Raw genomic sequence first — 57,671 nt, 5'->3', positions numbered from 1 at the left:
ACTTACAAAATCGATGATTACGAAGTGACGTCTACGGACGAACTGGAAGCCTGTATGGACGATGCATTCACGCGGGCCATAGCCGACCGCTTCGATGCCATGCACGCCGATTTCAACGACACGCTAATACGCCATAATGTGCTTTTTTAGGCCTGGCAGCGTATTTCCGACGCGCGCACGTATACGGTTTTAAAACGCTTTTCGTTAGATAGCAAACTATTTTAAGCGGTAAGTGAGGACCAAAATATTCTTTTGTCAGGATATGGCAGACCACAACAACTTAATTCAAAACTCCACCAACTCAGTATCTATGGTTTTTAAACGCAGCGCCTCCACCATCGGCATGTTTGTATGTGTAGGCGCGTCTTCCGTAGTAGCCCAGAATACGCTTAGTATTACGGAGCCGGAAGCACACTTTCGCAACGGCCTCGAATATTATGCGAAGTCCAATTACGTGGCTGCAAGGCAGGAATTCGGCGAGTTCCTGAATTCGCAGGATAAGTTGCTCAGCACGAGCGATTACAATAAGGTTACGGCTGAATATTATGTGGCCGTTACTGGCCTTTATCTCAATTATCCTGAGGCCGAAGTGCAGGTCGACCGATTTGTCAAGAACCATGCTGAACACCCCAAAGCACAGCTTATTTACAGCGATCTGGGGAAGTATTATTATGAGAGCGGCAACTATGAAAAGGCCATTACGTACCTCGAAAAGGCGGTAAATCTGCCGGGGGCAGGGGCGGGGAGGTTAGAAAGCACCTACCGGCTTGCCATGTCCTATTATAATACCAAACAGCCCGACCTGGCTCTGCCGTTGTTCAACCAGGTAAAAACCGAGGTGGGGTTCGAGAATGCCGGTGATGCATCATTCTACGCCGGCGTGATCAATTACCAGAAAAATAACTTCGAGGAAGCCTACCAGGATTTCAAGCGGATCGAGGAGCATCCCTATTACAAGAATGAGGCGCCTAACTGGATCATTTCCTCGCTTTATCAGCTTAAAAAGTTTGATGAGCTCCTTGCCTATGGCGAACGCATTCTCGGCGCGCAGCGGGGCAATACCAAATTGGACGATGTCGCTTTGTATGTCGCGGAAGTTTATTACGAGAAGGGAGATTATGCTAATGCGGTAAAAGCTTACGAGCGCTACAAGCGTATGAGACCGGGCGCTATACCTCCGACAGTTGCTTTGCACTACGGTCACGCGCAGTTCCGTAACAATAACTTTGAAGGAGCAATTACCTCATTGAAGCCAATCGGAAATGGCAAAGACTCTGTTTCGCAATACGCCTCATATATAATGGGAATCAGCAACTTAAAGACTACTAATTTAAGCAATGCTTTAACGTCGTTTGGTAATGCAGCAGCGTTGGACTTCAATCAGGTAGTGAAGGAAGAAGCGACCTATAACCATGCAAAAGTGCAGCTGGAACTCGGCAATAATACCGATGCCGTGAAGGAGCTGGATAATTACATGGCTAAATACCCCGAAAGTAAGCATACCGAAGAAGCGACGGAATTAGTGGCAGAAGGATATGCCAGCGCGAGCAACAGTTCGGCTGCGATAAAATACATTGAGGGGCTGAAAACGCGCAATGCTAAAATAAATAGTACCTATCAGAGGCTGACTTACAACCAGGGCGTGACGGATTTCAATGCCGGTCGTTATGATGCGGCGATAGAAATGTTCGAGAAGTCGCTGAAATTCCCGATTGATGTGGAGCTGTATAATTCGGCGTCGTTCTACAAGGCGGAGTCCGTGTATGGCTTGAAACGTGTGGATGAAGCGGCCACATTGTATAATCAGATTGCTAAGAACCCGAAAGCAGGTATTTATGCCAAAAAGAGCTTGTACGCTTTGGGATACATTTATTATAACCAGAAAAAATACAGCCAGGCATTGCCTTATTTCCGCGATTTTACCAACAACATCGAGGGAATGGAGGCCGATATGATCGAGGACGCTCACGCAAGGTTGGCCGACTGTTACCTGGCCGCCAAGAATTACAACGAAGCGATCCGCACTTATGAGCAGGTAGCAGCGAAAGGTAAGGTCGATAAGGATTACGCATTGTTCCAGAAGGCCCGCGCATATGTGTACATGAACCGCGAGGCAGAAGCGAAACGCCAGTTCGAGTTGCTGATCAGCCAATACCCGCAGTCGAAACATTTGGACAATGCCTATTTCCAGCTGGCAGACATCGATTTCCAGAACCAGAGCTATTCGGCAGCGGTGAAGGGCTTTACGCGCATGATCAACGAAAAGCCTAAGAGCACGCTTATACCGGCCGCATTGTTGCGCAGGGCGCAGTCGTATTACAATTTGCAGGTGTACGAGCAGGCGATCGTCGATTTCCGCAAGATCCTCACCGAGTATTCGGATTCACCGGCAGCGGAAAGCGCGCTGGAGGGGATCCAGGAAAGCTATTCGGCTGTGGGACGTCCGGAAGAGTTTAACCAGGTGCTGGGCGTTGTACGTAAAAACAACCCGGGCAATGAGAAACTCGAAGGCGTTGAATTCGATAATGTGCGGAACCTGTATTATGCGGAGAAGTACGAGAATGCGATTACAGCATTGCAGGCGTTTCTGCAGAGTTATCCGGCCAGCAAATACCAGTATGATGCGACTTACTTTATTGCTTCATCTTACGACAAGACTAACCGCGTGAACGAAGCACTTCAATATTACAGTAAAGTGGTTCAACAAAACCGCTCGCAGTTCGTAGGTGCAGCCGCGCAACGCTCCGCTGAATTGGAAATCGGTCGTGGTAACTTCAATAATGCGGTGACAAGCTTCCGCGTGCTCTCGCGCAACGCCGAAAACAAGAAGGACCAGGCCACCGCATGGACGGGGCTCATGGACACCTATTTCACGTTGAAAAGCTACGACTCGACGCTGTACTATGCCAAAGAGATCATCAATATGGGAAATATCGTTCCGGCCAGCCTCGGCAAGGCGCACCTGTATCTCGGTAAAGTACCTTACGAGAAAGGCGATTTGAAGAAGGCCGGTGAAGAGTTTAAAAAGATTTCGGCTTCGTCCAAGGATGAATTCGGTGCAGAAGCGGCTTACTGGTCGGCGATGGTTCTTTACAAAGAGAAGAAATACAAGGAAGCGGAAACTGCCATCATCGAAATGGGGAAAAACTTCGAGGGATATGACTTCTGGCGCGCACGCTCGTTCATTCTGCTTGCGGACGTCTACGTGGGTATGAACGAGAAAGTTCAGGCGAAGGCGACGCTCAACTCCATTATCGAGAATTCCGATGACAAGGAGGCGGTTGAAATGGCCAAGGAGAAGTTGAACAAAATTGAAAAGTAACCCGTGAATTACGGTTTCATTAAACAGAAAAACCCGTTACCATGACGCATTCCAAGATATTACGTTCCTCCCTGTTTTTGCTGGCGTTGGGCTTCTCTACCCAGTTCGCGGTCGCGCAAAAAGGAGAGATTGAAAGTCAGACATACGAAATCTTAAAGGACAAAAGCATAGAATTTGCCCCGGCCGACCGGGTTTTCGATAAAGTGCAGCCGGTGAAGGGCGAGACCGGGAAAAAGAAGGTGTCTTACCAGATCATTGACCCTGAGATTAACATTGCTTCCCCGAAACTGACCCCGGCAGTAGCCGCTTCGTCGGACGAACAGGGCCGCAAGGACGAGCCCGATGTGCTGAACAATTATGTGAAGGCCGGCGGCGGTAACTACGGCCGTTTCCTGGGCGAGCTGTTTGTCGGAGGAAGACCCAAGGAAGACCTCGCTTATACCGTGCAGCTGAAACATCTTTCGGCAGCCAACGGGCCGGTGGATGGTAAAAATTCCGCTAATGCAGCCACTGGTTTTAAGACTGGCGGAAAGTATATCCGCGAGAAGTACAAAGTCGATGCAGGCTTCAATTTTGACCGCAAAAACTATTACTTCTATGGCTACAAGCCGCAGCCGGAAGGTGTAGTGGTGGACCGTGATACAATCCGGCAGACGCTCAACCAGTTTGGATTTAACCTGGGATTTGAGAACACCGACGCTTCGGTGCTGGTGGATTACTCCGTGAAGACCAGCCTGAACAGCCTGAAAGACCGCTATAATGCATCAGAAATTGACTGGGGGACTAACCTCACTGCCTCGGTACCGATTTCGGAAACGTTCTTCGCATTACTGGAAGCCGACGCGTATGTGTCGCAACGCGTCGATTACTTTACTTACAACCGTAACCTGTTCCGTGTTAAACCTACGTTCAAGTATGTGAACGACATGTTCTCGGTTTCGGCAGGTATTAACGCTGTTAACGAGACGGATAGCCAGTTGGACATCAATCGGACGAAGGCATTTCCTGCCGTCAATCTGGATGTAACACCTATTTCGGGTGTGCACATTTTTGCGGGCTGGAATGGCGATATCGTACGAAATACGCTGAGAAGCATGCTGAGCGAAAACCAATGGCTGGGGCCGAACGTACTTGTGATGAATACCGAGAAGACTTCGGATATCAGTGCGGGTGTCAAAGGAGAGACCGGTACCGGCATTAACTACGAAGGCAAAGTGGCCTACACTTCCTATCGGAATTTCTACTCGTACAACAACTCGCTCTCGGATACTTCGCGGTTCTCGGCAATTTTCGATCCGGGTAAGACCAAGGTGCTGACGATTTCCGCACAGGCAGGCTATAATTTCAATGAGCTGTTTAAAACCTCGTTAAAAGCCAATTTCTTCGATTACGCCGTAGATAAGGTGGAGGAACCATGGCACCGCCCCGATCTTACTTTGAACTGGTTCAATGCCCTTACCATCAGCAAAAAACTCTTTGTAACGGCAGATTTTTACATGCTGAGAGGGTTGAAAGCGAAAAATTTTCAGACCGGGGAAGTGACCAAACTTCCGGTAATCGCGGATCTGAATCTTAAAATCGACTACCTGTTAACCAGGAACTTCTCTGCTTTTGTGAACCTGAATAACGTGTTGGGTAAACGTTACCAGCGGTATCAGTACTACCCACAGCAGGGCCTGAACTTTATTGCGGGATTGTCTTTTTCTTTTTAACTTCGCTGAGTTAACACCAAACTTTGCTTCATGATAGCAGTCGAAACAGTCATCCGGAAACTCATAGGAGAATACGAATTCGTGATCATTCCCGGCTTCGGTGCCTTGCTCTCGCATCAGGTACCCGCGGTTTATGACGGTAATTCGGGTATTTTCGCACCGCCTGTCAAAAGACTCGCGTTTAATGAGTATCTGAAACTGGATGATGGCTTGCTCGCAAACTACATTTCGCGTCATGAGAAAGTGACGCATGCGGATGCGGTGGAGTATATCAAGGGTTATACCGATCGCCTGAGATCAGGCCTTGACATCAACGGTGAAGCCAGCATAGCAGGCATTGGCGAGTTCAAGCAGAATGTGGAAGGCAAGCTGGTGTTCGAACCTAACACTGGTAAGTACTTTAAAGACGAGTGGTACGGCTTCGAGAAGATCAAAGCGGTTGTTGCGCAGGCCCGTCCGGTAGCGGCGTTGAACTCGGCGCAATACGTAAGCGACGATGTTGAAGTAGTTGAACTGGAAACCGAGGCACGGCCACGTCGCTGGACAGGCTGGGCGGCCGCTGCCGTAATTGCAGGTTTGCTTTGCGGGTTGAGCTTTTTTCTGGTTAACACAGAGAATGAATATATCAAAAGTACATTGAACCCATTCGCGGAGATGTTCAGCCGCAAAGAAGACGCTGAAACGACCGTAGTGAAGACCGAGGAAGTTCAGGCACCTAAGCCGGCACCGGTAACCGAAGCGGTTGTGGCGAAAGTGGACTCGATGCCAGTGGATTCAGCACCCGCCATCGCAACCGAGTCAGCTACTACCGTACCGACTACGTTACCGGCTGTGGCAAAACCTGCGGAAGTGGCATCGGCCAAGTTTTACGTGATAGCCGGCGCATTCAAGGGCACTAAACAAGCCAATGTTTTGCTCGCCCAACTGACAGAAAAAGGATTTACAAAAGCATTGATCATTCCAGGAGACGAACGTAGCAAAAAAGTGAAAGTCGCCATCGATGGGTTTGACAATGAAACGGATGCCTACCGCGCTTCCAACGAATTGAAAAAAGTAATTGGCGAAGCCGGTTGGGTTTTCAAGAAAAAATAGGGTTTTAAACCTGGAAATACAGAAAGGAGGTCATTGGCCTCCTTTTTTGTTGCATACGTTTTTTACTACTTTTACGTTTTCCGAAAGAAAACCCATTTTTTGATAAATGATCACATTACAGGCAGAAGACCGGCAGCGAATCGCAATATCATGGGCGTGGTCCTTTGGGATTACCGCTGCCATGCTGGGCATATTCTTTTTCATCCGGCTTAGCTCGTCACTCCCGAAAGTCGAACCCATGGAGTTGTTCGTGGAGGTGAACTATGGTACCAGCAAGGTGGGAAAAGGGGACGTTCAGACCTATAATAAACCCAACGACAGCAAGGTCAGGGAGAATATGAAGGCGGACGCTGAGGAAGTCAAAAAAGTGAAATCGATTGCTACACCGAAACCAACGCCTCCGACGCCCCCAAAAATAGAGTCGCCAAAGCCTACAAAAACGGTCGCTGAGAAGCCCGCGATCACTTCGAAGGTGGAGAGCCCGGTAGAAGCACCGGAGAAGACTGACGTGAAAAAATCGACGGGTAGCGAAAACGCCTCGGCACCGGTGACCAAACCGGCTCCGGAAAAAGCGGTTAATAAGGATGCTTTGTTCAGCAAATCTTCCGGTAGCAAATCGGGAAGTAACGGCACCAATGGCACCAAAACCGGCATTGGCGGTAACAATAACGGCGACGATGCGGAAGGCGTAGGCGATAAAGGATCGAAAACCGGCAGCCTTTTTGCCAAAACCTACAAAGGTGAAGGCGGCGGGGGCGGTACGAATGTTGGCCTTAACCTGTCAGGATGGAGCTGGTCCAGAAGACCGGTTGTGGACGATAATTCGGATGCTACGGGCGACATTACATTCAAAATTACGGTTGATCGCAACGGCCGCGTCAAAAGCGTGATTACCCAGGCCACAACTGTTACGGATTATGCGGTAGTGAATAAATATAAAAGCGCCGTCAGAGACCTCACTTTCGTGCCAAAATCAGCCAACGTACCCGACGAATCGATCGGTACCATCACTTTTAAAATACGTTCACGTTAATACTTAAATGACATATCAGGAAACGATCGGATATCTGTACGACAGATTACCGGTTTTTCAGAATATCGGGGCCCGTGCTTTCAAGCCGGGCCTTCATACTACCAGGGAGTTGTGTAAAGCCCTGGGCGATCCGCAGGACAAATATCCAACCATTCATGTTGCGGGTACCAACGGCAAAGGAAGTACGTCGCATATGCTGGCGGCAATTCTTCAAGCGTCCGGATACCGGGTAGGGCTATATACTTCGCCTCATTTAAAGGACTTTCGCGAGCGCATACGTGTAAATGGCACGTGTGTACCCGAAGAATTCATTATTGAGTTTGTTGTCGATCAAAAATCTAACATTGATAGATTGTCTCCATCGTTCTTTGAAGTCACTGTGGCGATGGCTTTTTCCTATTTTGAGAACGCTGGTGTAGATGTTGCAGTGATCGAAGTCGGTATGGGTGGCAGGCTGGATTCGACGAATGTAATTACTCCGGAATTGTCGGTTATCACTAACATCAGTTTCGATCACATGCAATTTCTGGGCGACACGCTGGGCAAAATCGCTGCTGAAAAGGCCGGAATTATCAAAAGCGACGTTCCGGTGGTAGTTAGTGAGTACCAGAATGCCGAGATCGGTGATGTGATTACCGCCGCCGCCGAAGCGGCCAATGCGCCGTTGACGTTTGCTTCCAATGCAATTGACGTCAGATTTGTCGGCCTGGTCGACGGTAAAATGCTCGTAGATGTGGTAGAGAAGGCTTCCGGAAGATTGCTCTCGGAGGGCCTGGTTGCGGATCTGACGGGTTCGTACCAGTTGAAGAACATTGCCGGGGTATGGGCCGCCAAAGACGTGCTTATCTCAAAAGGCTGGAAAATATCCGACGATTCAGTGAGAAGGGCGCTGCAATCCGCAAGCGCCATCACCGGGTTGAAAGGACGCTGGCAACAGTTGCGTCAAAATCCTGACGTTTATTGTGATACGGCACACAATACGGCCGGTCTTACTATTACTTTGACCCAATTCGATACAGTTTGCAAGGGAAGGAAGCGGTTTGTAGTCGGTTTTGTGGGTGATAAGGACATTTCGACCATGTTGTCGCTATTTCCCAAAGATGCAGACTACTATTTCTGCGAACCCTCGAATATGCGGGCGTTAAAGGCCGAAGAATTGCAGTCCAGAGCGCGTGAACACGGTTTGGTAGGGAAGACCTTCGGAAATGTGAACGAAGCGCTGGAAGAGGCTATAAAGGATTCGGCACCTAACGACGCAATTTACGTGGGTGGTAGTACCTTTGTAGTCGCAGATATTGAAAGTTTATAGAGCATATAAGTATAATGGCAAGAAGAAAGTTACATCATTACAAGTTTAGCGAGCAGGCAGAAAATGTAGTTCAGGCGGGTAAACCGCTTTATTCGGAAATAAAAGGCAATTGGAATAAGCTATACTTTAATAACGAAAGCCCGATTGTTGCGGAACTGGCATGCGGTAAGGGCGAATATACGATTGGATTAGGTAAAAAATTCCCGGAAAAGAATTTCATCGGCGTCGATATCAAGGGCGACCGGATCGCGCGCGGCAGTGCATTGGCTACGGAGCAGAATTTATCGAACGTTGCTTTTCTCCGGGCGGGCATCCAATATTCGGAGGAATTTTTCGGAGAAGGTGAGTTGAGCGAGATCTGGCTCGTTCATCCGGACCCGCAGGTGCGCGACCGTAACGAGAAGTATCGGCTGACCAATCCCAGTTTCCTGGCTAAATATGCGGCATTTTTGAAAGAAGGAGGGATGTTCTTTCTGAAAACGGATAGCGATTTCCTGTACGAATATACTTTGCAGACGCTCGATGATGCTCCCAATTTCCGGATTGTCGAGCATACTTACGACTTGTATCAATCGCATTTGCTCGATGAACACCACGGCGTGCGGACGCATTATGAAGGCATTTTTACTGCGAAGGGTTATACCATCAAGTACATTAAAGCGGAGCTGGTTTAGACGAGCTATAAAGCAAAAGGCCCGTTCCAGCATTTGCCGGAACGGGCCTTTTTATATTAAAGTAAGTTGTTACTTCTGGATCAAACCAGCGAAGTAGTAAACAGTTCTTACCAGCTGAGACACGTAAGACATTTCGTTGTCGTACCATGAAACAGTTCTAACAAGCTGAACGTCACCTACTTTCTGAACGCGGGTCTGTGTTGCGTCGAAGAGTGAACCGTAGCTGATACCGATGATATCGCTGCTCACGATTTCATCTTCTGTGTAGCCGTAGCTTTCATTAGCAGCAGCTTTCATAGCAGCATTGATTTCCTCTACGCTGGTTTCGCGGCCCAAAACAACTGTCAATTCAGTCAATGAACCTGTCAATGTAGGAACACGCTGAGCTGAACCGTCCAGTTTACCTTTCAATGAAGGCAATACAAGACCGATCGCTTTTGCAGCACCAGTGCTGTTAGGAACGATGTTCTGAGCAGCAGCTCTCGCTCTTCTCAAATCACCTTTCGGGTGTGGAGCATCCTGGGTGTTCTGGTCGTTGGTGTAAGCGTGGATGGTAGTCATCAAACCGTTTACGATACCAAATTTCTCTTCCAATACCTGAGCCATTGGCGCAAGGCAGTTGGTTGTACAAGAAGCACCGCTGATGATGGTTTCGGAACCATCGAGGATGTTGTGGTTTACATTGAAAACGATTGTTTTCAGGTCGCCGGTAGCAGGAGCGGAGATAACTACTTTTTTAGCACCTGCCTTGATGTGCGCACTTGCAGATTCTGCGCTGGTGAAGAAACCAGTACATTCAAGAACTACATCAACATCGTGCTGTGCCCAGGGAATTTGTGAAGGATCACGTTGCGCATAGATAACGATGTTTTCGCCATTTACGACAACTGAATTGTCGGTAGACTTAACATCTGCGTCGAAACGTCCTTGTGCAGTATCGTATTTGAGGAGGTGTGCTAACACTTTTGGACTAGTCAAATCGTTGATGGCTACGATATCGATGCCCTCCATGTTATAGATTTGACGGTAAACAAGACGACCGATGCGGCCAAATCCGTTGATTGCAACTTTTACTTTTGACATATCGAGGTAGATTGGTTATTTCAGCCGCAATATTAATAAAAATGTATACGGATGAAAAGTATATAAAGGAAATATAACAAATTAGGTATTCGATGATAAAAAAGACATTTAAATTAGCAAATTAGTACCGTTGTTCGATTTGAATTAACATTTTTACTTTTGAATTTGCTAATTAGAGTAGTATATTGAAGGCCTTTATTCTGTTTTGATTTGTTTTGATTCTACATTAAGAACCTATAATATTGCGTCACAGTTCCCTCGCGAGAGGGTTCTCTTTTCACCTGTAAGTTTATTCGTATGTTTCATTCTGAAACAGATTATAACTTATTGATTTACAGGATAATAAATGAATATCATTAACTCTATACTTTAACATGAATTTTACTGAACAAATTGAAAATTACTGGTCCAACCGGGAATTATTGAAGGAAGAATCGGCAAAGAATTTTATCCGCGATATCATCGAGGAGGTCGATAAAGGGAGACTGCGCGTGGCCGAGCCTAATGCTAATGGAGGATGGACTGTCAACGAAGCGCTAAAAAAAGCGATCATTCTTTACTTCCCAATCCAGCAAATGCACGTGAGCGAAGTTGGCATTTTTGAATACCATGATAAGATGAAACTAAAATCCGGCTACGAACAACTTGGTGTAAGGGTAGTGCCTCCGGCCGTGGCGCGGTATGGCGCCTATATTTCAAAAGGTGTAGTGCTCATGCCATCATACGTAAACATTGGCGCCTATATAGATGAAGGTACCATGGTCGACACCTGGGCAACCGTGGGAAGCTGCGCACAGATCGGGAAGAACGTTCACCTGAGCGGTGGCGTAGGAATAGGAGGGGTACTCGAACCGGTTCAGGCAGCGCCCGTAATCATTGAAGACGGTGCATTCATTGGCTCACGTTGCATCGTTGTAGAAGGTGCTCGCGTTGGAAAAAGAGCCGTTTTGGGCGCAGGAGTAACAATTACGGGCAGCTCGAAAATTATCGACGTTACTGGCAGCGAACCTGTGGAATACAAAGGGTATGTACCTGAGGACTCAGTTGTAATCCCGGGAACATTGCCTAAGGAGTTCGCCGCAGGTACGTATCACGTGCCTTGCGCATTGATTATCGGCAAGCGCAAACCAAGCACGGATCTCAAAACTTCTCTGAACGATGCTCTTCGCGACAATAGCGTAGCGGTGTAATTCTCGGAGAAACCATCCGAATAACGCAATCTGAGTGCGGCATGAATTATTCGTGTCGCATTTTTTTTTGCCCCAAATCCACGATTTACAAATATATACGATACCTAAAATCAATGTTTAATATATTAAATCATTACAGTTCACTTATTTAAATCAACAGATTTCGTCAATTTACTTTTTAGGTATTTGCTTTTCGATCCAATTATTTAACTTTGTATTAAAATTTACAAATTACAATATGGATCTCACTAACAAGATTAAACAGATATTGATTGATAAAAATATCACGCCGTCGCTCTTCGCTGATGAAATAGGTATACAGCGATCCAGCATGTCGCATATACTTGCCGGGAGAAATAAGCCAAGTCTGGATATGGTGCAGAAAATTGTAAAGCGCTTTCCGGATCTTGGTATCAGCTGGATACTGGACGACGAACCCTTGCCGGCAACAGCCTCCATGACGGTAAATGAACCCGTTTTAGAATCGCGTAAAAAGGCAGCTCCCGCGCCTCAGCCCGCACAAACAAATGTCGTAAAGGAGAAACCGGTCGTTTTGCCGGAGAAAAAGATCGAAAAAGTGCTTATTTTTTATTCTGACGGCACTTTTCAGGAATTCAAACAGGGGTGACAAACTGGGCCTGCCAAATTCAATAATTTGTAAGATCTCCTCGAAAGTGCCATTTTAACCTCATATCTGTTTCGATGCCGTCGACCGGCATCGAAAATTCGAGACGTATTACGATAACCGTCACTGTCCCGCGAAAATGCAGGGACATGGGTCCGTTTCCCTTCTCAAAATTTTCAGCATTAACCCACGGGCCGGCACAACAACTCCGCTCCGGCCGATCGAGACGACTGCATCTCACTACTTTAAGATACTGTTAAATTTCTTGTCGGTAAGTCACCGATAATTTAATTGTGTCGTACTCACAATTTTGGTAGCATACCGGACAGCACAGGACAGTATGGAATTCAAATACCGATACTATTGCAGAAATAATATAATTCAAATCATTAATTGTACATATCAAACATAGGTATGGGTATGTACTTCAAGCCCAATCATTTTGTCTCCCGGCAACATGTTTGAATTTTATTATTCCTCCTCCACTAAAAATATACCACCCAAACCAACTGCCTATGGAAAAAATCCAAGCTTGAAACCCATTTTACTTGTCCAATCATTAACTATTCCAATCCTGAACGTATGAATCAATCTCGACAATTAAGATTCAATACCGGCCTGCGCTCGCTCCGAAAGGTGATGCTGGGCCAGGTATTGTTCGGCGTTGCGCTCGCAGGCTTCCATCAAGCCCCGGCGACAGCCGCCCCAGTGAAGGACCCAATGCTGGCGACCGCCGACCGATCGCTTGCAGGGAAAGTGACCGATGAAAATGGCTCCGGGCTCCCGGGCGTGAGTATTATTGTGAAAGGTTCCAGCACCGGAACCGTAACTGATACCGAAGGCCGCTACACGATCAATGTACCTGACGCAGGCGGTCCAGTTTTAGTTTTCTCTTTTGTCGGGTACGTACCAAAAGAGATTACAGTGGGAAATCAGACGAATTTGGACGTTCAATTGGCCGTGGATAACAAAGCGCTGGAAGAAGTGGTCGTGGTAGGGTATGGTACCCAGCGCAAGCGCGATATTACTTCGGCGGTGTCCAACATTAACATTGAAGACATCGGAGAAGTACCGAAGTCAAACGTCACCCGGATGATCCAGGGACAGGCGCCCGGGGTGATCATCAAGCAGAAAAGCGGTACGCCAGGCCAACAATTCGAAGTGAAAGTACGCGGGATCAGCTCGCTCGGAGCCGGTAGCGATCCTTTGTACGTAATCGATGGCTTCCCGGTAGGTATTTCCGTCGGCCAGAACCTCAACCCGAACGACATCGAGACGATCACAGTGCTGAAAGATGCGGCGTCGACAGCGATTTACGGTGCACGCGGTTCGAACGGGGTAGTTCTGATCACCACCAGATCGGCCAAGGAGGGCAAGACGAACCTGAACGTTTCCATCGACTACGGCGTCCAGAATGTCCCTGAATCGAGAAAAACCAAAGTGCTGAACGGTAAGGATTTTGCGCAGTTCAAGAAGGAAGTATTTATTGGAAGGTTCGTACTGGACAAGAAACGGCAACCTACGAATGAGGAAATTCCCATCGACTTCCGCAACCCCGAGGATACCAAATATTCCACCAACTGGTTCGACCTGATCCTGCACAACAACGCACCTTATACGGATGTAAACGTGTCGCTTTCGTCAGGAAAAGGCCCTATCAAGTCAATGGTTTCGCTGGGCTATTACAAGGAAGACGGCGCATTGAAATACACTGATTATGACCGCGCTTCCGTTCGCACGAACCTCGCCGGGGACATTAACAAGTACATTTCAATGGGTGTGAACATAGCCGGTAGCTACTCGCGGTCGAGCCTCGCGTCCACCGACGGACGTAATGCGCAGGTCGGTCTGACCCTCATCAGCGATCCGCGCTACCCTGCGTATGATGAAAAAGGCGAATTGATCCCTTACTACAATGGCGTCGGCGATATTTTTGGTTTCCCTAACCCGCTTTACCTGCTGAAAGCGATCAAGCGTAACCGCAACATCGCCGACGTACTGGCCAATGGTTACATCGATTTCAATATAGCCAAGGGCTTGAAGTTCAGGACCTCCATAAATGCAAAAATCAACTATAACCAATATAAGGAGTACGTTCCTTCTACGATCGGGCTGGCCGTGGCGACGGGCTCTAACGGCGCGCCTCCCCGCATTGCTGCGGAACGGGACGATTCGGAAGAGTTGCGCAATTATACAGCCGACCAGTTGCTTACCTATAATGTCAATCTCGGTGAAAACCACCACCTCGATGCCATGCTTGGCTACACTGCCCAGCAGGAAATCGTAAAAGGCTTATATGGATCCGGTAACACTTTCCCCGACGACCTCGCTCCGTACCTAGGCAATGCTACCATTCGCTCGTCGAACTCCATGGAGCGTAAATGGACTATGCTCGCATACCTGGCACGATTAAACTACTCATTCAAAGACCGTTACCTCTTCTCGGCATCGTTCCGTCGCGAGGGTAGTTCCCGTTTCAGCGAAGGGCACCAGTTTGGCAACTTTCCGGCAGTTTCCGTGGGTTGGAGGCTTTCAGAGGAATCATTTATTCCAAAAGCAGCATGGCTTACCGACCTGAAACTGCGCGGCAGCTGGGGTATGACGGGTAACAATACCTATCAGGTGAGCGCGAACAACAACTTCGGTACCGGACAAAATGCCGGTGACGATGGTAACTATGCCAGCCTCGCATTCCTCGGTTTGAACAATTACGTATTCAACAATGGATTGTCGATCGGGAAAACCGTAACCCGTTTTGCGAACCCCGAACTGACCTGGGAAAAATCCAACCAGCTGAACGTCGGTCTCGACCTTGCGACATTCAATAACCGCCTGGTGTTCACTGTGGAGTATTACAAAAAGATTACAGACGATATGCTGCTCGGCTATAACATTCCCGCGGTATCCGGCTTTACTACAACTTTGAAAAATCTTGGAAAAGTTCGCAACTCGGGTGTGGAGATTGCTGGTAGCTACCGGATGAAAATCGGCCAGGTGAATTTCAGGACGAATGCAAACATCACCTTCAACCGGAGCAAGATCCTCGCAATCCGCGGCCAGAACGACTTCATTCTGCAAGGCAGCCAGTACGGCGGCTATAACATTCAGCAGGTGGGACGGCCGATCGGGATGATTTTCGGTTATAAAAAGCTGGGCATTTTCAACACCCAGGCTGAAATCGATGCCTCCCCCGTACAGGAAGGAGCAGTACCGGGCGCGATGAAGTTTGCAGACCTGCACGGCGCACCAGATGGCGGGCCTGACGGCATTGTATCTTACGATACCAAGGACATGACCGAGATTGGTAACCCCAACCCGAAATTCAACTGGGGTTGGACCGTTGCTGCCGATTACAAACGTTTCGATGTCAGCGTGTTGCTGATGGGCGCTTACAAATTCGATATTTACCGGAACATCGAGGCTTCGACCATGAACATGGACGGCGTTTTCAATGTGCTCGAAAAGGCGAAAGACCGCTGGCGCTCACCTGAAAACCCCGGCCCGAACCCGAACGACAAGCACTCGCAGGGTGGTACCGACTACTTCAAATGGTCGCGCGAGAGTAGCGAACGTTACGTGTACGACGGCACGCACACATGGATCAAAAATGTGACGATCGGCTATACGCTGCCCAAAGTGAACGGTATCCTGTCAGATGCGCGCATTTTCGTCAATGCGGCTAACCTGCTGCTGATCACCAAATATCCGGGCAACAACCCCGACGCCGGGGTACGCGGCGGTACTGAACTGAACAACGACGACGAGTCGTATCCGGTACCGAGAACATTTTCCGCAGGTATTAAAGTAAACTTCTAAAATCGACGAAGATGAAAAAACTAACGATACTGGGAATCGCGCTGGCCATGGTACTGTCGTCATGCAGCGAAGACTTCCTCAACCAGACCGACCCGACGAAAGTAAAGGTCGATTTGTTCTATAAGAACGAAGAACAGGTGAAGCAGGCTGTGAGCGGGGTTTATAGCCAGATTCAGGGCCTTACCAATACGGCGTATCTGTTTGGGGAATTTCAAACAGATAACACGACTATCGACCTGAACCCTTCCGACCGCGGTGGCGCGGGCGGCTGGGAAGCGTTCGAATTTGGGACAGTCAACTCCGGGAATGGTGAAATCGCCAACCTCTGGAACGGTTACTATGCAGCCATGTACAACTGCAACCTGACGTTGGAGCGGATGGTGAATGCCGAGATGACCGACAATGGCCGCAAGCAAGCCGAAGGCCAGCTCAAATTCCTGCGTGCTTATATGTATTTCAACCTTGTCCAGTATTTCGGTGATGTGATCATCGTCACGTCGACACTCTCGATCCCCGATCCTGCATTCGACCTGGTGCGGTCGCCGCAGGCTGATGTTTGGGCACAAATTGAAAAAGACCTGAAAGAAGCCGCCGCCGCATTGCCTGTCAAATATACCGCCGCCAGCGATCTCGGCCGTGCAACCAAAGGAGCTGCATTGAGCCTGCTCGGCAAGTCGTACCTCACACAGAAGAAGTACGCCGACGCCATCACGACGCTCAAAGAGGTAACCACGCTTGGGTACGCATTGAATGCCAACTACGCCGACAATTTCGCGATCACCAAAAAGAACGGAGTCGAATCGATCTTCGAAATCCAGTACATGGGCGATAACGACCTTGGCGAATGGAGCAACTTCGAATATTTGTTCGCTCCGCGGGTTTCGAAGGGAGCAGTAACCGGCTTCGCCGCCGGGTCGAACGGCGGCAGGAATGTCCCTACCAACGATATCATCGCAGCCTATGAAAAAGGTGATCTTCGTAAGGATATTTCGTTAAAAACCAGCTTCAAACTGGATACTGTCACTTATAACATTCCCTACGTAGTTAAATACAACTACCCGCATACGATCGTGAACCGTACCAATTCCAACTGGCCGGTATTGCGTTATGCGGATGTGCTGCTCATGCTGGCGGAGTCAATCAACGAGCAGTCCGGCCCGACCGGCGAGGCGCTGGGCTACCTCAACCAGATCCGGAAACGAGCAGGCCTGGAAGATCTCGCCCTTGCGGATAAAGCCGCGTTCAGAACGGCGGTCTTGAAAGACAGGAGGCTTGAACTTGCGTTCGAAAATCACCGGTGGTTTGACCTCAAAAGAACCAAGACACCCGCTGAATGGGCCGCTTTAATGAACGCTCACGGCGCACAGGAACGCGCAAAGCCAACGGTAGCAAGAGGTAATGTGCCGTTCAACTCGACAGACTACGTCTATACCGAGAATGAGTATTTCCTGCCTTTACCTGCGCCACAGATTCTGATCAACTCCAAGCTGATTCAAAATCCGGGTTATTGATCGGCTAAGTGCCTGCAATGCACAGGAGGGGCATCCCATATGCCTCTCCTGTTAAATTTTATAACTAATCCGCGAAAAAATGCGTTATAATCCTAATAGTCAATCGAGTACCTGCATTACTGTTTATATGAACCTTTTTAGAAAAACATGAATATTTATCATTTATAGCAAGACAGAACAGGATACTATTCCCCTTGTTGCATTTTAGTATTGTATGATATTGCGGAATCCCCCCGGCGGTATTCCTGAACCACTAACCCCTTGAACTTGTGTTACTCCAAGCAACCGAAACTTTCTGGCTTTGGCAATTTTTAGGACGATTGCACCCTTTACTGGTCCATTTTCCCATTGGACTTCTTTGCATTGCATTGCTTTTTGAACTCATCGACTGGAAGCACAAATCGACCGTCCTGCGCGACGGCACGCGCATTATCACGTGGGTGAGCGCGGGAAGTGCTGTGCTCGCCGTCGCATTTGGTCTATTGCTGGCCAGCTCCGAAGATTCCAGCGGTACCAATCTCGAAATCCACCGCTGGGCAGGGATAACCACGATGGTACTTTCCCTGGTCACGGCATTTACGTTGCGTTCGGGCAACAGGAGCCTGTTCCGCGGGCTGTTGCTCACCACTGTATTCGGCGTATCATTTGCAGGGCATTACGGCGCGATGCTCACGCATGGCGAAGATTACCTGACAAGCGTATTGCCCGGTGCTAACCAAACCGTGGAGCCCGAAGGTGAGACGGAAGCTGATTTTGTGCTGACTAACAATGGTGCATTAACCCCTGAACAAATACAAAATCTCAATGTGGAAGTCAGGACAATCCTGGCGCACAACTGTTACAGCTGCCACAGTGAAACCAAAATGAAAGGCGAGCTTCGGCTCGACAGCAAGGACGCCATTATGAAAGGCGGTGAACACGGGGTGGTAGTCGTTCCAAACCATCCCGACAAAAGTGAGCTGATCCGACGAATTTCCCTGCCGAAAGGCCATAAGGAAGCCATGCCCACCAAAGGCAAGCGCCTAAGCGAGAAAGAAGTAAAACTGCTTCAATTCTGGATCGAAAAAGGCGCTCCATGGCCCGATGGCAAAGAGAAAAGCATTTACCGTGTGGCCGAACTGGCACCTCGCACGCCTCAGGTACCAGCCGCCACAGCCGATCTGAACAAGCCTGTCGACCTGTTTGTGAATGCCTACTTCCAAAAGAATAAGGGCAGCTGGAAACCGGTCGTCGACGACCGCACTTATATTCGTCGGGTTTACCTCGACATTATCGGACTGCTTCCGGCCCCAGAGAGGATCGATGCATTTGTAGCGGATACCCGTCCCGACAAGCGGGAATTGCTTGCCAAAGAGCTACTATCCCAAAACGACGCCTACGCGCAACACTGGATGACATTCTGGAACGACGCACTCCGGAACGACTACGACGGGACCGGCTACATTACGGGCGGGCGCTTCGGCATTTCCAAATGGCTTTATGCGAGTCTGCTGGATAACAAGCCTTACAACTGGTTTGTGAAAGAGCTGATCAGCCCCAACAAGGAATCAGAGGGCTTCATCAAAGGTATCAAATGGCGCGGGACGATCAATTCCAGCCAGCGCACCGAAATGCAGGCGGCTCAGAATGTGGCGCAGGTATTTTTGGGTTTGAATCTGAAATGCGCTTCCTGCCACGACAGCTTCATCAGCGACTGGAAACTGGCCGACGCTTACGCATTTGCCAACATTTTCGCGGACACGCTGCTTGAAATCAACCGTTGCGACAAACCGACCGGCAAAATCGCGGGGACTCGCATTTTGTACCCGGAACTTGGGGAAATTGAAGTGAATGCAAATACAGAAAAACGCCTCCGCCAACTGGCCGATTTCCTGGTGCAGCCCAAAGACGGCAGATTGTACCGCACGCTCGTGAACCGCGTATGGGCGCAGCTGATGGGCCGCGGCATTGTGGAGCCGGTGGATGCAATGGACAACTTGCCGTGGAGCCAGGACCTGCTCGACTGGCTGGCATCCGACTTTGTCACGAATGGCTATGATGTCAAAAAACTCATTTATACGATCGTCACTTCCAAAACTTACCAGCTACCGTCCACATCGGTGAAAGAAGCAGGGGATATTATGGCGAACGATTTCAAGTTTACCGGTATGGTGCGCCGCAGGCTCACCGCCGAGCAGTTTGCCGATGCGATCAGCACGAGCTTCACGCCGATGTATGCCGACACGTCGCTTGCATTGAAGAAGCTCCCGGAAGACATCCAATCCCGATTGCCGTTCCCGCGCGCGGCGTTCGTGAAGAACGACCCGTTCCTTACTTCGCTCGGCAGGCCGAACCGTGAGACGGTGAGTACCGGCCGCACTTCGCAGGCCAACCTGCTCCAGGCATTAGAGCTCACGAACGGCTCCAAATTCACCGAGACGCTCAAAGCAGGATCGAAGATCTGGAAGTCGCAATACCCGACATCCGACTCGCTCGTGACCGCCCTTTACCGGAAAGCATTGGGCCGTTCGCCGGTACCGAAAGAGCTCGCGGCCGCGAAAAAAATCCTCGGTCCAACACCCAGCGAGGAAGGCATTCAGGACCTGGTTTGGGCGATTGCATTGGTGCCCGAGTTTCAGTTGATATATTAAATGTGCAGTACATATATAGCATACTTATAATATCAAATGAATAGCACTTTAAATGCACATAATACATTTACAATGTATACAAAGAATAAAATTTATAGTATTAATTATAAATTTAAAAAGTATTTAAAGTATGAAATGTAAATAAATATAAATAATTGAAATACAACCATTTAAAATATACAGAGAAATGAATATCCAATGGAATAGGAGGGAGTTTCTGCAACGGGCCAGTGCCGCTACGATGGCAGCTTTGGCGGCAGGAACCCCCATATCAAACCTGCTTACCTCATGCCGGGGCAAGGCGGGAGCCAATTCTTCGGCGGACACAGTGATACTTTTATGGATGGCCGGCGGTATGGCGCACACGGAAACGTTCGACCCGAAAGCCTACACGCCGTTTGAAAAAGACATGGAAGGTAACCGCGTTTTGAGCACATTCAAATCGTTCCCGACGAAGCTCGACGGCATCCATTTTTCGGACGGCTTGCAGTCGATAGGGCAGGTGATGGACAAGGGTACGCTCATCCGCTCGTACGTCGCAGCCGATATGGGACACATCCTGCATTCACGCCATCAGTACCATTGGCACACCTGTTATGAGCCACCGCAAACGGTCGCCGCACCGCACATGGGATCGTGGATCGCCAAGGAACTCGGACCCAAAAATCCGGTGATCCCGGCGTTCATCGACATCGGCCAGCGGTTCACAGTAGGCGAGGCCGAAGAGCTGAAAGCATTCCACACGGCCGGCTTCCTCGGCAATGAGTTTGGCCCATTCTTCATTCCGGACCCCAGCCAGGGACTCGAAAGCGTGCGCCCGCCCGTGGGTATGGACGCGAAGCGTTTCGAGCGCCGCAACCAGTTGTACAATGAGCTGATCAATAACAGCCCGGTAGGAGAGTTCGGCAGCGATTACCAGCGCGAGTCGTTGAAACGTTCCATGGAGCAGGCGTATGCATTGCTCAATTCTCCGGAGTCGAAGGCATTCGACCTCAGTACGGAGCCTAAAAAGAGCTACGATATTTACAACACCGGCCGGTTCGGGCTAGGCTGTCTGCTCGCCCGCCGGTTGACCGAGCAGGGCGCGCGTTTCATCAGCGTCACCACCGAATATGAGCCATTCAAAGGTTGGGATACGCACGAAAACGGCCACACGCGTTTACAGGATATGAAGAAACAGATCGACGGCCCGATTGCGCAGCTCATTAAAGACCTGGATGAGAAAGGCCTGCTCGACCGCACGATGGTCGTTCTGGCCAGCGAATTCAGCCGCGACATGATGGTGGAAGGTCGTCCGGACGCCAAAGTAAAAGAGCAAGTTGCCCAGCCCGACATTCTATCGGATCTCAAATTCTACGGTATGCACCGCCATTTCACCGACGGCTGCTCGATGCTGATGTTCGGCGGTGGCATTAAAAAAGGGTTCGTCTACGGCAAAACTGCCGATGAACGTCCTTGCAAGACGATCGAAAACCCGGTGAAGATAGACGGCATTCACCAGACGATTTATCATGCATTAGGTATTCCACCAGATACCCAATATGAAATTGAAAAACGGCCATTCTATACGACGCCCGATGGCAAAGGTCTTGCCGTGAAAGAGTTGCTTGTCTGATTATCGGTTCGACCCGCCGGAAGATGCTGATAGCCAGCCTTCCGGCGGATCTATCTCTTACTATCTCACCTTCTTCATATCCTATATTGTGGACCGTCGCCAACCGGCGAACGGGCGGCTTCCTCATGCCAGATATAAGATATATCCAAAAAACTCATGTTAATTAAATATTAATCAAAACCAGACAGAGCAGGACAGTCAGTTCTTGCATTCGTTCTACTATTGCATAAATGTTACTTTAAGTATGAATAATTGTCTTTTATACATCACAAAGGCATTTATTTCTTAAAGTATTCCAACTCTTCATCAACCATAGATCTGCGCGCTTTCAAGCCTGTTTTACATGCAGGAAAGCCATCCGTTTCGTGATCAGACCACATCTATTTTTGACATACCCTAAACGCTGCTTTTCCCAATCCCGACAATTGTTCACTTAAACCGATTACTATGAGAATACAAAGCTTAACCGATTAACCCCGCTACCCGGACGTTTTAGACAATGCTCCGGGCCTCTGCTAATTACTAAATCTAAAAATGAAGCTTATGAATCAATTTCGACAATCCATTTACGGCACCCGATTGAATTCGATCCTGAAACTCTCGGTGGGCCAGGCGCTCATTGGAGTGGCTTGCGGATTCAACGCGATGGCCGATAATAGTTTAAATCTTAACCCGCTGGTTGTGAGCAGTAACATCACCGCCGACCGGACGATCAAGGGAAGGGTAACCGACGACTCCGGCGAAAAGCTGCCGGGTGTAAGCGTGGTCCTCAAAGGTACCACCATAGGCACCGTGTCCGATGCGGACGGTATCTACACCGTTAACGTCCCCGACAGAGGCGGTGTCCTCATTTTCTCTTCCGTAGGGTTCCTTACACAGGAAGTTCCCCTGGGAGCTGCCTCAACGGTGGATATTAAACTTGCCACCGACGCCAAGGCGCTTACCGAAGTGGTGGTAGTAGGTTATGGTAGCCAGTTGAAAAAAGAAATTACAGGTGCGGTGCAAACCGTTAAAAGTGAGGAACTGAAAGATATTCCGGTATCGCAGGTTACTCAAAAACTGCAAGGACGTCTTGCCGGTGTGCAGATCAACCAAACCACCGGTAAGCCGGGGCAGGGGATGGCTGTACGTATCCGCGGCCAGGTGTCGGTGACAGCCGGCAGCGACCCGCTTTACGTGATTGACGGCTTCCCGATCACCGGTACAATAGGCCAGATGAACCCCGACGAAATCGAGGACATTACCATTTTGAAAGATGCAGCTTCCACGTCCCTTTACGGTTCCCGTGCAGCGAACGGTGTTGTACTGATCACCACCAAACGCGGTACACCTGGCAAAATGGCCGTGAGCTTCAACGCCTACGCGGGTATCCAGAAGGTACCTATGAGGGGTCGTGTAAAAATGCTGAACGCCGAAGAATTCGCGCAGTTCAAGAAAGAAATGTACGAGGATGAGAACAAACCGGTTCCCAAAGCATTTGAGAACCCATCGGAATATGCAGGCAAAAACAACGACTGGTATGACGCATTGCTGCGCACAGCACCTATTCAGAGCTATAACCTCACGGTAAGCTCCAACAAGGAGAATATGCGGACATCGCTCGTAGCGGGTGTTTTCAATCAAAAAGGGGTGGTGCTCAACAACAATTACAAGCGCTACTCACTTCGTATGAATACTGAGTATGACCTATCAAGCAAAATTAAAATCGGTTTCAACCTGGCACCGCAGTTTGTATATGACAACACCCCACGGACGGATGGTGACCGCGGTACCGGTGTGCTCTTCAATGCATTGCATACCTGGCCTGTGATGCCTATTTATGATGCCAACGGCCAATTGACCAAATACAACAACTTTCCGCAAGGCACCGGTAATATCTTCGATTATCCCAACTGGGTACGCGCGGCGAAAGAGCTGACCAACGAAACGAGAATCAACAAGCTTCTAGGTAATGCTTATGTGCAGTACAGCCCGATTAAAGGCCTCATATTGAAATCGACCTTGAATGTGGAACAGGAGTCAAACAAGTTTTTCTTCTTCAACCCGTCGACGGCCACGAGCGCGATCAACACACCGGTGCCTACCACCGCGGTGTCGATCCGTCAGAACTATCAGAACTTCTCATGGCTGAACGAAAACCTTGCAACCTATACGCATAGCTTCAACGAGAAGCACAATTTCGAGTTGCTCGCGGGTTTCACACAACAACGTTTTCGTCAGGAGTTCGACCGGATCACGGCCAACACCTATACCGACGACCGCCTTCCGACAATCCAGGGTGCGATCAACATCGACCGCGGTGGCTCGTTTAACGTGAATGGTATTTCAGGCTCCAACACTTTCAATGGTGCTAATGAATGGGCACTGATGTCTTACATTTCGCGCCTGACCTACAACTACAAAGGCAAATATCTCTTCACTGCCGCTGTTCGTGCCGATGGTTCTTCCCGTTTCGGTTCCGACAACCGTTGGGGTACATTCCCTTCGGCGTCTGTGGGCTGGGTTATTTCGGATGAAAACTTCATGCAGTCGATTCCGAAGATCTCATTTGCCAAAGCACGTGCCAGCTACGGGGTGATCGGTAACAACAACATCGGTAACTACACCCAGTATGCATTGGTGAACAACACGACCAATGCGGTTTTCGGAAGTACGGTAGCTACCGGTGCGCAGGTAACGTCACTGTCCAACAGCAAGCTGGGCTGGGAAACAACCAAGCAGTTCGACGCCGGTTTGGATGTGGGCCTTTTCAACGACCGCATCCAATTGATTTACGATTTCTACACCAAGCGTACCACGAATTTGCTTTACGCCGTTCAGGTTCCCCAAGAGTCGGGTTTCTCTAACTACAATGACAACATTGGTGAAATCAAATTCTGGGGTCATGAAATATCGCTTACTACCCGTAACCTGGTGGGCAAGTTGAAATGGACTACCAATGCAAACATCTCATTCAACCGTAACAAGGTAATGGAGCTGGCACCGGGCATCGACCGTGTATATGGTACATTCCACATCACGCAGGTTGGCAAGCCGTTCGGTCAGTTCTACGGACTAGTGAAACAAGGCTTCTACATGAGTAAGGAAGAATTGGCCAGCAGCCCGATCATTCCAGGCCGCTCGGCGATCGGCACGATCAAGTTCAAGGATGTGAATGGCGACGGAGTAATCACCAACGGCGGCGATGCGGATGACCGTACCATTATCGGCAGCCCATTCCCGAAATTCACATACGGCCTCACCAACACTTTCAGCTATGGCGGTTGGGACCTTTCGATCACCGGATCCGGTTCGCAGGGTAACCAGCTTTGGGTACGTCACTTGTACAGCACAGCTAACCTCGACGGTGTATTCAACATGGTGGCAGGTGCCAAAGATCGTTTCCGCGTGAAGAACGGCGTCAACCCGGTAACCGGCGCGGTTGAAGCTCAAACTGTAATCACTCCGGGTAAAGGCATGTACGGCGCTACTAACAACGGTGGTAACTTCACCGGTGTGGAACGCGACTGGAACAGCTCGCACTTCCTCGCCAACGCCTCTTACTTTACGCTCAAAAACATTACACTGGGCTATAACCTGGGCGGTATCAAGAGTTTCTTCAAGTCGGCGCGCGTGTATGCGAGCGTGCAGCAGGTATATGTATTCACCAAATACTGGGGCGGGCCAAACCCTGAAACCAGCGCGCAAGGCGACGGACAGGGCGACGGTGGCAACCTGAGCCAGGGTGTGGATCTTTCGAACTACCCTGTACCACGTACCTGGACATTGGGTGTGAACTTAAACTTCTAACCTGACTTGTAAAACAGTTCCATTAAATTCCGATAGAGATGAAAACAAAATATATAGCGGCGTGGATCCTGGCGGCAGGCCTGATGGCAGGATGCGGAGATAAGTTCCTCACAGTGAACCCGGAAACGGCATTGAGTTCTAACAACTTCTTCACATCAGAAAGTGATTTCAAACAGGCGGTGAATGCTACCTACGAGCCTTTCCGCCAGATGTACAACGAGCGCGCATGGGTTTTGGAGGAAATGCATTCCGACAACACCTATTATGCCCGTAACGTCCTTTACGGCGCGGTAGACCCGACCGAAAACGTGGCCGACTTTGCAGTTCCGACTGCGAACGGGATCACGGCGAACGACAACGTACTCGTTCAGTACCGCCTCAACTACCGAATCATCGCAAGGGCCAACCAGGTGCTTGCAAAGATTGACGGGGTGGATTTTGATGCTAAATCCAAAGCGAACCTCAAAGGCCAGGCACAATTCTTGCGCGCGTTTGCTTACTTCGACCTGGTGCGACTGTTCGGTAAAGTACCGCTTCACCTGGTGCCTGCCACCGGCCGCGACGATGCACCGCTGCCATTGGCTTCGACCGACGAGATTTACGCCCAGATCGAAAAAGATGCGAAGGATGCCATCGGCGGATTGTACGATAAAGCCACGCAGGAAGCCGGACGTGTTACAAACGGTACTGCCAGAATGCTGCTCGCCAACCTTTACATTACCCAAAAGAAATGGGGAGCTGCGGAAACATTGTTGAAGGAAATCGTGACCAGCGGCCAGTATACACTGATGCCCGACTACAACGATGCATTCTCTTACACGAGTGCGAACAAAAACAACAAAGAATCGTTGTTTGAGATCCAGTACATGGAAGGATCGGCCGGATACAACGGTAACCAGATTTACCGCTTCATTCCTTCACCGATCACTGCGGCTGAAATCGCACCGATCACCGGAACGGCTAACCCGCAGCAGACTTCCCAGGAAAGTAACAATATTCCAACACCTGATCTGATCGCCGCCTACGAAGCCGGCGATAAAAGGAAGGATATTTCGATCGGCTATGTGACATTGAGCGGATCGGCGGTTGAGAATAAAACTTATCCTTATATCAAAAAGTACGCTCGCCCGCATGCGATCCATCAGAACACCGGTCAGAATTGGCCCGTTTATCGCTATGCAGAAGTGCTGCTTTTCCTGGCCGAAGCATTGAACGAAGGAGGCAAGCCGGGCGACGCGGCCACCTACCTGAACCAGGTTCGCACCCGTGCAGGCCTTGCTGCAACCAAGGCAGCTTCACAGGCGGACCTGCGTGAGGCGATTTTCAAAGAAAGACGCGTGGAGCTCGCATTTGAAAACAAACGCTGGTTCGACCTCACGCGTACCGGCCGTGTGAAAGAAATCATCGGGGCTTATGGCGCGAAAGTGAAGGCTAATCCGGCGGCATACTACTTCCCGAAAGGAGCGGTACCTCCGCCAAATGCATTCACAGTCCTGGACGACTATTACGGTCTCCCTGCTGTTGAAGCTGCATTGACACCTCATTTCTGATGGATGTAAAAGAATAAAGAAGTGCAGCAAGCGCGAGCTCGCTGCACTTTTTGCATTATGAGCATACTTATCTGCCCGATACCCCACAGAACAGGATAGTCGCGTGAATGTTTCAATCTAATATTGCAATATCAGATTATTTAAAGTTTTAGTTTGCTTTATTTAAGATGAAACAAATCCAGTCAAACGACCGCCCATAGGGTATATCCCAGGCTAGATAGCCCACGCTTCATCCTTTTTTATCAATCATATTTACTAAAACTCTGAGCTGTAAAATGTACACAAAAAAACAATGGTTAAAACTTCCGATGACGCTCGCGGTACTCGTTGCCGTAGGGGTCTTCAGCGGAGTGATGCTGAGTAACCGAACTGCCAAACACCGTCCTCCCGGCTCAAAGGTCGACAAACTGAAACTCCCGGATGGCTTCAAAGCCGATCATTTATATAGTGTTTCGGAAGAAAAGAACGGCTCGTGGGTATCCATGACGTTCGACAACAAGGGAAGGATGATCACTTCCGACCAGTACGGCGGATTGTATCGCCTGGTACTGCCTGCCATCGGCTCTGCCGACAAGCCTCAGGTTGAAGCACTTAAAATAGAAGGGGATACCGCGAAAGTCGCGATGGGTTATGCGCATGGTTTGCTCTATGCATTCAACAGCCTCTATGTGATGATCAACAACCGCTCAAACGCGCGTTTCCCGAAAGGCAGCGGCTTGTACCGTTTGCAGGATACCGACAATAACGACCAGTATGACAAGATCACGCTCATCAAACCGCTGAAAGGCGAGGGCGAGCACGGTCCGCACAGTATCGTGATGGCGCCGGATCAGAAATCGCTTTTTGTGGTAGCCGGTAACTTTACTGATCTCCCGCAAATGGATATTTACCGTTTGATGCCGAACTGGAAAAACGACAACCTTTTCCCATTCATCAAGGACCCGCGTGGGCATGCCACCGACCGTAATGCACCGGGCGGCTGGATTGCTCATACCGATCCGGAAGGTAAAAACTGGGAATTGTACACGGCCGGTTTCCGCAACCCGTACGATATCGCATTCAACGAAGCGGGCGACCTGTTTGCCTATGACTCGGATATGGAATGGGATTTCGGAACACCGTGGTATCGTCCAACACGCGTTTGCCATGCGGTAAGCGGTGGCGAATTCGGATGGAGAACTGGTTCTGCCAACACATCACCTGCATTCGCCGATTTCCTCTCGCCAGTTATGAACATCGGCCAGGGATCGCCTACCAACCTCATTTACCTGAAAGACGCACGTTTCCCGGCGAAGTACAAAAATACCTTGCTCGCATTCGACTGGTCATTTGGTATCGTTCACGGCTTGCACCTGAAACCAAGCGGCTCTACCTACACAGCTGAACACGAAGAATTCCTTTCGGGAGCGCCACTTCCATTGACAGACGGCGCGATCGGTCCTGACGGTGCATTATATTTCCTGACCGGCGGCCGTCGCCTCGAATCGGATCTCTACCGCGTATATTATGGTGATTATAAGAATATTGCACCTGGATCCAATGCAGCTACGCCGGTGATTACGCCAGAGCATAAGCAGCGCACCGCCATTGAAGAGTACCATGTTAAGAAAGACCCGAAAGCAATCGATCAGGCCTGGCCATTGCTGAAAAGCCCGGATCGCTTCCTTCGCTATGCAGGCCGTCTGGCTATCGAGCACCAGCCTGTCGGCCAGTGGGAAAGCAAAGTTTATGCTGAAAAAGACCCTCAGTCGATCATTTATGCAGCCATTGCATTGGGCCGCCAGGGTGACTCTACAAAAGTAGGAGGGCCTCTTTTGAAAAAACTGACCACGATCGACTACGCGAAGCTCGACGACCTGAACAAGCAAGCGCTCCTGCGCGCTGTGGAAGTGATCCTGTACCGCACAGGCCAGCCCGACGCTGCAACGAAAGCTGCATTGGTAGCGTATCTGAATCCGAAATATCCGTCGGCTAATGCACTACAAAACAGATTTTTAGCTAAAATCCTTATTACCATCGAAGCGCCGAAGGTGGTTGAAAAAACCCTTGCGCTGATCGCGAAAAACGAGAAGTTCGATGACAAGGATAATGAAATGGTGACTGCTTCGGCCGACCTGATCCTGCGTAACCCGCAATACGGTCTTGATCTGGCTGGCCTCCTGGAAAAAATGCCGCCGCAGCAGCAGACGTTCTATGCAATTATGCTGAGCAGTGCCAAAACCGGCTGGACTCCTGCTTCGCGCGAAGAGTATTTCAAATGGTTCCACAAGGCATTCAGTTACCAGGGGGGACGCAGCTACATCGGCTTTATCGACAAGGCCCGCCAGCTTGCTTTGAAACACGTGCCTAGCGACAAAGTGGCTTATTACAACAAATTATCTGGTTCTGAACTACTTACAGGAACCGGAAACGACCTGGCGAAGCTCTATACACCGAAAGGCCCCGGCCGCGGATGGAAGGTGGATCAGGCTGTGGAGCTCGTGAAAGACAGTCTTGCCAACCGGGATTTCGAACGCGGCAAGCAGATTTTCTCTGCCGTACTTTGCAGCCGCTGCCACACGATCCAGGGCGAAGGTGCTGACGTTGGTCCGGAACTGACCCAGCTGGGAACCCGTTTCTCGGTGAAAGACATGCTCGAAGCAATCATCGAGCCCGACAAAGCGGTATCTGACCAATATGCCTCCATTTCGTTCCAGATGAAAGACGGGCAGTCTATTGTCGGCCGTGAGGTAAATCAGGATGCCAACTTCTATTACGTATCCCAGAACCCGTTCGATCCGAAAACGATCCGGAAAGTGGCGAAGAAGGATGTAGTATCCAGCAAAATCTCTCCGGTGTCTATCATGCTTCCAGGCCTGATCAACGGTTTGAACCCTAACGAATTGAGAGACCTGGTGGCCTACCTGATGGCCGGCGGTAATAAAAATAACCCGATCTATTCCGAATCCGGCGCGCCGAAAAGCGGAAAATAGATCATATGATTTTTTGAGTAGATTATAATTAATTAGGCTTAAGATAGTGGTGCTGCGTGTTGATCCTGATGCTTCCAAAGCAAAAACGGATCCGGTAGCATCACTACTTTTTTATTGGTACTGTAAAACAAAACAATTGCTTGAATGGACGTATACCAATACGCGTTCATTCGTTGAAAAGGGTAGGGGGTTCCCTACCAAAAACCTTGCTAACTTATTTTATTCCAGACAGTTAATCACTCAATGAAGTCACTTTCAAATCGAAGAAAAGCACTGAAAAACATGGCTGCGGCGGCGGGGCTGGGTACATTTTCAAGTTCCCTCGCCCATGCATTTGCTGCGTCGGAAAAAGCGCTTGGCCCTCAGTTGAACGGCAAAATCAATCACTCCGTATGCAAATGGTGTTATAGTAAAATTCCGTTGGAGACCTTTGCGCAAGAATGCAAGAAGATCGGTTTGACATCCATAGAACTGCTTGGTCCCGAGGAATGGCCGGTGATCAAAAAGTATGGACTTACCTGTGCATTGCCCTGGGGCGAAGGACTTACCCGCAGCATCGATAAGGGGTTCAATGACCCTAAAAATCATGAGGAACTGATCAAAGGATTTGAAGATGTGATCCCGAAAGTACGTGCAGCGGGTTATGACAAGATCATTTGTTTTTCGGGTAACCGCCGCGGAATGTCGGATTACGACGGCATCAGGAACTGCGCCGAAGGTATCCGTAAGCTGATCCCAACTTGTGAAAAACATAACGTGACGTTGGTCATGGAGCTGCTGAACAGCAAGGTCAACCACAAAGATTACATGTGCGATCGGACGGAGTGGGGTGCGGCCCTTTGCGAAGCGGTTGGTTCTGAGAAGTTTAAGCTACTCTATGACATTTACCACATGCAGATCCAGGAGGGTGACGTAATCGCGACGATCAAAAAGTACCACAAATACATCGCCCATTATCATACGGGCGGCGTACCGGGGCGTCATGAGATCGACGAGACCCAGGAGCTCTATTACCCATCGATCATGAAAGCGATTGTAGAAACCGGTTACAAAGGGTTCGTAGGGCAGGAGTTCGTCCCTAGCCGTGGCGACGATCTGGCTTCATTGAAGCAGGGAGTCACCATTTGCGATATCGCTTAATATTGATATTCAAGACCTTAGATTATGTCAACAAGAAGAAACGCATTAAAAAATATTGCTGCGGGAACAGCAGCCGGGGCCGCAGCCGGCATGATGTCCATTTCAGAAGTTTTTGCAAAAACCGAATCTGTACTGGGTACTAAACTGAATGGGAAGATCAACCACTCGGTTTGCAAATGGTGCTACGGTAAGATCCCGCTAGATACGTTCGCCCAGGAATGCAAGAAGCTCGGAATTACTTCCGTTGAACTCCTCGGGCCGGAGGATTGGCCAACACTGAAAAAGTACGGACTCACGTGCGCGCTGCCAAATGGCGCGGGCATGGGAATCGAAAAAGGCTTTAACGATCCGGCCTTGCATGATGAACTTGTCAAAAGTTACGAGGACATTTTTCCAAAACTGAAAGAAGCCGGTTATAAGACCGTCATCTGCTTTTCGGGTAACCGTCGCGGGATGTCCGACTATGATGGTATGCGGAACTGTGCCATCGGTCTGCGCCGCCTGATGCCGTCTGCCGAAAAGTACGGTATTACCATGATCATGGAATTGCTCAACAGCAAGGTCAACCACAGGGATTACATGTGCGACCACACCGCCTGGGGTGCTGGACTGTGCGAGATGGTCGGCTCGGAAAATTTCAAGTTGCTTTACGACATTTACCACATGTCGATCATGGAAGGCGACGTGATCGCGACGATCAAACAATATCATCAATACATCGGCCATTACCATACCGGTGGTGTTCCGGGCCGCAACGAAATCGACGAAGGTCAGGAATTATACTACCCGGCGATCATGAAAGCGATTGTCGAGACCGGCTACAAAGGATTCGTCGCGCAAGAGTTTATTCCGAAACGCGAGCCGCTGGTTTCTCTGGCTGAATGCGTGAAGATTTGTGATATTGTCTGACAAGAATGCGCTAATAATCGCCATATTCTTTTCAGAATTGCCTGAAAAAGCTGTTTGAAACACCCAAAACGTGCTCAAAACGGTGTTTTCAGGCAATTTTACATTTCAACGAGCCACTTTTAGTCAACCCAAAAACGCTTTAAAGCCACTCAATTTCAGAATATTAAAGCGTGAAATCTAGCAAATACACCGCCTGAGATTTCGATAGAAATTTCAACCTGATATCACGGACGAGCTGTTAAAATCTCACAGCTATCAATCTCTCTAGTTAAGATTCGATTGCACAAGCGTCGGTGAAGGCGATTAGAACTGGACAGGTAGTAACAAAGCTAAAACATTAATGGCTGTTCCAGCTTATAGGTGTTTCTGACACATTTGTTGTATAATTTATATTATGTTAAATAGATATTTATAAATGAAGAGAGCATCGATAACCCGATGCTCTCTTCTCTTTGGTGTGCCGGCGCGAAGCTCTGCTTCGTGCTAACCATTTGCAGGCCTCTGGCCGGTCTTGCCTATCCGTCCAGCCAGAGGCCTTCGAATAACACCCGCAAAGCAAGAGCTTCGCGGATCAGCTCTTATTCTTCAATACAAGCAACGCCTTTCGCAGCAAATTGCTCCAACACACCGTTCAGGTTGGTCAGGTTGTCCTTAGCCTCAGCTTCGTCCTTAGCCTGGATCGCTTTTTCGAAGTATGGTTTTGCTTTTTTGAATTTACCGCAAACACGGCCTTCAACTTCTTTACCACGCTGCTGATACTCGGTCATGTTCATGTTATCCACTTCGCCTTTCAGCTGTACAGCTTCGTTGAAGTAAAAAACACCCAGGTTGTAAAGCGCGTCGTAGTTTGTTGCATCGATCTCCAAAGCTTTCTTGTAGTTAGCTACTGCTTTGTCGCTTGCTTCTTTTTGTTTTGCTTTCGCATCGGCAAGTTCTTTTTCAGCAGCAGCTACGTCTTGTCCTTTGGCAGCTTCCTGTGCAGTTTTCAAATCTGCTTCTAGTTTTGCAACTGCTTCAACGCTTTCCTTTTTCTTTGCAGTTACATCTGCGAGCTGGCGTTTCAGGTCAGCATTTTTAGGCTGCTTCTTGATCAGTGCGCCGATACGTTTTACCTCGCCGTCGTAAACTGCGATCTTATCTTTTTCAGCGGCAAGATTTTTCTCAGCAGTGCTGGCAGCATTTGCACCTGAACCTGCTTTCGCGCTCAGTTGTTTTACTTTGTCGGTAGCTGTTCTGTACATGTTATCATACAAAATAGCCAGGTTTACCACATTCTGGGTGTTTTTAGGATCAGCTGCTGCCAAAGCTTCGAGTTCTTTGATTGCCTGATCTTCCTTACCCGATGCCAGCAAAATGTTAACAACTTCGGCTTTCAAATCCTTGTTACCTGGCGATTGCTTCAAACCGTTGTTCAAAGTTTCGATCGCTTTATCGAAGTTGTTTTCTGAACGGTAAAGCTGAGCCAAACCATAGAAAACGCTGGGGTCTTTACCGCCGTTAGCAGCATATTTCTCGAAAGAAGATTTCGCAATATCCTTTTTGTCAAGCTGTTGCGCTGCGATACCACCATAAAGGGATGCCAAAGTATCCTTTTTGTTGATCTCCTGAGCAGCCTGGAACATTTCCAATGCACCGCCCAGGTTTTTAGCCTGGTATTTTTCAGCACCTTGCTTTACGAACGCATTGAAAAGCTGGGTTCCTTCGCCGCCCGCGATTACGTTAGACGCTTCTTTAGACGATTTTCCCGGCTCCCCTTTTTTCGTAACATCCAGCTCAACAACCTTTTTGTAGGCTTCCAAAGCCGTTTTTGCTGCACTAGAATCTACTTCTGAACCTTGTAGGGCTATGTTTTCATAAAGTTTAGCGCGTTCGAGCCAGAATGAAGCCTTTGCACTTGCTTTCGGATCAGTGGCATCTTTATCGCTTTTCTCTTTGTCCTTACGAAATCCATCTACCAAAGCCTTGTTCACAGCGTCCTGCGCCATCGCAGCACAGCCGAACAGGCTAAGTGCAGAAACAAAAAACAGTTTTTTCATAAATATTAACTTTGGTTGTGATTGATTGTTCGAGTTCTAAATATAAATCAATTAATATAATTTTTACAAAAATCATGCCTCTGCGTCGTCGGAAGGCTCTTCATCGTCCTCCTCCTCGTCGTCAGCAATTTCTTCATCCTCGTCCAACTCATCATCCGTAACAATTACATCTTCCGCCGAAGCACCTTCAACCTGTGCTACCGGTTTGGGAACAACGTTGCCTTCTTCATCCAGTTCTTCTTCGGCCTTTTCATCCGGATCTTTCAGAATACGGGTTACCGAAGTGATTTCATCCGTACCGCTCAGACGGATCAGTTTCACGCCCTGCGTGTTACGTCCTGCCTGACGGATATCCTGCACGCTCATACGGATAGCGATACCGTTGCGCGTGATGATCATCAAATCGTCCTCTTCCGTCACTTCGCGGATCGCCACCAGTTTACCTACCTTATCGGTTGCATTCATGGTCGAAACCCCTTTACCACCACGGTTAGTAACACGGTAACTATCTATGGCCGAGCGCTTTCCGTAACCATGTTCTGAAACCACCAGCAATTGCGCATCCTCGCGGCTGATACACACCATGCCGATTACCTTGTTCTCAGGATCGTTCAGGTTGATACCACGCACACCGGCTGCGGTACGGCCCATTGGTCGAACGCCTTTTTCATTGAAACGAACCGCACGACCGGCCGCAGACGCGATCACGATGTCGTTGTCACCGTTGGTCAATGCTACGTTCAGCAAACGGTCACCCTCGTTGATGGAAATAGCGATGATACCATTTGTACGCGGACGTGAGTATGCTTCGAGCAAAGTCTTCTTGATAGTGCCCTGCTCGGTACACATAATGAGGTAATTGTTGTTGATATAATCCTCATCCGACAGCGTCTTGACGTTGATCACCGAACGGATCGAATCGCCGGATTCGAGGCTGATCAGGTTTTGGATCGGGCGGCCTTTTGAAGTTTTGCTTCCTTCCGGCACCTCATAAACCTTCATCCAGAACAGCTTACCGTATTCGGTGAATATCAAAAGGTAATTGAGCATTGTTGCCGAGAACAAGTGCTCGGTGAAATCGGTGTCCTTGGTTTTCACACCGCGGGATCCAACCCCTCCCCTTGTTTGCGTACGGTACTCCGAAAGCGGCGTACGTTTGATATAGCCTTCTTTGGAAATGGTAATGAGCATTTCCTCGTCGGCGATCATGTCTTCGTCACTAAATTCCTCAGCCGAGAATTCGATCTGCGTTCTGCGCGCATCACCGTAGCGTTCCTTAATTTCGGTCAGCTCGGTTTTGATGATCTCATACTTGCGGTATTCGTTGGCCAGGATGTCCTTCAAGTCGGCGATCAGGAGCATGATCTCTTCATATTCCTTCACGATCTTCTCTCTTTCCAGACCGGTCAAACGCTGCAAGCGCATATCGAGGATCGCGCGCGCCTGGATTTCCGACAAGCTGAATTGCTCCATCAATCCGACTTTCGCCGTTTCCGGATCACGCGCCGCACGGATCAATGCGATCACGGCGTCGAGATTATCCAGGGCGATCAGCAAACCTTGGAGAATGTGCGCCCGCTTTTCTGCTTCGCGCAATTCAAACTCCGTCCGGCGGGTAATTACCACGATCCGGTGGTCTACATAATGTTTGATCAGATCTTTCAGGTTCAGCAACACCGGGCGGCCTTTCACAAGCGCCACGTTGTTAACCCCGAAAGAAGTTTGCAATGGCGTGTATTTGAACAGGTGGTTCAATACGATATTAGGTATAGCATCTTTTTTCAGATCGAAAACAATGCGCATACCCTCGCGATCCGACTCGTCGCGGATGTCGGAAATACCTTCGAGTTTCTTGTCGTTAATCAGCGACGCGATCCGTTCGATCATCGCCGCCTTGTTGATCATGTAAGGAATTTCGGTTACAATGATCTGCTCGCGGCCGTTCTTAGCTACTTCAAACTGAGCCTTAGAACGCATGATAATGCTTCCGCGCCCCGTTTCGAATGCCGAACGTACGCCGTTGTAACCGTAAATGATACCACCCGTCGGGAAATCAGGAGCTTTTACGTGCTCCATCAGTTCCGGGATTGTAATGTCGTTGTTGTCGATGTAAGCGAGTACGCCGTCTACCACCTCACCCAGGTTGTGCGGCGCCATGTTGGTGGCCATACCTACCGCGATACCGGAAGATCCGTTGACGAGCAGGTTCGGGAATTTGGCGGGAAGCACCGACGGCTCGCTCAGCGAGTCATCAAAGTTGGGTTGGAAATCAACCGTGTCCTTGTTCAGGTCTGCAAGCAGCTCATCGGCAATTCTTTTCAGCCTTGCCTCCGTATAACGCATCGCCGCGGGGTTGTCACCGTCGACGGACCCAAAGTTACCCTGACCATCGACAAGCGGATAGCGCAGCGACCATGGCTGGGCCATACGCACCATCGTATTATAGACCGATGAGTCGCCGTGCGGGTGGTATTTACCCAAAACCTCCCCAACAATACGAGCCGATTTTTTATGGGACCGGTTGTAACTTACGCCCAGATCGTCCATTCCATAAAGGACCCGTCTGTGAACGGGTTTCAGACCATCGCGAACGTCGGGCAAAGCGCGGGAGATGATAACGGACATCGAGTAATCGATGTAGGCTCCACGCATTTCATCCTCGATATTAATCGGGATAATGTTTTCACCAGAAGATTCTGCCATAAACGATTAGAAAAGAAACAAAATTTTAAATGGGCTAACCGATAGTTTAGATTGCCCAGCGGATTAATACAATCTTGTTGGTACTAAAAAGTCAAATTTCGCTATTTTAAAGCATTCTAACAAACTATCTTTTGTGCTATTTCGGCCCCTGGGGCGTATATGCGTGACTATCCGCGCATTACCTCCGAGAAATATCCGGGGGAAAACTAAATTGGCATCTATCATTAAAAATCCCGTTCTTCCTGCTTATTAGCATTAGCTTAATTTTCGACAATTTCACCTATGCCTTTACTATTAACCTTTATCGCGATCCTCGCCCTTATCCTACTCATTGCCTGGCTTAAAATCGACACATTCATTTCCTTTTTGCTGGTTTCTATCGCGCTCGGGCTTGCGAGCGGGCTGGAAGTGGAGACGGTCAGCAAAGCCATTCAGAAAGGTGTGGGAGGGACCCTGGGCGATCTGGTGCTCATTGTCGGGTTCGGAGCGATGCTAGGGAAGATGGTAGCGGACAGTGGAGCGGCTCAACGCATTACCGATGCTTTGATCAGCCTTTTCGGTCAGAAATACATTCAGTGGGGCATGGCGCTCGCGGGGTTCGTGATAGGTATCCCGTTGTTCTATAATGCAGGGTTCGTCATTGTGATCCCGCTGATTTTCATGATTAGTGCAACCGCACGGTTACCATTATTATATATAGGTATTCCCATGTTATCCGCATTGTCGGTCGCGCACGGGTACCTCCCACCCCACCCTTCTCCGGCGGCGATCGCGAGTCAGCTGCACGCCGACCTGGGCAAGACCCTATTCTACGGCATGATCGTTTCGCTGCCTGCTATCGCGGTGGCCGGTCCTATTTTTGGAAAAACATTAAAGCGCTTCCAACCCAAACCTGACGCAGACCTGTTCGACGTCAAACCACGGCCCGCTTCCGAGCTGCCCGGACTTGGAATTAGCGTCGTTACCGCTCTGCTACCTGTATTTCTCCTTACGACCATGTCGGGTGTCAAGCGCGTTTATCCCGACAATAAGCTGATCGCCCTGCTGGCCGAGCCTTATTTCGGCATGCTGATTTCAGTACTTTTCGCAGCGTATGCATTGGGCGTGAAAAGGGGCATGAGCATGAAAAAAGTAGGTAAATCCATGGAAGAAGCTTTCAAAGGCGTGTCCACTATTTTGCTGATCATCGCGGGTGCAGGGGTATTCAAAGAAATCATGACTGCCAGTGGCGTAAGCACCTACATTGCGGAAAGCCTCAAAGGAATGGACATCTCCCCGCTCCTGCTCAGCTGGGCCATTGCGGCGGTTATCCGCGTTTGTGTGGGCTCCGCCACCGTCGCCGGGCTTACGACCGTCGGTATTCTCGCACCCCTGCTCGCGAATGCAGGCGTACCCGCAGAGCTGCTCGTACTTGCCATTGGCTCAGGCAGTTTAATGTTCTCCCACCTCAACGATGGCGGCTTCTGGCTCTTCAAGGAATACTTCAATCTGAGCATCAAAGACACGATCCTCACCTGGTCGGTAATGGAAACAATTGTCTCAATAATGGGTTTGCTAGGCGTTTTGGCCCTAAATTTGTTCGTGTAATCGACTAGTTCCCCGTTCTCCGGCTAGCCGGCTAGCCCGCTCCGTCCGTTGAAACGGACGGTAATAGATTTTTTATACTCCGGAAGCCTCTGCCATCGGTCAAAATGGACAGAAACAGATACTTTTTCAATTAATAAAGAGTATTGCGACCAGAGTTATCAATCTTTGTACTATCGCCCTGCCGTTCGTTTTAACGAATGGTTCCAGATTAGATTTTTGATTTTAGATTAGATAAAATAGAGAAAATTCAAAAGACTAAAATTTCAGAAAACCAGCAACTCATTCAATCATTCACTGATTCAATCATTCACTCATTAAAATGAACAACACACCAGAATCAAACTTCGCAGCCCTCGGCCTCAACCTTCCTCCTGCCCCGAAACCGTTGGGCGTTTACAAACCGCTTCTGATCGTCGACAAACGCTGGGTTTATGTCTCCGGCCACGGTACCGTACAGGACGACGGCTCACTCATCAAAGGCCGCATTGGTAAGGACCTCGATGCAGAGCAAGGCAAACTCGCTGCGCGTCAGGTAGGTTTGGCTATCCTGTCCACCCTGAAAGCTAATCTCGGCAGTCTCAACCGCGTCAAAAGAGTTATCAAAGTCCTCGGGATGGTGAACTGTACCACCGATTTTGAAAAACATCCCTTCATCATCAACGGATGCAGCGAGCTGTTCGCAAAAGTATGGGGTGAGGAAAACGGTATCGGCGTAAGAAGTGCAGTAGGTATGGGCACATTGCCCGACAACATTCCGGTGGAGATTGAGGCGATGTTTGAATTGGAAGAAAAGTAATGAGTGAATGTGCGAATGAGTGAATGAATACTTAAAATATTGACTCATTCACTCATTGACTTACCACCATACGTTATTCAAAACCATCAACCAATGTCCTGGTACCAACTAACCAACCCCGGAGCTGTGATTTCCCCGTCGCTCCTGTTCTATAAAGACCGCATCGAAAGCAACATTCGGAGTATGGTGAACATTGCCGGCTCGGCTGAGCGACTGGTGCCGCATGTCAAGACACACAAATGCCCGGAGGTCGTTGAAAAGCAGCTTGCTGCGGGCATTTCCAAGTTCAAATGCGCCACGATCGCCGAAGCCGAAATGGTCGCCGGCACCGGTGCCCCGTGGGTATTGATCGCCTACCAGCTCGTCGGTCCGAATATCGACCGGCTTTTTGCATTACGCGTGAAATTCCCCAATACGGCATTTGCCTCGCTGGTGGATAATGAACAGACTGCGACGTTGCTGAACGACGCGTCCGTTTCAAAAGGGCTGCGGTCGACAGTGTTCCTGGACGTCAACAACGGCATGAACCGCACCGGCCATGCTACCGACGAAAGGCTGCTTTCCCTTTACCGCTATGTAAGCAGCCTCGAAGGTCTCTCCTTCGGCGGAGTACATATCTACGACGGCCACATCCGCAATCCCGAGTTTTCGGAACGCAAAGCCGCAGCCGATGGAGATTACGAAAAGGTACTTCCCCTGCTCGACCGTATTGAAACCGAATGCGGCTATGAACCAATGATTATTGTCGGCGGCTCGCCATCCTTTACCGTTCATACGTTCAGGCCCGATGTATACCTGAGCCCGGGCACGAATGTACTTTGGGACTGGGGTTACGGCGACCGGTTCGACGGCCAGCCGTTCGAGCACGCCGCATTGATACTGACCCGTGTTATTTCCAAACCAACGCCCGGGATTGTGACAATAGATCTCGGTCACAAGGCCATTGCCGCTGAAAATCCAATCGAAAATCGCTTGCGTCTGCTCAATCTGCCCGATTACACGCTAATGGGCCAAAGCGAAGAGCACGGCGTGCTGCAAGTAGGCGCCGATGCCTGGGAAGCGATTCAGATCGGCGATGTATTCTACGCACTCCCCTACCACATTTGCCCGACCGTAGCGCTGCACGACTTCGCAACCGTTATTGAAGACGGCAACGTAGTCGCGGAATGGAAGATTACGGCGCGTAGCAGGCGTATTAGCATTTAAATAATTTTGAATGAGCGAATGAGTGAATGAGAGAATAGTATTCGCATTCACTCATTCACTCATTCGCTCATTCACTCATTCGAAATTCATTATGTTCCTCTTCGACGCACACCTCGACCTTTCCATGAATGCCGTGGAATGGAACCGGGACCTTACACAAGATCTGTATTCGATCCGCAACCGGGAAAAGAACCTCACCGACAAGCCCGACCGTGGTAAAGGGGTAGTGAGTTTCCCGGAAATGCGTAAAGGCAATATCGGGCTCTGTGTGGCCACGCAAATAGGCCGCTACATTAAGCCGGACAGCAAAATACCCGGCTGGCATTCTCAGGCCCAGGCGTGGGCCATTACACAGGCGCAGGTTGCCTGGTACAAGGCCATGGAAGAAGCCGGTGAGATGGTACAGATCACCGGACTGGCCGGTCTCCGCAGCCACCTGGAACTATGGCAGAATGCCGAATCGACCGAGGGCTTACCTATCGGCTACATTCTGAGCCTGGAAGGTGCCGATTCATTTGTAAGTCTCAAAAACCTCGAAACCGCTTATGGCTATGGCCTGCGGGCGATCGGGCCTGCGCATTATGGTCCGGGCGTGTACGCGTACGGGACGGATTCCGACGCGCCGCTGAGCGAGAAGGGAAAAGACTTGCTCCGCGAAATGGACCTGCTCGATATGATCCTCGATGCGACCCACCTGTGCGATACGGCATTCTGGGAGGCAATGGATTTATACAAAGGCCCTGTTTGGGCGAGCCATAACCTTGTTCGCGCCATTACGCCGCACAACCGTCAGTTTTCCGATGAAATGATCAAGGTTTTGCTGGAACGCGAAGCTGTGATCGGTATGGCGTTCGATGCCTGGATGATGATCCCGGGCTGGATACGCGGCAAATCGACACCTGAAAGCACCGGCCTGAAAATTGAGCACGTCGTGCAGCACATCGACCATATTTGCCAGATTGCAGGTAATGCATTGCATGTCGGCATCGGCTCCGATCTGGATGGCGCCTATGGGAAAGAACAGTCACCGGGCGACCTCGATTCCATCGCAGATCTTCAAACGATCCCCGGCCTACTGGCTGCACGAGGCTATTCTGCAAACGATATCGAACGCATTATGTGGCGCAACTGGGTCGATTTTCTGGAAAGGAACTGGGCCTGACGGCATTAGCCTACTATTTTGCAAGAATTTATAAAATCTAATAAATTCTTAATATAGCACTAAAAGGAGTTCTCAAAAAAGCTTCGCAACTTGGTACCATGGTTGCGGAGCTTTTTTTGTTTTTACACCAAATAAAGGCCCGAATTTATTTGGAATCATTTTAAATAAGACCTAGCTTTGAATTATTAAATCAACGATCTAAATCAGGTCGGTAACATCCGACCCCTAAATTTCACGTAACGACCAATGGCCAATACATATAAAATTTTCTTCCGCACGCATATCCAGGCGAGCAAATCGCTGCAAAAGCTGCACGATTGCCTGAAACAGTTGAATGTCAAACACTGGGCCTACGATTTTCAGGACTTCCTTTTGACCCTTACCTCCGAACTACCGGATTTTACGCGCATCCAGCTTGCCCTGCGGTCGGCCGGTTATGTTTGCCACTTTATCAAGCTCGAAAACATGAATGAGGCCCGGTTGGATACCAACGGCCTTGCAATCGCATAACATACTGACGTTTAACGGCTATCCATCTCCCTTTTCCAGGCAGTCATCTTTAAGGTGACTGCTTTTTTTATGCAAAAAAGCCGGCCTGAGCGAGCCGGCGTCAAACGTGTATATTGGCTAATAAATGCTTTCAGGTACCAGGTTCCGTTTTGCCTGCTGCATATGGCGTTCGTTGTGCGCTATAAGGAACTGGAAAACATCCCCGACTTTCATTCGGATAAATGGCAGGATCGATACAGGAATCCGAATGGCGTCGAGGTCCTTGTGCAGGCCGTCGCGCAAGAGATACAGCAACTCTTCCTGCTGCCGGATAAACTCGCTTACCACACTGGCCGAATCCAGTTGTGAAGGTGGAATATGTCCCTTAAAAGCTTTGTACTTGCGTTTTCCGGTTTCCGGGTCCATCATTTTCGTAAAGTAGGCTCCCATCCAGGTGCTGGTAAAACCTTCCGTCTCCGCCGGTGGCGCAGACCGGAGTTTGTCGCGCATGCGGGGCAGATAGTAATGCCCGTAGCTGTTCAAATGGTCCAGGCACTGCACAATGCTCCAACCACCGATAGCCGACGGCCGATTCAGAAATTCGCTGTCCCTGTTCTGAAACAGAGCGACAGCGTCCGCAATATGTTGCTCGACCACGTCATCGAGTTTTTCCAGTAATTCCTTCTTGCTAATGGTTTTCATGGGCGTTCTATACTTTGATATTGCAAAGTTGCGCATCCGGCTGTTTGAAATATTTGGTAAAAACCAACATTTTCAAATGCGTACCTTATTCACAAGCTTGCTGAAATTGGTCGGATCGATACCCAGGTAATTGGCCAGGTATTTATGAGGCACCAGTTGCAGGATGTGCGGGCTGCGTTTCAGCAGATTACGGAATTTATCCTCCGAAGAAAAGCATTGCACTTCTACCAGGCGTTCCAGAATGCCGGAAAGTGTCTGCGTCATGCCTGCGCGCAACATCCGCTCAATGCCCGGTCGTTCGTAAGCGACCTCCTTAAACTCACTGCAAGATGCCCGGATGAAGGCCGAAGGCGTAAGCGTTTCGTAATAATACCGCGACGGACCTTCCATAAATGCCGAATCGATAATGCCGCCGAACGAAGGTCTGTATGTAAACGCGATAGTCGCCTCACGGCTCTGGTCGTCCAGATAATAAATACGCTGGACGCCGTCCGTAACGAAATAGACGTACCGCTCGGTTTCACCCGCGGAGGTAATGATCTCTTTTCGCCGCGCATGGAACGGTTTCCAAATTTGCGAGAGCGCTTCCCAATCGGACTGATCGAGTGGATGAATGGCCTGAACGACCGAATGAAGTAATTTTAGCGGTTCCTCCATAGAACCGCTAAAATACGAAAGCGCTTCCTACTCGCCTACGGGCGAGACCATAAAATGCAGGAAGTGGAAAACTTCGTCCTGGCTGCGAATGTGGTTTCGCGCAGCAGAAAGATCATCCCCGATTTTAATGGTAAAAGACGTTTCAGGCAATGCCTCGAACATGTCTTCGTCGGTCGTATCGTCGCCGATAGCCAGGATGAAATCGAAATCTCCCCCCTCCGCAAATGTGCGCGTGGCAGTCCCTTTGTTGAAAGCGGTTTTCTTGACTTCCACTACCTTATTGCCGTCGATCACCTGCAAATTCAATTCGGGCTGGATATAGTTTTTGAGTTGCCAGAGCAGCTCCTGCGCACGACGGCTCGCGTATTCTTTGTCGTCGGCAGTCCGGTAATGCCAGGCCAATGCGGTTTCTTTTTCCTCTACGAATGCGCCGGGACAACGTTTGGCATAGATCTGCATCATCGGGCGGATACCGTCCTTCCAGTTTTCCTCATAATTTTCATTCAACTGCCATTCACCGGACTCTTTGGCTTTGATCAGCGCGCCATGCTCGGCGATCATATGAACCGGCAGGTCACTGAAAAGCTTGTCGAGAAAATAGCGGTCGCGGCCGCTGACGATCACCACGGTGTCGCGTTTGGCTATTTCATTCAGTAATTTCTTCACATCCTCGCTCATGATCGCTTTGGCCGGATCGGGGACGATCGGCGCGAGCGTACCATCGTAATCGAAAAAGAGAATCCTGTTGTTGGATAACTGATAAGCGTGCCGGATTGCGTCGATGCCCTTGTTATTCAGGAAAACCTGGCGCAAACGGTCGTGTTCTAATTCTAGCATTGTCATTTGGGTAAAAAAGTCACTCGTCCATGCAAACACATCATAATCCCGGATCCTTTCGCGCATGGCCTCCATTCGTTTGTTTTGCTCGTCTTCGGGCATTTCAAAACCGGTTTTGATCGCATCCGCAATGTCCTGGCGATCGAGGGGATTAATGATCAGGGCCTCCCCCAACTCGGCTGCAGCACCTGCCATTTCGCTCAATATCAACACGCCCAGGCCATCCTTCCGGCTGGCTACGTACTCTTTGCAAACGAGGTTCATCCCGTCGCGTACGGGCGTGATGAGCGCGACGTCGCTGGCTGTGTACATACCTACCATTTCATGATAGGGCATCGAACGGTACTGATATATGATGGGTTGCCAGGATATCGTGCCAAAATCGGCATTGATTTTCCCAACGGTCTGATCAATATCCGACTTCATTTGCTGGTACTGTTCAATGGTATCCCTCGACGGAACGACCACCATCACAAACGATACCTTTTCGTGCCAATCCGGGTTTTGTTCGAGAAAGCGCTGATAACCGTGCAAGCGGTGGATAATGCCTTTGGAATAATCGAGACGATCGACGGAGAATATGATTTTTTCTTTCAGCGATTGGCGGGCGTCGGAACGGGCGGCTGTCACATCCGGATCGTCGTAGGCATCGTTGAATTTATCGAAATCGATGCTGATCGGAAATGAATCGACCTTTACAATGCGGTTGCCCAGGTTAATGTAATGCAATTTATTCCCCAATTCGGAGACAAGTCTCGCCGCTTTTAAAAAATATTCCACATAATCATTGGTATGGAACCCTACTACATCTGCCCCCAGGATACCATCCACAATTGCCTTTCTCCACTTCACCGGCAGCATCCTGAATAGCTCGAAAGAGGGAAAAGGAATATGAAAAAAGAAGCCGATTTTGTTCTCGGGAAATGCATTCCGGATCATTTGCGGAAGCAGCATCAACTGATAGTCCTGTACCCACACCACATCGCCCGGACGGATCACTTCCTTCACTTTTTCGAAGAACAACTCATGCGCCTCGCGGTAGGCATCGAAATAGACATCATGAAACCGCGCCAGCGAAGGGAAGTAATGGCAAAGCGGCCATATCAGGTTGTTACAGAAGCCTTCATAATAATTTTCGTTGAGTTCGTCGGGGATAAAAACCGGGTGCGCCCGGAAGTTTTCATTCTCCATCGACTGCCCTTCCAGCTCTTCCGGGGTATTCTCGGAAAAACCAATCCACTGGATCTTCTGATGGGCATCAAAGGCCTCGTTCTGCTGATCTTTTACCAGCGAAAGGACCGCTGAAACCAACCCGCCTGAATTTTGAAATAGTCGGGAAACGTCACCATCACGGACCACCTTGAACGGCAACCGGTATGCGACAATAATGAGCCTTCCCGCATTAACTGACTGAGATAAACTTTCCATAATATGCCCAAACGCTCTCAAAAGCCATGCCAAAAGGCGCTTTTAAGCCCCAATTCCACCTATGGATACAACAAATGCGGCGTATATTGCCATTTGACAGATCTGGCCGACTCTATCAGAAAGTGAGTGGGCCTATCAATCCGATAAGGTTTTGCGGGAAGAAATGAATGTGTTAATTTTGCTGTCGCAACCTCTTTTATCACATTACAGGAACCGGATTTCTGGGCGACCTCATTTCCGGCGCCGGTCGGACCAACGAACGAACGGCAAGCAACTCAGTTGCTGTTTTCCATGAGTTAATGTGATAGCTGACCACAAATACAGGCTTGTAAAAGCCCAAGATTAGTCAAGGACTACAATTATGTAAGCGCAGATTAATGCTGTGCCACTCTTTGTTGTGGGTTGCAGGCGGCCTGTAAATGGCCGCCATTTTTTTGCCCTGCACTTTTTGCAAATCTCTCGGCCTTTCCCTTTATTTGTCTAGTAAGTTAGTAGAATACTCCTTAACCCGCCCCGTTCCGAACGGTGACACCCCATTTCGTTATGTTCCGAAGTTACCCTAATCTGAGTTATACGGTCCTGATGCTGTTGCTGGCGACGTCGGCGTTGCTGGTATTCCGTAAAAAGAGCCTCGCCGAAGGCACGGCACGTCAGCCGAACGTGATCTATATACTTGCCGACGATCTCGGTTCAGGCGACTTATCCTGCCTTAATTCCAACTCTCAGATCAGTACCCCGAATCTGGATAAACTCGCCTCCAACGGGCTTGTTTTCACGGATGCACATTCGGGCTCGGCCGTGTGTACGCCTACGCGTTACGGGATACTCACGGGCAGGTATGCATTCCGTTCAAGGCTAAAAAAAGGGGTTCTGGGCGGATACTCCCCCATGCTCATTGAAAACGACCGCTTCACCGTAGCCGATCTGATGAAAAAGGCCGGGTACCGGACAGGTGTTGTGGGAAAATGGCACCTGGGCCTCGATTGGGTAAAAACCGATGCCTCTAAAACTATTGATCACGCAGAGTATGATGCCGACTGGACGAGGAACGAGAACCTGGCCCTCGAAAAAGGCGTCACCGCCGGTCCCAATGACCTCGGTTTCGACCACAGCTTCATCATCCCGGCCTCACTGGATATCGCCCCCTATGTTTACCTCCAAAATGGCAAACCGCTCGATCCGCGCATGACCGACATTGCCGGCAACAAAACTCCCCGCGGTGTTTTCTGGCGCGACGGTAAGGGCTCTCAAAGCTTCGACGTCCGGCAAACACTTGACATTTTCGGCCAGGAGGCTAAAAAGTTCATTTCCGAATCAGCCCGAAACCAGTCCAGGCCATTCTTTTTGTACTTGCCGTTATCGAGCCCACATACGCCGTGGCTGCCGTCGGAAGCGCATCAGGGCAGCTCCAAAGCAGGAATTTACGGCGATTTCGTACACCACACCGATGCCGTCGTAGGCACGGTGATGCATTTGCTCGACAGCCTGGGTATTGCAAACAATACGCTGGTTATTTTCACTTCCGACAACGGTGCCGATTGGAAACCCGGTGATCAGGAAACCTACCCGGCCCACCGCGCCAATTACATTTACCGGGGCGAAAAATCGGACATCTGGGAAGGTGGCCATCGCGTTCCGTTCATTCTGCGCTGGCCTGCTGTCGTGAAAAAAGGTGGAAAAAGCGCTCAGACCATTTGCCTTACAGACTTAATGGCCACGCTGGCGTCCATTACCGGCCAAAAGCTCGGCCGGAATGCCGGACAGGACAGTTTCAGCTTCGCCCACCTGTTGCGTAGTGCGGGCGATCGTGCGCCTGTGAGGCCAAGCGTCATTCATCATTCGATCGACGGCATGTTTGCCATCCGCCGCGGCCAATGGAAATTCATAGATGGTAAAGGAAGCGGCGGGTGGTCATCGAAAGGCGAGGCTTCAGACCCGGAGGGACAGCTCTACAATATTGAAAACGATCCGTCGGAAACAACGAATCTGTTTGAAAAGCAACCTGAAATTGCAAAGGAGCTCAAAGCGCTTTTAGAAAAGCAAAAGGCACAAGGTTATACCCGGCCGTTGTAAGAACCAGGGTTATCAATAATCCGGCTTTATTTATGCCGTTAGTTTCTGTTTGCGGGCAAAAATAAAATACAAAATCCCGCCGGCAAGGGGTACGCAAAGAATTACCAGAATCCAGACTATCTTATTCACATCTTTTACAAATTCGCTGCGGATAGCGTCGATCAATGCCCAAAGCGTCAGCAGCATCGGAAGCAGCATAGCGGAGATCAGCATCAATTCGATTTGCCCAAGGCCGAGAAAGGTTAGTATGTTCATATCCCAGGTAGTTATATTCTTTACCAAAATAATATAACTTCGGTTACCAACAAATTAAAACCAAAAATTGACCTAAATTAACCTTGTTAACCTCCAAACTAATCACTGCAATGATCCTTAAAATAATCAATGGAATTCTGATATTGATCGCGGTATTCATGGGCCTCAAACAAGGATGGGCAATGACCAGCGGAAAGCCCGAAATGCTTGAAATGTTCGGCAAATGGGGCTTTACCAAAACCGGCGTGATGATCAACGGAATCGTCACAATAGCCAGCGCATTGTTGATTTTATTTCCAAAAACATTTGTTTGGGGTAATTTTCTGATGGCCGCCACCATCTTAATGATCATTTGCTTTCATTTACTGGAAAAAGATCTGAAAGGCGTGGCCATTGAGCTTCCGTTTCTATTTCTTAACCTGATCATCATTTACCTGCAATATCCATTGGCAAACCGTTAAAACGGCGGCGGGATCTTACGCCACCGTTTTAAACAAACTTAAAAATAGCTCCGCATTGTGTCCATGTATTCTTCTATCGGCAGCGAATGACGCAGTTGCATTAATTGATTGCCTGTTGAACCGATCACATTCCGGAATTGATTGGTTTCCCGCGTCGCGAGACTGTGAATTACATTGACAATCTCCATCGGATCGTCGAGTTGGCTGTCGTCGGCGCCCGCCATAATCGACCGGAGCTTTTCGGTTAACCCATCATAGGCTGTTATTTCCGGATGCGTGTTCCAGACGATACTTTCCTGGAAGTTATTTCCTTTCGACCCGCCCTGTTCGATCAGACGTAATTCGATATTCAGCGGCTTTAATTCGTAGTACAACCCTTCGATCAATCCTTCCAAAGCGAATTTCGACATATTGTAAAGCGAGCCCAGCGGGACCGCCGTGGTAACGCCCATAAACGAGCTGACATTAATGAACATCCCTCCTCCGTTGGCCCGGAAATGCGGCAGGAACGCGCGGATCACATTAATGGGGCCGCGTGTGTTCACCGCAAACTGCCAGTCGATGTCCTCCTCTTTCGCCAGTTCGAGCGCGCCATACGTACCCATGCCCGCATTGTTGAGCACGACATCGATCTTCCCGAATGCCCGGATCGCCTGCTCGGTGGCCGTCTTCACCTGGTCGGGATTGGTCACGTCCAGCCTGAACACCCGGATATTTTCGTACGCGGTCAGCTCTGTTTCCTTTTCCGGCGTACGCATGGTCGCGGCCACGTTCCAGCCGTTTTCAGCGAAATATTTAGCAGTTAATTTACCCAGCCCGCTGCTGGTACCTGTTATGAAAATGGTCTTTTGCTCGTTCATTTTAATTAAGATTTGATTTGAATGAGACAAAATTACCGGCTATTGGTATAACTTTGTAATCAGTATCACAGAGTATACCAACTACGGTTATGGCAAATACAGCGTTAGTCAGGAATCAGACGGAAGAAGTAAAGGCCTTGCAAGACACGATTTACGTGATCGGAGGCAAATGGAAGTTGCCCATTATCAACTCGATATGCAACGGAAACAAGCGGTTCAGGGAAATCGAAAGGAGTATCCCCGGCATCACCACACGCATGCTTTCCAGGGAACTGAAAGAGATGGAAATGAACAAGCTGATCAAGCGCACGGTCTATCCCGACTCTCCGGTGCTCGTAGAATACGAGTCGACGCCCTACTGCAAAACCTTCGCAAACATCATTCTGGCGATGATCGAATGGGGTAAGGAACATAAAAAATACATTCAGGAAGAGGCCTGAAACCCGACAAAAAAGTGCGGCCCACCGTTTGGCGATGGGCCGGTTAAAATCAGGCAATGCTGCGTATCCAGGCTTCCGCCTTTTGAGGGTCCGTAAAAAACCGCTCGTTCTGGCTGCTGTAAAGCGATTCATACTTCTCGATTTTCGTCTCATCCTGGTGGCAATGTGCCGCGGCCACGCACCGAATATTACGCTTATTGGAGAGTACGAGCTTATCGGCATCCTCTTCAAACATGGCGACGTATCCCACTTTCCACCCGTAATCCGCCAATGTGAGGGGCACAATGGTGCGAAAATGCTTGTGGGCGTCCAGGTTCAGGGCGGTAAAGCCATGCAGGTTCACGAATATCCTGAACGTCCCCCCGTCTTCGATCCGGTCGAGCGCTTCGTGGAGCGATTGCTCCCACCGGATCACATCGTCTTTCTCCAAATCGCCGCTGATATGCGTAATGATGAGCCCGCTCGCAGGCTCCCAATCTGTCTTTGCTATTTTTAAATCTGACATTTGAATGTGGCTAACGAATACTAAACTGACGGCATAATCCGCAGCTGCTCACATTTGTTCCACACCGTCGACCAACAACAGTCGTTTATCGACAAAGCGCAGCCTGGTCAGGCAATCCCTCAACATTCAAATGCATTTGCCGCCTTACAATCAAAAATTCAAAAAGAATTCAGAATTCGGTGGTACGTTAGGCGCCCGACACGGTACATTAGCCCAACTGACACGACCTAACAAAACCTAACTAAATGGACATTGCCACTCAAGGAGTTGGAACACCGAGCTCACTGCGCTCAAAATCAGAGTTTTTATCTCGCCCTCTAGTTATTGCGGTGCTGCTGGTCGGGATATCGATGCTGACCCGCATTACGCTGATGCTGAAAGCCGGCAGCGGCGTAGATTACAGCCTCATCAACATGCTCGGCATTTTTGGCATCGGCTTATTTTATGATGTCCTCAATTCCCTGTATTTCCTCATCCCGGTCATGCTGCTCGGCTGGGTAACTCCCTCGAAATACGCCGGTAAACCCGGGTTTAAAATAGCCGCCGGTATTTTGCTGTTCATCCTGGTTTTCCTGCTTTTGCTCAATGCGGTATCCGAATGGGTATTCTGGGATGAATTCGGCTCCCGGTTCAATTTCATCGCCGTCGATTACCTGGTGTATACGCAGGAAGTGGTGGGCAATATCCGCCAGTCTTATCCGGTAGAAACGATCATAGGCATCCTGCTCGTGCTGGCGATTTTGTTGACGGTACTGGTGTCCCGTCTTTCGAACCGGTTCGCTTTCGGTCAAATGCGGTTCGGAAAGCGATCGCTGGTGCTGGGCGTATATTTGCTGATCGTTACGACGGCCTTCATGACGATCGATAACAAGGTCAGACAGTTTAGCCGCAATGTTTTCGTCAACGAGCTGGCCGGCAATGGAATGTACGAGCTCTTCGCGGCTTACCTCAACAACGAGCTGGATTACAACCAGTTCTATATCAAACTGGATGAGCAACAGGCATCGTCCACCATACGCTCGCTGGTAAAAACACCGGAAAGCCGTTTTACCGACCATAAACAATTCTCCATTGAAAGGGATATCGTGAATACTGGCGCCGAGCTGCACAAAAACATCATCCTGATCAGCGTCGAAAGCCTCAGTGCCGACTTCCTGGGAAGTTTCGGGAATACGCAAGGCATCACGCCCTCGCTCGATTCCCTGGCCCGCCAGAGCCTGCTATTTACCAACCTTTACGCGACGGGCACACGCACGGTCCGCGGGCTGGAAGCATTATCGCTATGCACACCACCTACGCCCGGCCAATCGATCGTGCGCCGGCCGCACAATGAAGGCCTGTTTTCGATGGGCAGCGTCCTGCAAAGTAAAGGTTATCAGACCCGCTTCATCTATGGCGGCTATGGATACTTCGATAATATGGGCTATTTCTTTGGCCACAATAGCTATCGCGTAGTCGACAGGACTGCACTCTCCAAAAAGGAGATCGACTATGAAAACATCTGGGGTGTCGCGGACGAGAACCTTTTTGAGCTGGCTACCCGCGAAATCGGCTCTGCGGCGAAGACCGGCAAGCCTGTATTCGCCCACATCATGACCACTTCCAACCACCGCCCTTATACGTATCCCGAAGGAAGAATAGACATCCCCTCGCATACCAGCCGCGAAGGTGCCGTAAAATACACCGACTTCGCGATCGGCCAGTTCATCCACAATGCTCAAAGCCAGCCATGGTTCAAAAACACGTTGTTTATCATTGTGGCCGACCATTGCGCATCCAGCGCCGGCAAAACCGACCTGCCCGTCAACAAATACAAGATCCCATTGATGATGTACGCTCCGGGATTTGTCGAACCGGGTATGATGCCCCGGCTTATGAGTCAGATCGATATCGGGCCGACCGTGTTGGGCCTGCTTAATTTCTCCTATCGCAGCAAGTTCTTCGGATATGATATTTTCAAACTCGAACCCGGCCGCGAACGTGCATTTGTGAGTACCTATCAAAGCCTCGGATACATCAAGCACGATTCGCTCATCGTATTGAAGCCGCAGCGCATTGCGGCGACGTTCACTCCTAACTTTGCCGACGGCTCCACCACGCCCGCCTCACAGAACACGCATTTGCTCGACGAAGCCATTGCGTGGTACCAAAGTGCGAGTTTTCAGTTCAGAAATGGTTTGATGAAAAAATAGTTTGGAACGTCGAAGGTAGATAGGCGCTTTACTTTGGCAGTCGTATACCCACCTATTGAAATCACAGCCATAAAGGCATTTGACCGCTTGGTAACCAATCGGTACTTCTTGCTCGTCAATTTCAATGAGTTAAGATACGCGCATGTATCTTCCTTGCGCCATCCAGAAAGTTTCCTTTTAACACAACTTTCAGTATCTTTACTCATCGAAATGATCGACAGTTTTTTTAACATAGTCTTTCTTGATCAGGCAGCCCGCTTTCTTAAATCACTGGATAAAAAACGGCTGCGAAAATTATCGCAAACATCAAAAAGTCGCGGTTTCATAAAGATCCGGCTCTGTTTAAGAAGCTGAATGCAGATATTTGGGAATTCCGCACGCACTATCAAGGCATCCAATACCGTATGCTAGCTTTTTGGGATAAAACTGACGATTTGAACACACTGGTCATTGCAACGCATGGCTTTCTTAAGAAACAAAGTAAGGTACCCGATTCTGAAATAAGAAAGGCGCAGATTCATCGAAATAGATACTTTTCAGATAAGAAATTGAATTTATGAAGACGTACACGCTTGAAGAGCTTGAAGATGAGATCATCGGTAAAATTGGTACACCGGAGCGTGACCGCTACGAGTACGACCTTCAAATGGAATTAGTCGGGGTGGCAATCAAAGAAATGCGCAAGAAAAGAAAAATCACACAAGAAGCGCTTGGCGAGTTAATAGGCGTTCAAAAATCACAGATTTCAAAACTTGAAAACAACGCCGGAAATGTGACCCTCGACACCCTTCTTCGTGTGTTTGGCGCCTTGCAGGCAAATGTCAAGCTCCAAATAGAGCTGGCATAATTCGTGATAGGTTACACATTAACCTCCCAACATCTTCGCAAAGCAAACACTATTCTCGACGCCTGCATACTGCCCGTAATTCTCGGTCCGGGCGTAGCCGTTCTTTTCGTAGAGTGCGATGGCTTCGGGCTGGCGTTTGCCGGTTTCAAGCACGCATTGGGCATAACCCAGTTCGTGTGCCCAGGTTTCCAGCTCCGAGAGCACGCGGGTCGCGATGCCTTTCTTGCGGCCGTTGGGAGCGACGTACATGCGTTTGACCTCCATCGCCTGGTCGTCGAATGCCTTGATCGCACCGCAGCCGACGGGCAAGCCGTTTTCGTAACAGACCACGGCTTGGCGGATCTTGTCTATTTTATTGAACTGGGCATAAAAACCGTGATCGGCACCGTCACGTTCGGCGAGATCGCGGTCGAGCAGTTGTACCAATGCTTTGAAATCCGGATCGTCGGAGTCGGTTCTCCTTAAAATGATCATTGTAATTCTTCGAGTTCTACCACTTTGGGCGTTTTGGTGAGCCAATGGATAATCAGCCACGCCACAAGATAAGTAAAACCGCAGATTGTAAAAATGATGTTGTAGCCCGCCTGAATGTTGCCGGCCGCTTTGTAGCTGTCGAGCAGGCTGCCGATCAGGATTGGGAAAAGAATACCGCCCACGGCTCCGGCCATTCCACCGATGCCCACTACCGAGCTAACCGCCTGTTTGGGAAAAAGGTCGGACGGCAGCGTAAATACGTTGGTCGCCCACGCCTGGTGCAATGCCACAGCCAGACTGATCAGACCGACGGCCATCCATACACCGCTGGAAAACTGGATCAGTATCACGGATAGTTCGCAAAATGCCAGCCCCAGCAAAACAGTCTTGCGAGCTTTGAGCGTCGGCCAGCCCCGTTTGATAAGCCAGGACGACAGATAGCCGCCACCAATGCTCCCGACGGTCGTTGCCGTGTAAATCAGCATTAGTTCAAAACTCGGTTTTTTAAGGTCCAGATTGAATGTCGAAGCAAAATAGGAAGGCAGCCAGAACAGGAAAAACCAGTAAATCGGGTCGATGAGCCCTTTGCCGGTAATGTAGGCCCAGGTCTGAGGGAAAGTGAAAAGTTTGATCCACTTAACAGGTTGCTTTTCGGCTTCGTTTTCGTCCTGGTCCTGCCCACTGAGAATGTAATGCAGCTCTTCTGAACTCAATCGTTTCTGTTTGCCCGGAATATCATAAAAAACCAACCAGAAAATCAGCCAGACAAAACCGAGCGCCCCCGTGATCCAGAATACCTCCTGCCAGCCGTAATGGCTCAGAATCCAGGGTACGAGGAGCAAGGCGACCACCACGCCTACACTGGTACCGGCATTGAAAAGGCCCGTTGCCAATGCCCGTTCTTTCTTCGGGAACCACTCGGCTACCGTTTTGACTGCCGCAGGATAATTACCAGCCTCTCCCAGGCCCAGGCCTACACGCGCCACCCCGAACCCGAATGCGCTGCGCGCGACCGCATGCAGCATACCCGCAACACTCCAGAAAATAATCGTAAACGAGTACCCGGCCCTGGTACCGATCTTGTCGATCAGCCAGCCGAAAACCAGCAAACCAAGGGCATACGCAGCGGTGAATGCCATGACAATCCGCGCAAAGTCGGTTTCTGTCCAGACGAATTCCTTTTCCAGAATGGGTTTCAGGAGACCGATGATCTGCCTGTCGAGGTAATTAATGGTCGTGGCGAGAAAGAGCAGGACCACGATGATCCAGCGGTAATTCCTGATTTTACCCATTTGCTAAGCGAGTTTTTGTGCGAATTGAAGGAAATGTGCTTTCAGCCCGTCCCAGTTTTTATCCTGGATCAGTTTTTTGTCAAACAGCTGTCCGCCGATTCCCAGCCCGCTAGCCCCGGCTTTCAGGAACGCTTCCATGTTTTCCAGGCTCACGCCGCCGGTAGGCAGAAGTTTCAGCTGGTTCATAGGTGCTTTAACATCTTTAATATAACCCGGGCCCAATGCCGTAGCTGGATAGATTTTCACCATCGACGCGCCCCATGACCATGCCTGGAAGATTTCAGTGGGTGTATAGGCCCCGGGAAATACCGGAACGCCTTTTTTCACACAGGATTTGACTACCTTTTTACTCAAAACCGGCGTCACGATAAACTGTGCACCCGCATCCAGCGCGGCATCCAGATCGTCTTTGGTACAAACAGTACCCGCACCGATATTCAGACCATAATGCTCGTTTTCAAGCGCATAGCGGATAATATCCGTCGCCCCGGGCGTGTTCATGGTAATTTCGACGGTAGTCAGGCCCGCCTCGCGGTAAATAGGAAGGATACGTTTGACGTCTTCCGGCGAAACATTCCGGATAATACCGACCAGCGGTGCTTTGTTGAACAACTCCCACGAAAATGTACGCTCACTCATAAATTTGTTTTATTCAATGTTAAATGTTGGTTCTCAAAAATCCGGATATGTCCGGTGGTAGCCGCGCGGTCCACAATCTCCGAAGGAATGATCGTTGCCCTGCCGGCCAATCCCAGCGCCTCGATCGCGGTTTTGTACAACTGGTACAGGTTATTTCCGCCGCAGAGCACCAGGTGTGCATTCGTTTCCTTCGTCAGATCGCGGATTTCATAGCCAATCAGCAGCCCGCTCAGGAACATTCCGTTTTCCCGCTTATTTAATAAATCAAAAAGCTGGTTGGTTCTTACTGTAAATAATGCGTTTAAAATATTCCCCGACCCCGATTCGCGTATGCCTGAACGGAATGCTTCGGCGGCTTCGGCATCGAAATCGGGCTGGCGGTAATGATCAATGGAGTCTTTCAGAATGCTCTGGTTCGCCATCAGATTGAAAAGCTCACCCGTCATAAAAGTCTTGAAATCAATCAACCGGCCGTCGCGTACGAACATATGCTTGGAGTGCGTACCGGGGAAAATGAATATCGCGTCCCGGCCCGAAAGGTCCATCGCCGCGCCCAGGCCGATCAGCTGCGTCTCTTCTCCGCGCATCACATCGTGGTCGCTTCTCACACCCGAAATCAATGTAACTTCATGCGGAAAACCCGGGTAACCTTCATATTGCTTCATGCCCAGATGCGCCCCGTCCAACGCAAACGGAAGCCGGGCATAAGGTAATTCCTCGATCCCGATCGACGACGAGGCCATTCCCGAAACTACGATCGGCACGTCGGTCATGTCGACGCCGGTTTGTTTAGTCAACGCCTTGATCTGCGTCGAAATAATCGTCCGGTAATACCATCCTCGCGGTATGTGATCCAGCTCTTTCGCTTCCTGCCAGCCGTTGTACACCGCCCCGATCCCGTCGGCTGACGTCACCTCCCCCACCACATCATGATCCTTTACATTGACCAGCCTCAACCGAAATGAGGACGTTCCCCAGTCACAACTTAGCAGGTGTTTATTCATAGTATCTTTTTTGTTCATATTTCTAACCGTCGAATAAAATCGACGGGAACAAGATTGAAATTTCCAGCCGTCGACTTTAGTCGACGGGACAGAAAAAGATTATTAGGGCAATGCGAAAGCGATATAATTGCCGCCGGGTTTCAGACCGTATCTCGTACCTCCGGCGGCGATCGCAATATATTGCTTTCCATCGACCATATAGGTAACGGGAGAAGCAAAACCACCCGCAGGGAGCGGGTATTCCCAAACGACCTTGCCGGTTTGGGTATCGAACGCCCTGAGCTTCTCGTCGTAGGTAGCTGCAATGAAGAGCAGCCCACCGGCGGTTACCAACGGACCACCATGGTTTTCGGTGCCGGTTGGCGGAATGCCCTGTTTCGCCAACTCGGGGTATTCGCCGAGCGGCACTTTCCAGAGGTATTCTCCCGTATTCATGTCAATGGCGTTCAGCATGCCCCAGGGAGGCTTGACAGCCGGGTAGTTATCCGGATCCCGGAACTGTACATTACCATTGTTGACATACGGAGGCTGGTACGGGAAGCTGGCATCGCGCTTCGTTGCGATCGTCGCCGTTTGCACGTGAATGTCGTTCCCGGCGGGTTTGGTTTCGGTTTTCAGCAGGAAATCCACAATAGCCGCGCGGTCTTCCTTCGAAATGTGCTGGAACGACGGCATTCTCCCTCTTCCGGTTTCAAGCAATGGACCGATCTGCTCACGGGTCATACGCTGGCCAATGTCTTTTAAAACCGGGTAAGCCTGGGTGGCGGCAGAAGCAGTAGAAGTTTGGGAATCGGTAGCATGGCATGCCGCACAATTGGTATTAAACAACACCTGACCCCGTGACAATACCTGACTTTTCTCACCACCCTGCACCTCCCTCGCGTCCCTCATTTTGAGCCACCAGAGCATATTATTACCATTGACATACACAATTCCTTCCGGATCGGCTGCGGTACCACCCCACTCCGCGCCGCCGCCGATGCCGTAAAGCAATCCGCCGGTGAGGTCGGGAGGCTGGTTTTTAGGACCTTTGTTACTGGAACGGAAGCGGTCG

The 57,671-nt window shown here is 49.6% G+C and carries 43 protein-coding genes (2 of these 43 running past the window's edge); 29 read left to right on the top strand and 14 right to left on the bottom strand.

The genetic code is table 11. The annotated features are described in order from the left end of the window. From J7619_RS08265 to trmB, 7 genes are all read left to right on the top strand, one after another. A protein-coding gene (locus tag J7619_RS08265; RefSeq protein ID WP_291196847.1) for a hypothetical protein crosses the window boundary here: on the top strand, window positions 1–150 show its 3' portion. It extends 102 nt beyond the left edge of the window; the window shows 150 of its 252 coding nt (coding positions 103–252); its start codon lies beyond the left edge, outside the window; it ends in the stop codon at window positions 148–150. Between the two features lie 160 nt (window positions 151–310). Then, entirely contained in the window at window positions 311–3,322 is a 3,012-nt protein-coding gene (locus J7619_RS08260) for a tetratricopeptide repeat protein (RefSeq protein ID WP_291196844.1), read from the top strand. A 41-nt stretch (window positions 3,323–3,363) separates the two neighbouring features. Then, on the top strand, window positions 3,364–5,034 hold the full coding sequence (locus J7619_RS08255; protein WP_291196840.1) for a TonB-dependent receptor: 1,671 nt from the start codon (window positions 3,364–3,366) through the stop codon (window positions 5,032–5,034). A 30-nt stretch (window positions 5,035–5,064) separates the two neighbouring features. After that, window positions 5,065–6,126, top strand: a complete 1,062-nt coding sequence (locus tag J7619_RS08250) for an SPOR domain-containing protein (protein WP_291196838.1) — start codon at window positions 5,065–5,067, stop codon at window positions 6,124–6,126. 106 nt (window positions 6,127–6,232) lie between these two features. Further along, window positions 6,233–7,159 (top strand): hypothetical protein, encoded by a 927-nt coding sequence (locus J7619_RS08245; protein ID WP_291196836.1) that lies wholly within the window; start codon window positions 6,233–6,235, stop codon window positions 7,157–7,159. Between the two features lie 7 nt (window positions 7,160–7,166). Continuing rightward, window positions 7,167–8,468, top strand: a complete 1,302-nt coding sequence (locus tag J7619_RS08240) for a folylpolyglutamate synthase/dihydrofolate synthase family protein (protein ID WP_291196832.1) — start codon at window positions 7,167–7,169, stop codon at window positions 8,466–8,468. Between the two features lie 14 nt (window positions 8,469–8,482). Then, window positions 8,483–9,142 carry a tRNA (guanosine(46)-N7)-methyltransferase TrmB gene (gene trmB, locus J7619_RS08235; RefSeq protein ID WP_291196829.1) on the top strand — a complete coding sequence of 220 codons (660 nt, stop codon included), beginning with the start codon at window positions 8,483–8,485 and terminating at the stop codon, window positions 9,140–9,142. A 69-nt stretch (window positions 9,143–9,211) separates the two neighbouring features. Here the strand turns inward: trmB and gap are convergent, their stop codons facing one another. After that, window positions 9,212–10,225: a type I glyceraldehyde-3-phosphate dehydrogenase gene (gene gap / locus J7619_RS08230; RefSeq protein WP_291196827.1), complete on the bottom strand. Its 1,014-nt coding sequence runs from the start codon at window positions 10,223–10,225 to the stop codon at window positions 9,212–9,214. Between the two features lie 374 nt (window positions 10,226–10,599). Between gap and J7619_RS08225 the strand changes: the two genes are divergently transcribed. From J7619_RS08225 to J7619_RS08175, 11 genes are all read left to right on the top strand, one after another. Next, window positions 10,600–11,415 carry a 2,3,4,5-tetrahydropyridine-2,6-dicarboxylate N-succinyltransferase gene (locus J7619_RS08225; RefSeq protein WP_291196825.1) on the top strand — a complete coding sequence of 272 codons (816 nt, stop codon included), beginning with the start codon at window positions 10,600–10,602 and terminating at the stop codon, window positions 11,413–11,415. A 238-nt stretch (window positions 11,416–11,653) separates the two neighbouring features. After that, on the top strand, window positions 11,654–12,043 hold the full coding sequence (locus J7619_RS08220) for a helix-turn-helix transcriptional regulator (protein ID WP_291196822.1): 390 nt from the start codon (window positions 11,654–11,656) through the stop codon (window positions 12,041–12,043). 579 nt (window positions 12,044–12,622) lie between these two features. Beyond that, window positions 12,623–15,856 carry a TonB-dependent receptor gene (locus J7619_RS08215; RefSeq protein WP_310589802.1) on the top strand — a complete coding sequence of 1,078 codons (3,234 nt, stop codon included), beginning with the start codon at window positions 12,623–12,625 and terminating at the stop codon, window positions 15,854–15,856. Between the two features lie 11 nt (window positions 15,857–15,867). Then, the gene (locus tag J7619_RS08210; protein ID WP_291196818.1) at window positions 15,868–17,367 is read left to right on the top strand and encodes a RagB/SusD family nutrient uptake outer membrane protein; all 1,500 of its coding nucleotides are present in this window, start codon (window positions 15,868–15,870) and stop codon (window positions 17,365–17,367) included. Window positions 17,368–17,687: 320 nt separating this feature from the next. Continuing rightward, entirely contained in the window at window positions 17,688–19,997 is a 2,310-nt protein-coding gene (locus J7619_RS08205; protein ID WP_291198285.1) for a DUF1549 domain-containing protein, read from the top strand. Between the two features lie 187 nt (window positions 19,998–20,184). Further along, window positions 20,185–21,612, top strand: coding sequence for a DUF1501 domain-containing protein (locus J7619_RS08200; RefSeq protein ID WP_291196815.1), 1,428 nt, complete (start codon window positions 20,185–20,187; stop codon window positions 21,610–21,612). A 543-nt stretch (window positions 21,613–22,155) separates the two neighbouring features. Then, window positions 22,156–25,401, top strand: a complete 3,246-nt coding sequence (locus J7619_RS08195) for a TonB-dependent receptor (RefSeq protein ID WP_291196812.1) — start codon at window positions 22,156–22,158, stop codon at window positions 25,399–25,401. Window positions 25,402–25,439: 38 nt separating this feature from the next. Continuing rightward, on the top strand, window positions 25,440–26,951 hold the full coding sequence (locus tag J7619_RS08190; protein ID WP_291196809.1) for a RagB/SusD family nutrient uptake outer membrane protein: 1,512 nt from the start codon (window positions 25,440–25,442) through the stop codon (window positions 26,949–26,951). Between the two features lie 275 nt (window positions 26,952–27,226). Continuing rightward, a complete protein-coding gene (locus tag J7619_RS08185) occupies window positions 27,227–29,923 on the top strand; it encodes a c-type cytochrome (RefSeq protein WP_291196806.1) in 2,697 nt (898 codons plus the stop codon). Between the two features lie 243 nt (window positions 29,924–30,166). Continuing rightward, window positions 30,167–31,063, top strand: a complete 897-nt coding sequence (locus J7619_RS08180) for a hydroxypyruvate isomerase family protein (RefSeq protein ID WP_291196803.1) — start codon at window positions 30,167–30,169, stop codon at window positions 31,061–31,063. Window positions 31,064–31,087: 24 nt separating this feature from the next. After that, window positions 31,088–31,972, top strand: coding sequence for a hydroxypyruvate isomerase family protein (locus tag J7619_RS08175; RefSeq protein WP_291196800.1), 885 nt, complete (start codon window positions 31,088–31,090; stop codon window positions 31,970–31,972). 578 nt (window positions 31,973–32,550) lie between these two features. Here the strand turns inward: J7619_RS08175 and J7619_RS08170 are convergent. Then, window positions 32,551–34,008 carry a tetratricopeptide repeat protein gene (locus tag J7619_RS08170; protein WP_291196797.1) on the bottom strand — a complete coding sequence of 486 codons (1,458 nt, stop codon included), beginning with the start codon at window positions 34,006–34,008 and terminating at the stop codon, window positions 32,551–32,553. A 72-nt stretch (window positions 34,009–34,080) separates the two neighbouring features. Then, complete coding sequence (gene gyrA, locus J7619_RS08165) at window positions 34,081–36,711, bottom strand: DNA gyrase subunit A (RefSeq protein ID WP_291196794.1); 2,631 nt, start codon at window positions 36,709–36,711, stop codon at window positions 34,081–34,083. Window positions 36,712–36,993: 282 nt separating this feature from the next. Here gyrA and J7619_RS08160 point away from each other — a divergent pair, with 282 nt between their 5' ends. From J7619_RS08160 to J7619_RS08140, 5 genes are all read left to right on the top strand, one after another. Continuing rightward, window positions 36,994–38,298, top strand: coding sequence for a gluconate:H+ symporter (locus J7619_RS08160; protein ID WP_291196791.1), 1,305 nt, complete (start codon window positions 36,994–36,996; stop codon window positions 38,296–38,298). A 319-nt stretch (window positions 38,299–38,617) separates the two neighbouring features. Continuing rightward, window positions 38,618–39,094: a RidA family protein gene (locus J7619_RS08155; RefSeq protein WP_291196788.1), complete on the top strand. Its 477-nt coding sequence runs from the start codon at window positions 38,618–38,620 to the stop codon at window positions 39,092–39,094. A gap of 93 nt (window positions 39,095–39,187) precedes the next feature. Continuing rightward, on the top strand, window positions 39,188–40,300 hold the full coding sequence (locus tag J7619_RS08150; RefSeq protein ID WP_291196785.1) for a D-TA family PLP-dependent enzyme: 1,113 nt from the start codon (window positions 39,188–39,190) through the stop codon (window positions 40,298–40,300). Between the two features lie 91 nt (window positions 40,301–40,391). After that, window positions 40,392–41,462 (top strand): dipeptidase, encoded by a 1,071-nt coding sequence (locus tag J7619_RS08145; protein WP_291196782.1) that lies wholly within the window; start codon window positions 40,392–40,394, stop codon window positions 41,460–41,462. A 246-nt stretch (window positions 41,463–41,708) separates the two neighbouring features. Then, on the top strand, window positions 41,709–41,972 hold the full coding sequence (locus J7619_RS08140; RefSeq protein ID WP_291196779.1) for a hypothetical protein: 264 nt from the start codon (window positions 41,709–41,711) through the stop codon (window positions 41,970–41,972). 117 nt (window positions 41,973–42,089) lie between these two features. Here J7619_RS08140 and J7619_RS08135 read toward each other — a convergent pair whose 3' ends face one another. The 3 genes from J7619_RS08135 to J7619_RS08125 all read right to left on the bottom strand — a co-directional run bounded on the left by J7619_RS08135 (window position 42,090) and on the right by J7619_RS08125 (window position 45,575). Then, entirely contained in the window at window positions 42,090–42,653 is a 564-nt protein-coding gene (locus J7619_RS08135; protein ID WP_291196777.1) for a DinB family protein, read from the bottom strand. 72 nt (window positions 42,654–42,725) lie between these two features. Then, complete coding sequence (locus J7619_RS08130) at window positions 42,726–43,310, bottom strand: Crp/Fnr family transcriptional regulator (RefSeq protein WP_291196775.1); 585 nt, start codon at window positions 43,308–43,310, stop codon at window positions 42,726–42,728. A 27-nt stretch (window positions 43,311–43,337) separates the two neighbouring features. Further along, window positions 43,338–45,575, bottom strand: coding sequence for a bifunctional alpha,alpha-trehalose-phosphate synthase (UDP-forming)/trehalose-phosphatase (locus tag J7619_RS08125; RefSeq protein WP_291196773.1), 2,238 nt, complete (start codon window positions 45,573–45,575; stop codon window positions 43,338–43,340). Between the two features lie 543 nt (window positions 45,576–46,118). Between J7619_RS08125 and J7619_RS08120 the strand changes: the two genes are divergently transcribed. Further along, window positions 46,119–47,648 carry a sulfatase-like hydrolase/transferase gene (locus J7619_RS08120; protein ID WP_291196771.1) on the top strand — a complete coding sequence of 510 codons (1,530 nt, stop codon included), beginning with the start codon at window positions 46,119–46,121 and terminating at the stop codon, window positions 47,646–47,648. Between the two features lie 30 nt (window positions 47,649–47,678). On the opposite strand, the gene J7619_RS08115 is transcribed toward J7619_RS08120, so the two are convergent. Further along, window positions 47,679–47,903: a PLD nuclease N-terminal domain-containing protein gene (locus J7619_RS08115; protein WP_291196769.1), complete on the bottom strand. Its 225-nt coding sequence runs from the start codon at window positions 47,901–47,903 to the stop codon at window positions 47,679–47,681. Between the two features lie 110 nt (window positions 47,904–48,013). Between J7619_RS08115 and J7619_RS08110 the strand changes: the two genes are divergently transcribed. Beyond that, entirely contained in the window at window positions 48,014–48,364 is a 351-nt protein-coding gene (locus tag J7619_RS08110; RefSeq protein WP_291196767.1) for a DoxX family protein, read from the top strand. Between the two features lie 38 nt (window positions 48,365–48,402). Here J7619_RS08110 and J7619_RS08105 read toward each other — a convergent pair whose 3' ends face one another. Next, window positions 48,403–49,224 carry an SDR family oxidoreductase gene (locus tag J7619_RS08105; protein ID WP_291196765.1) on the bottom strand — a complete coding sequence of 274 codons (822 nt, stop codon included), beginning with the start codon at window positions 49,222–49,224 and terminating at the stop codon, window positions 48,403–48,405. An 89-nt stretch (window positions 49,225–49,313) separates the two neighbouring features. Between J7619_RS08105 and J7619_RS08100 the strand changes: the two genes are divergently transcribed. Further along, window positions 49,314–49,664, top strand: a complete 351-nt coding sequence (locus J7619_RS08100) for a helix-turn-helix domain-containing protein (RefSeq protein ID WP_291196763.1) — start codon at window positions 49,314–49,316, stop codon at window positions 49,662–49,664. A gap of 49 nt (window positions 49,665–49,713) precedes the next feature. Here the strand turns inward: J7619_RS08100 and J7619_RS08095 are convergent, their stop codons facing one another. Further along, on the bottom strand, window positions 49,714–50,169 hold the full coding sequence (locus J7619_RS08095; RefSeq protein ID WP_291196761.1) for a hypothetical protein: 456 nt from the start codon (window positions 50,167–50,169) through the stop codon (window positions 49,714–49,716). Window positions 50,170–50,414: 245 nt separating this feature from the next. On the opposite strand from J7619_RS08095, the gene J7619_RS08090 reads away from it, so the two are divergent. From J7619_RS08090 to J7619_RS08080, 3 genes are all read left to right on the top strand, one after another. Continuing rightward, a complete protein-coding gene (locus J7619_RS08090) occupies window positions 50,415–52,361 on the top strand; it encodes an LTA synthase family protein (protein ID WP_291196759.1) in 1,947 nt (648 codons plus the stop codon). Window positions 52,362–52,654: 293 nt separating this feature from the next. Further along, window positions 52,655–52,921: a type II toxin-antitoxin system RelE/ParE family toxin gene (locus J7619_RS08085; protein ID WP_310589805.1), complete on the top strand. Its 267-nt coding sequence runs from the start codon at window positions 52,655–52,657 to the stop codon at window positions 52,919–52,921. After that, a complete protein-coding gene (locus tag J7619_RS08080; RefSeq protein WP_291196757.1) occupies window positions 52,918–53,208 on the top strand; it encodes a helix-turn-helix domain-containing protein in 291 nt (96 codons plus the stop codon). Before J7619_RS08085 ends, J7619_RS08080 begins: the two co-directional genes overlap by 4 nt. An 18-nt stretch (window positions 53,209–53,226) precedes the next feature. On the opposite strand, the gene J7619_RS08075 is transcribed toward J7619_RS08080, so the two are convergent. From J7619_RS08075 to J7619_RS08055, 5 genes are all read right to left on the bottom strand, one after another. Beyond that, window positions 53,227–53,682, bottom strand: a complete 456-nt coding sequence (locus J7619_RS08075; RefSeq protein WP_291196755.1) for a GNAT family N-acetyltransferase — start codon at window positions 53,680–53,682, stop codon at window positions 53,227–53,229. After that, a complete protein-coding gene (locus J7619_RS08070) occupies window positions 53,679–54,974 on the bottom strand; it encodes an MFS transporter (RefSeq protein WP_291196753.1) in 1,296 nt (431 codons plus the stop codon). The genes J7619_RS08075 and J7619_RS08070 overlap by 4 nt, the downstream gene beginning before the upstream one ends. A 3-nt stretch (window positions 54,975–54,977) precedes the next feature. Beyond that, window positions 54,978–55,613: a bifunctional 4-hydroxy-2-oxoglutarate aldolase/2-dehydro-3-deoxy-phosphogluconate aldolase gene (locus tag J7619_RS08065; protein WP_291196751.1), complete on the bottom strand. Its 636-nt coding sequence runs from the start codon at window positions 55,611–55,613 to the stop codon at window positions 54,978–54,980. Further along, window positions 55,610–56,617: a 2-dehydro-3-deoxygalactonokinase gene (locus tag J7619_RS08060; protein ID WP_291196749.1), complete on the bottom strand. Its 1,008-nt coding sequence runs from the start codon at window positions 56,615–56,617 to the stop codon at window positions 55,610–55,612. The genes J7619_RS08065 and J7619_RS08060 overlap by 4 nt, the downstream gene beginning before the upstream one ends. Before the next feature lie 102 nt (window positions 56,618–56,719). Beyond that, window positions 56,720–57,671: the end of a PQQ-binding-like beta-propeller repeat protein gene (locus tag J7619_RS08055; protein ID WP_291196747.1), read on the bottom strand. It continues 1,259 nt past the right edge of the window; only the last 952 of its 2,211 coding nucleotides appear in the window; the start codon falls outside the window, past its right edge; it ends in the stop codon at window positions 56,720–56,722.

The organism is Dyadobacter sp. (genome assembly GCF_017744695.1).
Classification (GTDB): Bacteria; Bacteroidota; Bacteroidia; order Cytophagales; family Spirosomataceae; genus Dyadobacter.
The sequence above is the reverse complement of the archived record's forward strand: the minus strand, read 5'-3'. Positions and strand labels throughout refer to the sequence as shown.

What these genes read in the sequence shown, in the direction of transcription:
- J7619_RS08260 (WP_291196844.1), top strand. Translation starts at nt 311, where the DNA reads ATGGTTTTTAAACGCAGCGCCTCCACCATCGGCATGTTTGTATGTGTA.
- J7619_RS08255 (WP_291196840.1), top strand. Translation starts at nt 3,364, where the DNA reads ATGACGCATTCCAAGATATTACGTTCCTCCCTGTTTTTGCTGGCGTTG.
- J7619_RS08250 (WP_291196838.1), top strand. Translation starts at nt 5,065, where the DNA reads ATGATAGCAGTCGAAACAGTCATCCGGAAACTCATAGGAGAATACGAA.
- J7619_RS08245 (WP_291196836.1), top strand. Translation starts at nt 6,233, where the DNA reads ATGATCACATTACAGGCAGAAGACCGGCAGCGAATCGCAATATCATGG.
- J7619_RS08240 (WP_291196832.1), top strand. Translation starts at nt 7,167, where the DNA reads ATGACATATCAGGAAACGATCGGATATCTGTACGACAGATTACCGGTT.
- trmB (WP_291196829.1), top strand. Translation starts at nt 8,483, where the DNA reads ATGGCAAGAAGAAAGTTACATCATTACAAGTTTAGCGAGCAGGCAGAA.
- gap (WP_291196827.1), bottom strand. Translation starts at nt 10,225, where the DNA reads ATGTCAAAAGTAAAAGTTGCAATCAACGGATTTGGCCGCATCGGTCGT.
- J7619_RS08225 (WP_291196825.1), top strand. Translation starts at nt 10,600, where the DNA reads ATGAATTTTACTGAACAAATTGAAAATTACTGGTCCAACCGGGAATTA.
- J7619_RS08220 (WP_291196822.1), top strand. Translation starts at nt 11,654, where the DNA reads ATGGATCTCACTAACAAGATTAAACAGATATTGATTGATAAAAATATC.
- J7619_RS08215 (WP_310589802.1), top strand. Translation starts at nt 12,623, where the DNA reads ATGAATCAATCTCGACAATTAAGATTCAATACCGGCCTGCGCTCGCTC.
- J7619_RS08210 (WP_291196818.1), top strand. Translation starts at nt 15,868, where the DNA reads ATGAAAAAACTAACGATACTGGGAATCGCGCTGGCCATGGTACTGTCG.
- J7619_RS08200 (WP_291196815.1), top strand. Translation starts at nt 20,185, where the DNA reads ATGAATATCCAATGGAATAGGAGGGAGTTTCTGCAACGGGCCAGTGCC.
- J7619_RS08195 (WP_291196812.1), top strand. Translation starts at nt 22,156, where the DNA reads ATGAATCAATTTCGACAATCCATTTACGGCACCCGATTGAATTCGATC.
- J7619_RS08190 (WP_291196809.1), top strand. Translation starts at nt 25,440, where the DNA reads ATGAAAACAAAATATATAGCGGCGTGGATCCTGGCGGCAGGCCTGATG.
- J7619_RS08185 (WP_291196806.1), top strand. Translation starts at nt 27,227, where the DNA reads ATGTACACAAAAAAACAATGGTTAAAACTTCCGATGACGCTCGCGGTA.
- J7619_RS08180 (WP_291196803.1), top strand. Translation starts at nt 30,167, where the DNA reads ATGAAGTCACTTTCAAATCGAAGAAAAGCACTGAAAAACATGGCTGCG.
- J7619_RS08175 (WP_291196800.1), top strand. Translation starts at nt 31,088, where the DNA reads ATGTCAACAAGAAGAAACGCATTAAAAAATATTGCTGCGGGAACAGCA.
- J7619_RS08170 (WP_291196797.1), bottom strand. Translation starts at nt 34,008, where the DNA reads ATGAAAAAACTGTTTTTTGTTTCTGCACTTAGCCTGTTCGGCTGTGCT.
- gyrA (WP_291196794.1), bottom strand. Translation starts at nt 36,711, where the DNA reads ATGGCAGAATCTTCTGGTGAAAACATTATCCCGATTAATATCGAGGAT.
- J7619_RS08160 (WP_291196791.1), top strand. Translation starts at nt 36,994, where the DNA reads ATGCCTTTACTATTAACCTTTATCGCGATCCTCGCCCTTATCCTACTC.
- J7619_RS08155 (WP_291196788.1), top strand. Translation starts at nt 38,618, where the DNA reads ATGAACAACACACCAGAATCAAACTTCGCAGCCCTCGGCCTCAACCTT.
- J7619_RS08150 (WP_291196785.1), top strand. Translation starts at nt 39,188, where the DNA reads ATGTCCTGGTACCAACTAACCAACCCCGGAGCTGTGATTTCCCCGTCG.
- J7619_RS08145 (WP_291196782.1), top strand. Translation starts at nt 40,392, where the DNA reads ATGTTCCTCTTCGACGCACACCTCGACCTTTCCATGAATGCCGTGGAA.
- J7619_RS08140 (WP_291196779.1), top strand. Translation starts at nt 41,709, where the DNA reads ATGGCCAATACATATAAAATTTTCTTCCGCACGCATATCCAGGCGAGC.
- J7619_RS08135 (WP_291196777.1), bottom strand. Translation starts at nt 42,653, where the DNA reads ATGAAAACCATTAGCAAGAAGGAATTACTGGAAAAACTCGATGACGTG.
- J7619_RS08130 (WP_291196775.1), bottom strand. Translation starts at nt 43,310, where the DNA reads ATGGAGGAACCGCTAAAATTACTTCATTCGGTCGTTCAGGCCATTCAT.
- J7619_RS08125 (WP_291196773.1), bottom strand. Translation starts at nt 45,575, where the DNA reads ATGGAAAGTTTATCTCAGTCAGTTAATGCGGGAAGGCTCATTATTGTC.
- J7619_RS08120 (WP_291196771.1), top strand. Translation starts at nt 46,119, where the DNA reads ATGTTCCGAAGTTACCCTAATCTGAGTTATACGGTCCTGATGCTGTTG.
- J7619_RS08115 (WP_291196769.1), bottom strand. Translation starts at nt 47,903, where the DNA reads ATGAACATACTAACCTTTCTCGGCCTTGGGCAAATCGAATTGATGCTG.
- J7619_RS08110 (WP_291196767.1), top strand. Translation starts at nt 48,014, where the DNA reads ATGATCCTTAAAATAATCAATGGAATTCTGATATTGATCGCGGTATTC.
- J7619_RS08105 (WP_291196765.1), bottom strand. Translation starts at nt 49,224, where the DNA reads ATGAACGAGCAAAAGACCATTTTCATAACAGGTACCAGCAGCGGGCTG.
- J7619_RS08100 (WP_291196763.1), top strand. Translation starts at nt 49,314, where the DNA reads ATGGCAAATACAGCGTTAGTCAGGAATCAGACGGAAGAAGTAAAGGCC.
- J7619_RS08095 (WP_291196761.1), bottom strand. Translation starts at nt 50,169, where the DNA reads ATGTCAGATTTAAAAATAGCAAAGACAGATTGGGAGCCTGCGAGCGGG.
- J7619_RS08090 (WP_291196759.1), top strand. Translation starts at nt 50,415, where the DNA reads ATGGACATTGCCACTCAAGGAGTTGGAACACCGAGCTCACTGCGCTCA.
- J7619_RS08080 (WP_291196757.1), top strand. Translation starts at nt 52,918, where the DNA reads ATGAAGACGTACACGCTTGAAGAGCTTGAAGATGAGATCATCGGTAAA.
- J7619_RS08075 (WP_291196755.1), bottom strand. Translation starts at nt 53,682, where the DNA reads ATGATCATTTTAAGGAGAACCGACTCCGACGATCCGGATTTCAAAGCA.
- J7619_RS08070 (WP_291196753.1), bottom strand. Translation starts at nt 54,974, where the DNA reads ATGGGTAAAATCAGGAATTACCGCTGGATCATCGTGGTCCTGCTCTTT.
- J7619_RS08065 (WP_291196751.1), bottom strand. Translation starts at nt 55,613, where the DNA reads ATGAGTGAGCGTACATTTTCGTGGGAGTTGTTCAACAAAGCACCGCTG.
- J7619_RS08060 (WP_291196749.1), bottom strand. Translation starts at nt 56,617, where the DNA reads ATGAATAAACACCTGCTAAGTTGTGACTGGGGAACGTCCTCATTTCGG.